Raw genomic sequence first — 56,046 nt, 5'->3', positions numbered from 1 at the left:
CTGGAGCTCGTCCGCGTGCTCACCCGTCACCAGGTACACCACGCGCTTGGCCACCGACACCGCGTGGTCGGCGAAGCGCTCGTAGTAACGGCCAAGAAGGGTGACGTCGACGGCGGTCTCGATGCCGTGCTTCCAGCGGTCGTCCAGCAGGTGCTGGAAGAGCGTGCGGTGCAGCAGGTCCATCTCGTCGTCGTCCTGCTCCAGCTGGAGCGCCAGGTCGACGTCCTTCGTGATGATCACCTCGGCCGCCTTCGCCATCAGGCGCTGCGCGAGCTGGCCCATCTCCAGGATCGTGGCGTGCAGGTCGTGGGGGATCGCACGCTCGGGGAAGCGCAGCCGGGCCAGCTTCGCCACGTGCTGGGCCAGGTCGCCGGAGCGCTCCAGGTCGGCGGACATGCGGAGCGAGGTGACGACGATCCGCAGGTCCGTCGCCACCGGCTGCTGGCGGGCCAGCAGGGCTATCGCGCGGGCTTCGAGCTCGTGCTGGAGATCGTCGACCTTCTGGTCGGCCGCGATCACGCTCTCGGCGAGCTTCAGGTCGGCGTCGAGGATGGCCGTCGTGGCGCGCCCGATCGCCGATCCGACGAGCCGGGCCATGTCGACCAGGCCGTCGCCGATCGAGTCAAGTTCCTCGTGGTACGCGTCACGCATCTGGTTTGTCCCTCTCTTACGTCAGCTTGGGGCCCGGGGGCCGGGCTGCCCTGACCGCCGGACGGACCGCCGGACGGGCCCCGTGAACCCCACGCTCCCACGTTCCGGCCCGTACGCGTCCGTTTCCGTCACCCCAAATGAACCATCCCTGGCTCCTGGGTGAACTCTGGGCGACGAGTGTTCGAGGTCGCACTCCGATGGCTGTGGGTCGGCGTGACGACATGCCTAACCTGGGAGCATGGACGTGAACGCGGCGGTCGCCGCAGCGGCAGCGATCGCCGGAGTGCTCACCGGTGTCATCGCCATGCTGGCGTTCCGCTGGAGCGAGCGCGACCAGAAACGCCCCACCCGCACATCCCTGCACACGGACCCGGTGCTTCCGCCGGGCGTCGACACGGTGCTCTCCGTGCTCCGGTCCTCGGCCGTCGTCCTCGACGAGGCCGACGCCGTGGTCAAGGCCAGCTCAGCCGCGTACGCCCTCGGGCTGGTGCGCGGCGGCAAACTCGCCGTCGAGCCGATGATGCAGATGGCCCGCGACACCCGTCGCGACGGGGAAATACGCCAGGTCGAGCTGGATCTGCCGAGGCGGGGGACCGGACGGGGGGAGGCCCTGGCCGTCTCCGCGAGAGTCGCCCCGCTGGGCTCCCGGCTCGTGCTGCTCCTCGTCGAGGACCTCACCGAGGCCCGGCGGATCGAAGCGGTACGGCGCGACTTCGTCGCGAACGTCAGCCACGAGCTCAAGACGCCCGTCGGCGCGCTCTCCCTCCTCTCCGAGGCCGTCATGGACGCCTCGGACGATCCGGAGGCCGTCGAGCGCTTCGCCGGACGTATGCAGATAGAGGCCACCCGGCTCACCAACCTCGTCCAGGAGCTCATCGACCTGTCGAGGGTGCAGAACGACGATCCCCTCGAGGACGCCGAGCCGGTCCGCGTGGACGAGCTGGTCGCCGAGGCCATCGACCGGTGCCGCCACCAGGCCGGCACCAAGCAGATCACCATGGCCGCCGGCGGCACGGCCGACCTGAGTATCTGGGGGAACCGGGGCCAGCTGGCCGCCGCCCTCGGCAACCTCGTCGAGAACGCCGTCAACTACTCGCCCGCCCGCACCCGGGTGGGCATAGCCGCGCGCCGGGTGACCGCGCCCGGCGGAGACCTCATCGAGATCGCCGTGACCGACCAGGGCATCGGCATCTCGGAGAAGGACCGGGAGCGCGTCTTCGAGCGCTTCTACCGCGTCGACCCGGCCCGTTCCCGCCAGACCGGCGGTACGGGTCTCGGTCTCGCGATCGTCAAGCACGTGGCCGCCTCGCACGGCGGGGAGGTCACCGTGTGGAGCTCCGAGGGTCAGGGCTCCACGTTCACCCTGCGGCTGCCTGAGGCGGCCGCGGCCCGCGACCGCGGGATCGACCACGACATGCCCGGACTCGACGATGAGGACGAGAACGGGCAGCCCGACGGGACGACCACCGTCACATCCCCGTATGAACCGCTTCCCGCTCCGGAGGTCCTTCCGTGACCCGTGTGCTCGTCGTCGAGGACGAGGAGTCCTTCTCCGACGCCCTGTCGTACATGCTCCGCAAGGAGGGCTTCGAGGTCGCCATCGCGACCACCGGGCCCGACGGACTCGACGAGTTCGAGCGCAACGGCGCCGACCTCGTCCTCCTCGACCTGATGCTGCCGGGGCTGCCCGGCACGGAGGTCTGCCGCCAGCTGCGCGGCCGCTCCAACGTCCCGGTGATCATGGTCACCGCCAAGGACAGCGAGATCGACAAGGTCGTCGGGCTGGAAATAGGAGCCGACGACTACGTCACCAAGCCTTTCTCCTCCCGCGAACTGGTCGCCCGTATCCGGGCCGTCCTGCGTCGCCGCGGGGAGCCGGAGGAGGTCACCCCGGCCGCTCTCGAGGCGGGACCCGTCCGGATGGACGTCGACCGCCACGTGGTGACCGTCTCCGGCTCCAAGGTCGACCTGCCCCTGAAGGAGTTCGACCTCCTGGAGATGCTGCTCAGGAACGCGGGCCGCGTGCTGACCCGTATGCAGCTCATCGACCGGGTGTGGGGGGCCGACTACGTGGGCGACACCAAGACGCTGGACGTCCACGTGAAGCGTCTGCGCGCCAAGATCGAGCCTGACCCGGGCGCGCCGCGGTACCTGGTCACGGTGCGTGGCCTCGGCTACAAGTTTGAGCCGTAAACCGAACCCGTCTCACGGCGGTACGTACGACGCGACCCACCCGTAGGACAAAGGGCGGGACGTGCGACAAAGGGCGGCACCCTTCGGGGTACCGCCCTTCGTGCGTGCTGGATCAGTGGCCGGCCGACGAGGAGGCCGTCGCGGTGGCCGTGGCCGTCGCGCTCGCCGAGGCCGCGTCGCCGGGCGTGCCCGAGACGGAGTCGGACGGCGAGGTCGAGGCATTCGGCGACTTCGAGGCCTTCGGCGACTTCGAGGAGCTCGTGGAGCCGGTGGCCGTGGCGCCGGGCGCCGCGGGGATGGTGGTGGGGCCCCACTTGGTGAAGTAGCTCTCGGCCGGGACGACGAACGCGCGCAGCTTCACGTCACCGGTCTTGCTGAAGGTGAAGGTGATCGGCTGGGCGTTGCCGTCCTTGACGGCCGCGCCGGGGTTGCTGAGGGCCGCGGAGGCGTTGCCCTCGCCGCCCAGGGTGACGTGGCCGCCGGCGGGGATGGTCAGCTTGCCGCCGCCCTTGGCGGGCGTGATCTGGGCGACGCCGTCGCCGCCGATCTTGACCGAGTCGAGGGTCTGCGGGGTGCGGCCGTTGTTGAAGACGGTCGCGGAGACCACCGCCGGGCCGGTGGACGTCGTGTCGGGCTGGGTGATGACGAGGGCGTTCTGGATCTTGATGTCGCCGACGCTGGTCGCCGCGTTGTCCGGCTTGACCTCCAGCGTCTGTGCGTTGTTGCCGGCGCCGCATGCGGCGAGCGAGGCGATCGAGAACGCAATGGCGGCGGCGGCAAGAGCGCCGCGTCGAAGGCTGCTGCTCACGGCGGCGGCAACTCCTTGAACGTGGGCGAAGCAGAGCGGCTCCGGTGTAAAGCCGCCCTAAGGGTCTGTCAGCGGCCTTAGGTTACCGAGCCGTTCCCACGCCGCCGCACCCGACCCGCCCCTTGGCGCCCGCGAGCCCCGTTGCGCCGCTCGTGCGCCCCGGTCCTCGAGTGGTTCCGGTCCGCCTCATCAGCTACTTTGAGCTTCTGTTCGTCCGCCATTCACATAAGTGCCCGTACGAGTTGCCGCGAGAGTAGCGACGAGATCCGCTTGGGGTTTTCCGGTAAGGAATCCATGGCGGTCCGGAAAATTGATCATCGGTAGATCGGCGCGGTCCGTGATCAATTCCGGATTCGTCTCGTACCCGACTCCGCTCACCGAACGGAGTAGCGGAAGTCATGCTCCTGGAGCGGGACAAACCGGGATGTTCAGACCCTGGTCAGGAACGTCCGGTGTGTGTAACGTACGCGTTTCTCTTGCCCTGAACAGCCGCTCCCACCTGCGAATACCCTCTTCCGCTCCCCCTTCGCAGCACGTTCGTGTCGCGGTTGTCAAGCCCCGAGATATGCCCTGACCTGCGAAAACGCCATTCAGAAGACGCCGTTTCCGTGTTACCCTGGATAGCCACGGAAGGGGTACCTGTCACATGACGTTCAAGGTTGGCGACACCGTGGTCTATCCCCATCACGGGGCCGCGCTGATCGAGGCCATCGAAACTCGCCAGATCAAAGGCGTGGACAAGACCTACTTGGTGCTGAAGGTCGCCCAGGGCGACCTGACGGTGCGTGTGCCAGCGGACAATGCGGAGTTCGTCGGCGTGCGTGATGTGGTCGGTCAGGATGGGCTGGACCGGGTCTTCGAGGTGCTGCGCGCGCCGTACGCCGAGGAGCCCACGAACTGGTCTCGTCGTTACAAGGCAAATCTGGAGAAGCTCGCCTCCGGCGATGTCATCAAGGTCGCGGAAGTCGTGCGTGACCTGTGGCGTCGTGAGCGCGAACGCGGACTCTCCGCCGGAGAGAAGCGCATGCTCGCCAAGGCCCGCCAGATCCTGGTGAGCGAGCTCGCCCTCGCGGAGAACACCAACGAGGACAAGGCCGAGGCCCTGCTCGACGAGGTTCTCGCGTCCTGACGCAGACAGTCGAGACGGTGGCCGCTCACCCGGCGGTCGTCCCGGCGTCCACACAAGGCCGCACGGCTGCGCAATGAAATGCCGCGGTGCCCGATGACGTAATTGCTGTCGCTCCACACGATGGCTGTCGCCGGGCGCTGCGGCATGTTCGTACCCGCGCGATTTCGGAAACGTGTGGCCCCGAATTCGCCTGCGTCCCATGGAATGCACCTGTGTCCCATGGAGTACACCTGTGTTCCATGCGCCTGCGTCCCCGGTGCCGCGTCGATACCCGCGTCCCCGATACTTGGCGTGCCGGGCCCGGACAGCTTGCTCGACCGGATGTCACGGAAGGGTCCGGTCAGGGCTCGCGCCCGGCACTGCCCCGAGCTCTCGGCTTCGCTCGAGCAAGGGGCACGCCCAGGCCATACCCAAGCACGCCGAGTACACAAACCTGACAGGAACCGATGTCTGACGATTCGCGCTCCTCGCTGTCCGGAGGCCGCACGGCGGCCGTGATTCCGGCCGCCGGACGGGGCGTGCGCCTCGGTCCGGGCGCCCCCAAGGCGCTTCGCGCGCTGAACGGGACCCCCATGCTCATCCACGCGGTGCGCGCCATGGCCGCCTCCCGCGCGGTGTCGCTGGTCGTCGTCGTGGCCCCGCCCGACGGTGCCGCCGAGGTGAAGGCGCTGCTCGACACGCACGCGCTGCCCGAGCGGACCGACTTCCTCGTCGTCCCCGGCGGGGACAGCCGCCAGGAGTCCGTGAAGTACGGGCTCGACGCGCTGCCCCCCGGCGTCGACATCGTCCTCGTGCACGACGCGGCCCGCCCGCTCGTGCCGGTGGACACGGTCGACGCCGTGATCGAGGCCGTACGCGACGGCGCGCCCGCCGTCGTACCCGCGCTGCCGCTCGCGGACACCGTCAAGCAGGTCGAGCCGGCGAGCGAGCCGGGGACGCCGGAGCCCGTCGTCGCCACGCCCGAGCGGGCGCGGCTGCGCGCCGTGCAGACGCCGCAGGGGTTCGACCGCGCCACCCTCGTCCGCGCCCACGAGACCGTCACCGACAACGTGACGGACGACGCGAGCATGGTCGAGCAGCTCGGGGAGCGGGTGGTGGTCGTGCCGGGTCACGAGGAGGCGTTCAAGGTGACGCGTCCCCTGGACCTCGTCCTGGCGGAGGCGGTCCTCGCGCGCAGGAGGGCAAACGATGGCTTCTGAGGCTTCCGAGTCACCCACGCCGGTGCCCGTGGTGCTGCCGCAGGTCGGGATCGGTACCGACATCCACGCCTTCGAAGAGGGGCGGGAGCTGTGGTGCGCCGGGCTGCTCTGGGAGGGCGAGGGGCCGGGGCTCGCGGGACACTCCGACGCGGACGTCGTCGCGCACGCCGCCTGCAACGCGCTGTTCTCGGCGGCGGGGATCGGTGACCTCGGCGCCCACTTCGGGACCGGGCGCCCCGAGTGGTCCGGCGCGTCCGGGGTCACGCTGCTGACGGAGGCCGCGCGGATCGTCCGCGCGGCGGGCTTCACCATCGGCAACGTCGCCGTCCAGGTCGTCGGGCCCCGCCCGAAGATCGGGAAACGACGGGACGAGGCGCAGAAGATCCTCTCCGAGGCGGTCGGGGCACCGGTGTCGGTCTCCGGCGCCACGACGGACGGCCTCGGCTTCCCGGGCCGCGACGAGGGTCTGATGGCGATCGCCACGGCCCTGGTGGCCCGCACGCCCTGACGCGCGTCGGCCCCGCCCCCGGTACGCGCGTCGGCCTCGGCCCCGCTCCCGGTACGCGTCGGCCCCGGTGCCGGTGGTGCCGGTGATGTCGAGAGGGCGACGGCCGCCCGCAGATGTCACGAATAAGTCCTCCTTGCGAGGGAAGGTCGCGGGGCACTCCCCGTGGCCCACTACCCTGGAGTGGTGACCATTCGCCTGTACGACACCAGCGCCCGGCAGATCCGTGACTTCTCCCCGCTCAAGCCGGGTTGTGTCTCGATCTACCTGTGTGGCGCCACCGTGCAGGCCGCACCGCACATCGGGCACATCCGCTCGGGCCTCAACTTCGACATCATGCGCCGCTGGTTCGAGTACCGCGGGTACGACGTCACGTTCATCCGCAACGTGACCGACATCGACGACAAGATCATCACCAAGTCGGCGGACCAGGGCCGCCCTTGGTGGTCGATCGGGTACGAGAACGAGCGCGCGTTCAACGACGGGTACGCCGCGCTCGGCTGCCTGCCGCCCACCTACGAGCCGCGGGCCACCGGGCACATCACCGAGATGGTGGAGATGATGCGCGGGCTCATCGAGCGCGGACACGCGTACGAGGCGGACGGGAACGTCTACTTCGACGTGCGGTCCTTCCCCGGGTACCTCCAGTTGTCCAACCAGGAGCTGGACAACCTCCAGCAGCCGTCCGGTGTCGGCGAGACCGGCAAGCGGGACCCGCGCGACTTCGCCATGTGGAAGACCGCGAAGCCGGGCGAGCCGAGCTGGGAGACGCCGTGGGGACGGGGCCGGCCCGGCTGGCACCTCGAGTGCTCCGCCATGGCCCACAAGTACCTGGGCACCGCCTTCGACATCCACGGCGGCGGGATCGACCTGATCTTCCCGCACCACGAGAACGAGATCGCGCAGGCCAAGGCCTTCGGCGACGAGTTCGCGAAGTACTGGGTGCACAACGCCTGGGTCACCATGAGCGGCGAGAAGATGTCCAAGTCCCTGGGCAACTCCGTACTCGTCTCCGAGATGGTCAAGACGTGGCGTCCGATCGTGCTGCGCTACTACCTCGGCACCCCGCACTACCGCTCGATGATCGAGTACAGCGAAGAGGCCCTGCGCGAGGCCGAATCGGCGTTCGCGCGCATCGAGGGCTTCGTGCAGCGCGTCGTCGAGAAGGCGGGGGGCGTCGTCGAGCCCGCCGCCGAGGTGCCGCCCGCCTTCGCCGAGGCCATGGACGACGACCTGGGCGTCCCGCAGGCGCTCGCCATCGTGCACACGACCGTGCGACAGGGGAATTCGGCCCTGGCCGCCGACGACAAGGAAGCCGCCGTCGCCCGCCTCGCCGAGGTGCGGGCCATGCTCGGCGTCCTCGGGCTCGACCCGCTCGACGAGAAGTGGGCCGGCGAGGGCGACCGCGGTGAGGACCTGCACGGCGTCGTCGACACCCTGGTCCGGATGGTCCTCGACCAGCGCGAGGCCGCCCGCACCCGCAAGGACTGGGCCACCGCGGACGCCATCCGCGACCAGCTCAACCAGTCCGGTCTGGTCATCGAGGACGGCCCGCAGGGACCGCGCTGGACGCTCGGCCCCCGCTGAGCGGGCCCCCTCGGGGGCTTTCCCAGGGCCTCCTCGGAGCCCCTGGGCCTTGATCGATTGTGCCGCCCGGGCCTCCGGGCGGCACACTGCATATACGACACCTCAAGAACGTACGCACGCTCGCCTCACACAGACAGGTAGGTCATGGCCGCTAACAACCGCCGCATGTCCGGCAAGAAGGGCGCGCAGGTCGGCAGTGGCGGCCAGCGACGCCGGGGCCTGGAAGGCAAGGGCCCCACCCCGCCCGCCGAGATGCGCAAGGGGCACAAGAAGAACCGCATCGCGGGCGCCAAGGCGAAGCAGATCGCGCGCCGCCCCGCCACCCCGCGCGGGCGCGGCGGCAAGGGCACCTCCGAGATGGTCGTCGGACGCAACTCGGTCGTGGAGGCGCTGCGCGAGGGCGTGCCCGCTTCGATGCTGTACGTGCAGCAGTTCATCGACAACGACGAGCGGGTGCGCGAGGCGCTCCAGCTCGCCGGTGAGCGCGGCGGCATCCACCTCATGGAGGCCCCGCGCCCCGAGCTCGACCGCATGACCAACGGGCTCAACCACCAGGGTCTCGTCCTCCAGGTCCCGCCGTACGAGTACGCGCACCCCGAGGACCTCGCCGCCGCCGCGTACGACGAGGGCCAGGACCCGCTGATCGTCGCCCTCGACGGTGTGACCGACCCCCGGAACCTGGGTGCCGTCGTCCGTTCCGTCTCGGCCTTCGGCGGCCACGGCGTCGTCGTGCCCGAGCGGCGCGCGGCCGGCATGACCGCCGGTGCCTGGAAGACGTCGGCCGGTGCCGCCGCCCGTACGCCCGTCGCCCGAGCCGCCAACCTGACGCGGGCCCTCGAGTCGTACAAGAAGGCCGGTCTCGTCGTCGTCGGACTCGCCGCGGACGGCGAGGTCGAGGTCGGTGATCTGGAGGCCCTCGGCGGTCCCGTCGTCATCGTCGTCGGCAGCGAGGGCAAGGGTCTGTCCCGACTGGTCGGCGAGACCTGCGACTTCCGGGTGCGGATTCCGATGCCGGGCGGCACCGAGTCGCTGAACGCCGGTGTCGCGGCGGGAGTCGTGCTGTACGAGGCCTCGCGCCGGCGCGTCTGAGCAGGCGTCCGAACGGATATCTGAACAGGCGTTTGAGCAGACGTCTGAGTGAGTCACCCCCGTGGGGCCATCGGGATGTTCGGGATGACCTTGACGCGGTCCGGACAGATCGGCGCAGTCAAGGCAGTGTCCTAAACACACATCACTCGGTTAGATGAGTGTGGACACCAGAACACCCCGCACACCCACGGGGGACCGCTCGTCGGGATTCGACGACGCTCCCGCGCTGAGCATGGTGAAGGTGCCGAGCGATCCGGCGCAGGTCATCGTCAATCATGCGAGCTTCCGCGTGCAGCTAGGCGGCGCGACGCGGCCCCCATCCTGGCGCGTCGCACGGCACTTGAGCGCCGACGACACCGCGCGGATCCCCGGCGTCGGTACGGCGGGCAGAGCGGGCGGCCCGGCCGCCGGGGCCCGCCGTCGCGCACCCGTCGTCTGGAGCGGGCGGTCCGACCCCGACGACACCGGCGCCCACCGCCTGCTGCAGGCCGTGCGCAGCACCAGCGTGCGCCACGGCGCCGCGGACCCGACGGGCGACGGCGGCGCCACCCAGGTCATCCCCCGCCTCGACGAACACCAGGGCTATGCGGGCGACTTGACCGTCGACACGGTCGAGACGCCCCTCGTCGGCAGCCAGCGCGGCCACGACCACGACTCCGCGGGGACCCGGCTGCTGCCGAACATGCGCAGCGTGGACAGCGCGTACGACGAACCGCGCTACACGGGCGGGCAGTTCGCGGCGGAGGACCCCGACGACGACGGCGGCGGCACACCGGCCAGGCGGCACGCCTCGGACCCGGTCCGGCACGCCTACTACCCCGGGCGCCGGATGAACCTCGGCGTGGTGCTGCTCCCGCTCCGCGTCTTCCTCGGCTTCATCTCCATCTACGCCGGCATGGGCAAGCTCTGCGACCCCGTCTACTTCGACGGCGGCAAGCGCGGTTCCATGGTCAAGTGGCTGAACACGCTGCACCCTTGGGACGTCGCCGAGCCGCTGCGTCAGTTCGCGCTCCAGCACCCCGTCGGCTCCGGACTCGTCATCGCCTTCCTCCAGGTCATCGTGGGCGTCCTCACGGTGCTCGGGCTGTGGCAGCGGGTCGCCGCCGTGGTCGGCGCGATGCTGTCGGCCGCGCTCATCGTCACCGTCAGCTGGAAGACGGTCCCCGCGTACGACGCGCCGGACATCATCTACCTCGCCGCCTGGTCGCCGCTGATCATCGCGGGCGCGCCCGTCTACTCCGTCGACGGACGCCTCGCGAGCGAGGCCTGGCGCACGCTCGGGCCCCGCGCCGACATCTGGGACCTGCGGCACCGGGTGCTGCGCCGCGGCGCGCTCGTCTCGGCCGTCGTCGTCGGCCTCACGCTCCTCATCGGCTCGCTCCTCGGCGGCGCCGTCCGTGACGCCGACCGGGTGGTCGTGCCGGGACCGGGCGAGGCCCCGCGCAACGAACTGCCCGGTTCCCCGCTTCCCGACGAGCCCGGCACGCCCCAGCACAGGACCACCACTCCCTCGGCCTCGGCCAAGGCGCCCACCCACGGCAGCTCCTCCTCGCCGTCGGGCGCGGCCACCACGCCGGGCGCCACGGTCCGTGAGACGGGCGGCACGGTCACCAGCGGCCCCAGCCAGACCCAGGGCACCGGCCAGGCCCCGCCCCAGCAGTCCTCGCCGGTCCACCAGGCCCCGAGCACCAGCGCGGGCCCGACGTCCAGCGGCGGCAGCTCCAGCACCGGTGGCAGCGGTTCGGCCGGCGGCACCTCCTCCGGTGGTTCGAGCGGTGGCGGTGGCGGTGGCGGCACCTCCGGCGGCTCGGACAAGCTGGTCGGCGGTCTCCTCGGGTAACGCGTCACGCCCCCTGGCCGTACGAGGACGGGCCCCGCACATCTGATGTGCGGGGCCCGTCCTCGTACGGCGGGAAAGGGGCTCTCGGCCCTCGTACGGCCGGAAAGGGGCTCTCAGCGTCCCAGGGCCGCGAGTTCCTTCGCCGCCTCCGTGAGGTCCTTCGCCGTGTCGATGGCGCGCCAGTAGGCGCCCTGCGGGAGCGGGAAGCCGGCCAGGCGGCGTTCGCGGGCCAGGTGCGGGAACGTGGTGCGCTCGTGGTCGCCGCGCTCGGGGAGCAGTTCGGCGAACTCGGCGGAGAAGACGTAGACGCCCGCGTTGATCTCGTACGTGGTCGGCGGGGACTCGATGAAGTCCGTGACGCGTCCGAAGCCGTCGGTCTTGACGGCGCCCCACGGGATGCGCGGGCGGGCGAGGGCGAGCGTCGCGACGGCGTCGCGCTCGGTGTGGAAGTCCGCCATGTCCCGCAGCGAGAAACGGGTCCAGATGTCGCCGTTCGTCGCGTACCAGGGCTTGTCCGGGTGGGGGAGGTGCGCGGCGGCGTACTTCAGGCCGCCGCCCCGGCCGAGCGGTTCCGTCTCGACGACCGTCGTGATGTTGACCGGGAGGTCGGCCGAGTCCAGCCACTTCTGGAGGACCTCGGCGAGGTGGCCGCACGAGACGACGACGTCGGTGACGCCCTCCTCGGCGAGCCAGGTCAGCTGGTGACCGATGATCGGGGTCCCGGTGCCGGGGATCTCGACCATCGGCTTGGGCCGGTCGTCGGTGTAGGGACGCAGTCGGGAGCCCTGACCACCGGCCAGGACAACGGCTTGAACGGGGCGTGACGCGGCGTTCGGATGGGTCATGCCCGAACTGTACGTGGCGCCCCGCTCACGGCTTCTGTCGGCAACCGTTCCCTTAGGCAGCTGTTACCTGAGGCAGCTGTTACCTGACAGAACAGGTGGGGTCGGTGGGGCTCAGAGATGCGTGGCCGCGACCCCCGATGCGAAGGACGTGTCGCAGACAGGGCGCGCGAACGCCTGGGCGCGCGTCGGGCCGTACGCGCGGACCGCGGCGCGGCCGAGGGCGCGGGCGATGGAGACACAGTGCTTGGCGAGCGACGGGCGGCCGTTCACGGCCTCCTGGAGGTGGGTGAGGGCGATGCCCGGGTTCTCCTCCTGGAGCTCCAGCAGGAGCCGGTCGCGCAGCACGTCCTGCGGGGCACGGGAGACGGCACGCGAGGAGACGTCCGAGGAGGAGGCGGCGGTGAGCACCGAGTCCGAGGAGTTCCCCGACCAGTTGACTCGGGTGACCGCGAGGGTCCCGGAAAGCACCAGGACGACAGGCAGAACGAGGGCGAGGGTGCGACCGATCCGGCGCGCGGGGCCACGGCCACGCCGGGTCCGTTGGTTAGTGGTGGAGTGCTTCACGCGAGTGAGGGTAGCGCGGGGTGATGATTTGGCGACATTTAGTAATCAGTTCGGGGGATAGGGGAACGGCTTTCGCTGGGTGGCGAGTTGACGTACAGGGATCGAAATGACCGGCTTGCCGGGGTATTTGTCGACAACGAAGAGGGCCCCACAGCAGGCTGTGGGGCCCTCTTCGTCAACTTGGGTGAATTCGTCCGCGGCGCGGGTTTCGTCCCCCCGGCTTGCTTTTCGCGGTGATCAGGGCGATCAGTCGGAGAGGCGCTCGCCCGTGGAGGTCGAGAACACGTGGGTCTCGCCCGGCCGCGGCACGACGTGCAGCGTGGCGCCCTTGTCCGGGACCGCGCGGCCGCTGACGCGGACGACCAGGTCCGTGAGCTTGTCGTCGACCTTGGCGCTGCCGTAGACGTAACCGTCGGCGCCGAGCTCCTCGACGACGTTCACCGAGACGGCGAGGCCGGCCGGGGCGTCCGCGGTGTCCTTGGTCAGCGACTTGGCGGCTTCGCCGTTGTGCTCGACGATGTCGAAGTGCTCCGGGCGGACGCCGACCGTGACGGTGCGGTCGCCCTTGTCCGCGGCGGCCTTCAGGGCCTCGCGGTTCACCGGCACGACGGAGTTGCCGAACTTCACGCCGCCGTCCGTGATCGGGACCTCGACGAGGTTCATGGCGGGGGAGCCGATGAACCCGGCGACGAACAGGTTCGCGGGGCGGTCGTACATGTTGCGCGGCGAGTCGACCTGCTGGAGCAGACCGTCCTTGAGCACGGCCACACGGTCGCCCATGGTCATGGCCTCGACCTGGTCGTGGGTGACGTACACGGTGGTGATGCCGAGGCGGCGCTGCAGCGAGGCGATCTGCGTACGGGTCGAGACGCGGAGCTTGGCGTCGAGGTTCGACAGCGGCTCGTCCATGAGGAAGACCTGGGGCTCACGCACGATGGCGCGGCCCATCGCGACACGCTGGCGCTGACCGCCGGAGAGGGCCTTCGGCTTGCGGGCGAGGTAGTCCGTGAGGTCGAGGATCTTCGCCGCGTCCTCCACCTTCTGGCGGATCTCGGCCTTCGGGACACCGGCGATCTTGAGCGCGAAGCCCATGTTGTCGGCGACCGTCATGTGCGGGTAGAGCGCGTAGTTCTGGAACACCATGGCGATGTCCCGGTCCTTGGGCGGCAGGTGCGTGACGTCGCGGTCACCGATGCGGATGGCGCCGGCGTTCACGTCCTCGAGCCCCGCGAGCATGCGGAGCGAGGTGGACTTGCCGCAGCCGGAGGGACCGACGAGGACGAGGAACTCGCCGTCCTCGATGTCGATCTCCAGAGCATCGACGGCGGGCTTCTCGGAACCCGGGTAGATCCGGGTTGCCTTGTCGAACGAGACAGTGGCCATGGTGAGGGGCCCCCTTCACCGGCAGGAACGTGCCGGACGATCCGTTGTAAAGGTGGTGTCCACCGCGAAGCCTTCGCGGTGGTGTAGTCCACAAGAGTGAACTGGCTCAGGACGGTACCTGGCGTTCACCTGGTCTGTCAGTAGCCAGGGGCCTGTGAACTTCGCGGAAATTTTCGAGAGGGCGCGGCTGGGACCTGGGTACACTGCACGGGCACACGCGTGCAGGCCTCCTTAGCTCAGCTGGTCAGAGCGCCGCTCTTGTAAAGCGAAGGTCGTCGGTTCGAATCCGACAGGGGGCTCCGTGAACTGCCTGGGACAACGCCCTCACGAGCAAAGATCGTGGGGGCGCTGACGGCAGTTCTTGACGGCAGCCCCGCTCAACGGCGCCGTTTGAGCAGGCGATCGATGTGGCCCATGGCCGGTACAGATTCCGTGGCTCGATCGGCCTACCACTGCGTGTCGTGAAGACGTGATCACCGTCGTGCCAGTCCTTGCCGGCGGTGCCCCGACGGGCGGCTTGCCGCGGACCCTGCCACCGGAGCGGCGCCACGCACATCAGCGGGAGGGGGGATCACCCTCGCTCGCCGGTCCTGGGGCGTGTCGAGGTACAGCTCCTTGCCGCCGGTGGCCGAGTTCGTGGTGGGTATCCGCTCAGCTTGTCGCTTCGCGTGGGAGTACGACTTCAAGGTCCCGGATTCAGCACACGACACGGAGGAGCAGGCATGATCTCGGCACAGGCATGGGCGGACGCCCGACTGCTGTGGGACCACCACCGTATGCACCACGACGCTCGGCCCTGCTCGGTGGCCGTCGGTCTGGGCAGCCACGACCTCGGTGTGGCTGACGTGACAGCGGATCTGTACCACCAGGGCATGGCGCCGGTCATCGTGTTCACCGGGGCCACCAGCCCCACGACCCGGGCGCGCATGCCGCGTGGCGAGGCCGTCCATTACCGCGAGCGGGCGTTGCGGCTCGGAGTGCCCGATTCCGCCGTGTTGCTGGAGCCGCGCGCTACGAACACCGGCGAGAACATCGAGTTCGCCAAAGCGGTGCTTGCCGAGGCCGGCATCAGGGTCTCGTCCGTCCTGCTCGTGAGCAAGCCGTATGAGGAGCGACGCTCATACGCCATGCTGCGAAAGCTCTGGCCTGAGGTCGAGGTGGTGTGTGCGTCCACGCCGATGGGCTTGGAGGAGTACGCCGACTCAATCGGGGATGCCCACATGGTGATCGACATGATCGTGGGCGCCCTGCAACGGGTGCTCGTGTTCCCCGACCGGGGTCTGGCCATCGAACAGGATGTCCCGGACGTCATCCTGGCTGCTTACGAGCGGCTGTGCGCCGAGGGCTTCACCAGCCGACTGCTGCCGGTCGACGTTGCTGCTCGCCCCGGCGCGTGACGGCAGGTCGGACGAGAGCCCACACGTCCCTCTGGTGACCGTTCCGAACTTTCCCCACCTCATCAAGGCCCGCGCACGGCGCCGGCGCGAGGCATGACGTAGGGAGACCCGCTGGGGGCTGGGGCGGCCGGTGGGCGCCCGGAAGATACCTAGGCACCTCTCAGGCTGGTCGTTATCCTGGAGCGCCACATACTTACTCGGGGGCGTCTGTGGTCGAGCTCGGCGTGCTGTTCGGTCTGTTGGTGGCAGCGGTACTGGTCCTGCTCTTCGTGCTCCTGCGCCGAAGAAACGGCAACACGGAGAACGTCGACGGTCGCCTGATCGAGCAGGCGCGGCGGGTGCAGGCGTACAACGACAGGGTCTCCTACAACGCCCGCTCAGTGCACAGCTCTTCGCCCACCATGACCGACCACTACCGTCCCTGACCCCATGGGGGACCACGGGGGCTCGGGCGAGAACCCGCAGAGCGCGCCGGTCGGCGTTCCGCCGGGCCGAACCGCAGCTCCGAAGCCCCACGGCGTGACGGCAGGCTGTGAGCGCGACATCCGTGCGCATCGGCGTATCGGGGCAACCAGCCGCGCACCCCGCGGGCCAGGCCGGACGGCATCGCCCCTGGTCGTTGGGCTGTTGGGGGGAACCTGTAAAGCGAAGGCCGTCGGTTGGCATCCGACAGGGGGCTCCAACAGCGCAAACAGCACGGGCATCCCGCGGTGATGCCCGTGGTTTTCCCTGCCGTGCCCCGCTTTACGGCCTTACCCTGTTGGGCACCATCAGGGTGCCGCGCCAGCTGTGTGGAGGTAACGGGGTGAGAGGGCGCAGTCCGGATCGGGTCCGCAACGAGCTCATTGTCTCGATCGTGGACGCGTTGCAGGGGTCGGCCACGGTGAGCCAGGGGAGCAGCCGCGAGGTCTGGCGGGATCTGCTGGCCGGTGAACTGGCCGCGCCCGTGGAACCTTTCGGCGGGGACCGGCTGCGGCCGTGGCTGTTACAGGTGGTGAAGGGATGCACCGCCGTCGGTGACGGCCTGGCCTGCCTGGTCCGGTCCCTGGAGTACGTGGAACAGCAGTCGGCGACGGTTGCCGAGCTGTGGCCGCTCGTGGACGAGTGGGAGGCCGTCGACTTCTTCAACAACGCCGATCTCGGGCACCTGCGGCCCGTCCTGCTGGCGATGGGCTCCACGGATCTGGCCGTCATGGCGCGCCGAGCGAGCCGCTCCCGGGTCCAGGAGCTGCCCGGGTGGTGCCAGACGGGGTGGCAGGTCTTCCTGCGGCTGGCGGGCGAGAACTCCCCGGCCGGTGAACTCCCGCCCAGCATGGCCTTCCTGGCGCTGTCGGCCGATCGGCTGATGGAGGACGGCCAGTCGGAGGCCGCCGAGGTACTGCGCCGCTTCAACCGCACCCAGACCCTCGCCCTCGGCATGGAGGGCCTGCTGGCGGACTGGCAGCACTCGGACTTTCCCCAGCCCGCGCCCTCCCTCGTCCCCGCGTATCTGATGATCCAGTTCGAGCCGGACCGCATCGAGCCGGACCGGTACTACCTCTCGCACTGGCGCCAGTCCGACTCCGAGGGCTGGCATCCCGTGCGCGGCGAGACCGTCCACCTGGGCCGGGAGGAGCTCCCGGGCGCGGTGGAGCGGCTGATAGAGGAGGCCGAGGAGAAGTGGGCCGACCTGCGGCAGCCGGTGATCCTGGAGTTCATCCTGCCCTGGGAGCTGCTCAACGAGCCCGTCGAGTGGTGGTCGAAGGAGTCCGGCTCCGAGGCCCCGACCCCGCTGGTCATGGACTATCCGGTGGTGGTGCGCAGCATCGAGCGCCTGCAGCGGGCCGCCTGGCACCGGCCCTGGCACCACAAGTGGCGGCAGCTGCGGGAGCGTCCGGCGGACAGCCACCCGCACTGGAGCAGCCCGGCGGAGGACGAGGCGTACTTCTTCCATCTGGAGCGTGAGCTGAAGGAGGACCGGCACGCGGTGTGCCTGGTGCTCAGCCAGCCCCCGGGCGACGAGTCGGGCACCGGCCGCCGCGAGGTCCTCGCCGGGCTGCGGGCCGGGGTGCCCGCGATGATCTGGCACCGCAACGACTGCGGGGACCCGAAGTTCAAGGACGCCATCGGCGAGATACTCCAGGACCGGGGGCTGGGCAGCCTGGCGGAACGGGTCGGGGAGTGGCGCAAGGACGCGCTGGCCCTCGGCCCCGGGGCGTGGGACCTGCACGTGGGTCGCCATCTGGCCATTCTGCTCGACGACCCCGAGCGCAAGCCGAGTCCGCCCGGACCGGTGTAGGTCATCATGCGCCCATGGCCCGGAAGGGGCCTCCGACCGGCGCGCGGAGGCGGATGCCGCATGGTCTTGCACACGTCAGCGCCGACTGTCAGGCTAATGACGAGACAGCGCCACCGGCTGTCCCCAGGGGGCAAGTACCACCCGGCGATTGAGTTTCGGACCCTTCTACCGTCTCCTGTGGCCTGCCATGTTGCACCGCAAGCAGACCACTGCCAGGCTTGGCACGTGGATGTCACGCATGCCCGCGGACTGCGGGACTCCTCCTCGGTGCTCCCTCCGTCGTCGGGCATGACCGGACGCTCTGAGGGCGCTTATGCAGTGTGACGACGGTCCACGACCACCATCCGCATCGGCATCGGTATCCGCATCGGCATCGGCGTCCGACGACGCGTCACTCGACGTGGTGTCGCACGCCCTGCGTGGCCTCGGGCGGGCTTCTTCCGCGGACCGCCCCGACGTACTGCCGGACGTACTGCTCGTGGTCGACGACTACGTGACCATGCGGGTCTGGGACGAGACGGTCGCCCGACTGGCCGACGAACTCGCCCGCCAGGAGGCGCTCGGCCCGGTCACCCGCTTACGGCTGCTGAGTTCGGACGACACCGAGCCGGGCCGGATCCGGCTGGAGCACCTGCCCCCGCCCGTGGGTGAACACCGGGTGGTGCTGGTGCTGACCGACGGGCTGGCCGCAGGCTGGCGTTCGGACGCGGTGCTGCCGCTGCTGCGCGAACTCGGCCGCTCCGAGCCCCTCGCGGTCATGCACCTGCTGCCCCAACGGCTCTGGTTCCGTACCGGCTTGGACGTCTACCGCATGCGTCTGCGCTCCGGGCACCCGTGGGCGCCCAACGACTCCCTGGGCTGGGAGCTGCGCACCTCACCCCTGGAACCGGTGGAAGACGACACGGCGGCACGGGCCGGCGTGGTGCCCGTCCCGGTCCTGGAGCGGACCGGTCACTCCCTCACCGGCTGGGTCGACCTGGTGACGGGCCGGGCCGCGGACGGCGTGGAGATGTCGGGCGTGCGAGCCCGCGACTGGAAGCGGCGGCCGGACGCCGCGCGTGCCGTGCCCTGGGTCGACGACGTGCCCGACCCCGCCAGCGCCGTACCCCCGTGGGAGCGCGTCTCGGAGTTCCGGGCCGCCGCCTCGCCCACCGCGTTCGCGCTGGCCACTCGACTTGCGGCGGCTCCTTTGGCGTTGCCCGTCATGAGCGCCCTGACGGCGTCCGTGCCCGGTGCCGGACCCGCCCACCTCACCGAGCTGCTGATGAGCGGTCTGGTGCGGCCCGCGGGCGCGGAGGCCGAACGCGCGGCCGACGTGGTCTTCGCCTTCGGCCCGAACATCCGCCAGGAGTTATTGGCGCTGGCCCGCCGCCGGGACACCGTTCGGGTGCTGCACGACGTACGGGTGCTGATGGCGGTTCCGGAGGGCTCCGACCCGGTCCTGCCCGCCGCGGACGAACTCCTCGAGACGACCGACGTGCCACCCGTGACCCCGCGGAACGTGGCGTTCCTGCGCATCGAACTGGCCGCGCTGCGCGCCCTGTCCGGGCGCTTCCTGCCCCAGGCCGAGCGTCTCGCGCGGGCACTGAGCGCGTACGACCTGCAGAACACGGTCAACCTGGGCAAGGACGCACGTACCCATACGCGGCACCAGGACCCCACCACCCGGGCCCACCGGGATGCCGCACACGCCCCGAGGGGGCCCGAGACAACTTCAGAAGGAGCCACGACCATGGCGACCACGCAGCAGCCCGCGGTGGAGAGCGCGCGCTCGACGCAGCCGCGCATCTGGGGGAACATCCCCCCGCGCAATCCGAACTTCACCGGCCGCGTGGACCTTCTGGAACGACTGCGAGAGCGCCTGCGGGAAGGCACGACCACCGTGCTGCCCGAGGCCATCCACGGCATGGGTGGCGTCGGCAAGACCCAGATGGCGATCGAGTACGCCTACCGGCACCAGTCCGAGTACGACGTCGTCTGGTGGATCCCCGCCGAGCGCCCCGGGCAGATCGGCCAGGCGCTGGTGGAGCTCGCCCAGCGGCTCGGCCTGGGCACCAGCGCCGAGGCCAACATCGCCGGACCCGCGGTGCGCGAGGCGCTGCGCGAGGGGCGGCCGTACTCGCGCTGGCTGCTGATCTTCGACAACGCCGACAGTCCCGAGCGCGTCCGCGACTACTTCCCCACCGGCGGCAGCGGCACCATCCTCGTCACCTCCCGCAACCGGCGCTGGAGCGTCGTGGGTCCCTCCCTGGAGGTCGATGTCTTCACCCGGGAGGAGAGCAAGGAGCTGCTGCGGCGTTCGGGTTCCCCCGGGGACCTCGACGACGCCGAGGCGGACCGCCTCGCCGATGCCCTCGGGGACCTCCCGCTCGCGCTGGAACAGGCCGCCGCCTGGCGTGCGGAGACGGGGATGCCGGTATCGGAGTACCTGCGCCTGTTCGAGGACAAGCGCAGTGAACTCCTTGAGGTGTCACCGCCGCCGGACTACCAGCTTCCGGTCGCGGCCGCGTGGAACGTCTCTCTGGACCACTTGGAGACGCGCAGCCTCGCCGCGCTGCGGCTGCTCCAGCTCTGCTCGTACTTCGCGCCGGACCCCATCTCCCGTTCGATCTTCTCCGGCCTCGGCGGTTCCAGCATCGACCCCGAACTCGACCGGGCCCTCAACGACCCGATGCGGCTCGCCCGCGCCATCCGGGAGATCAACCGCTACTCCCTCGCCCGCATCGACCACCGGACCAACTCGATCGAGATGCACCGCCTGGTGCAGGCCGTGCTGATCAACCGCATGACCCCCGAGGAACAGAACCGCATGCGCAATGGGGCCCACACCCTGCTGGCCGCCTCCGACCCCAAGGGGCCCAACCAGTCGGCCAACTGGCCGCGCTACGCCGAGCTCTACGGCCATGTCATCGCGTCGGGCGCCGTCGAGTCCGACCAGCCGTGGGTCCGCGAGCTCGTGATGAACGTCGCCAAGTACCTCTGGTACTGGGGGGATCACAAGGTCGCCCGGGAGTTCTCGGAGCAGGCCTGGGAGGTGTGGCAGCGGCTGTTCGGGGAGGAGGATCAGCAGACGCTCCTGATGGGTTGGTGGCTCGGCTTCCTCTACCTGATGGTGGGGCGCTACGACGACGCCTCCCGGCTCGTGGCCCAGCTCAGGGACGTCTACGACCGCACCGCGCCCGCGAACCAGGAGGACACGCGCGAGGACGCGCTGGTGGCGCTGAACCTCGAAGCCGCGGTGCGCCGCCACCAGGGGGACTTCGGTGCCGGTGCCGAACTGGACGAGATGGCCTACGAGCGTGCCCGGCGCGCCTTCGGCGAGGACGACCCCACCACGCTGGTCACCGCTCACAACCTCGGGGTGAGTCTCCGGCTGGTCGGCGACTTCCAGCGCGCGCTGGAACTGGACCGGCACACGCACGCGATGAAGACACGGCTGTTCGGCCGCGATCACCAGCAGGCACTGGTGACCGAGGCGAGCGTCGCCGTCGACGTGCGTGAGACGGGTGACTACGTGGGCGCGCGGTCGCTGCAGCAGGCGGTCGTCGACGGTTACCGGGCTGCCTTCGGAGCCGGTAACCCCACGACTCTGCGGACCGTGCGGCAGCTGAGCGAGGCCTGCCGCAAGGAGGGCGACCACGTCACCGCGCTGGAACTGGCACGCGACACGTTCGACCAGTTCACCCGCCGTTACGGCGACACGCACCCGGAGTCCCTGACCGCCGCGCTCGCCCTCTCGGTGGCGTTGCGGCAGAACGGTCAGCTGGAGGCCGCCAGGGACCGCGGCGAGAAGGCCAGCGAACGCTTCCGCACCATCTACCAGGGCGACCACCCTCACGTCCTGGCGGCCGATGTCGACCTGGCGGTGACGCTGCGGCTGCTGGGACGGGCGCAGGAGGCCAGGCAACTCGACGAGGCGGCGCTGGAGTCACTGACCGGGCGCCTCGGGGAGAACCATCCGATCGTGCTGGCCTGTGCCATCAACCTGGCGAGCGATCTGAGTGCGCTGGGGCGGGTGGAGGAAGCCCGCGAACTCGGCGAGAAGACCGTGGCGTTGTGCCGGGCGCGGCTGGGTGAGGACCATCCGACCACGTTGGTGGGTGCGGCGAACCTCTCCCTGGACCTCGTCATCCTCGGGGAGGAGGCGGCGGGCGAGGCGCTGCGCGCGGACACCCTGGCCCGTATGGAGAGGGTCCTGGACGGGCCCCGCCTCAGGTCCGCCGAGTCCGCTCCCCACCCGGCGACCGTGCAGGCACGGGCCAGGAAGCGGACCGACTGCGACATCGACCCGATGCCGATGTGATCCGTCCCGGTCAGACCGGGGGTGAGCCGAGCCAGGTGGCGAGGCGGATCGGGTCCGGCGGGGTGTCTGTGACCTGCCGCAGGGAGCGGTGCACCGCTCGCGCCCGTTCGGGGTGGTGGCACAGCAGGTGGGCCGCCGTCGGTTCGGTGTCCGCCACGGCGAGGGCACGGCCGAGGCCGGCCCAGGCTCCGGCCCGGTCGGGCTCCACGGCCAGGTCCGCCAGGTAGGCGTGCCGGGCCGCCGCGGCGTCGCCCGCGGCCAGCAGAGCGTCTGCGGTCACCGCGCCGGTGACGCGGGCCGCGGCCTTCTCGGGCCAGTCGGGCGAGGGCCGGTCGTCGTCCGTGTCGTCGAGGCGGTAGCGGACGAGCATCGCCAGGCTGTCCAGCCAGCGTGCCGAGGGATCGGGCACGACCTCGGGCTCGGCCGCCAGGGCACCGGGCGGGCCGCTCGCCCCGTCCAGCCAGGCGCGTACGGCCGCGTCGACCGCGGGCGCGGCGGGCCGCAGATGGTGTGCCCGCCAGCGTGCGACGTGGTCGTCGGTGCACAACCGGGCCAGGGCCCGTTGCTCCTCGGGAACCGGCTCCGCCAGCCACTGCGCGCAGTGGTCGCGCAGTGTGTCCAGCAGGGCAGTGCCGAGCGGGGTGAAGCGCGGATGCCGGTGGATCTGCTCCATCGCCGCTGCCACATGGGTCCGCCACAGCGCGAACTCGAACTGCGCCATGGCGGTCTGCGCGGCCGCGGCCGTGCGGTGCGCGCGCCAGAAGCGGGTGATCCCCACAAACGCGTAAATACCTTGCAGCAGCCCCTCAAGAGGCCGGGGATCGTCCCGCCAAGGCGCGTACCACAGCTGCGTACCGCCGTCGGAGCTGTCCGTAAGCAGCGGCGTCAGGTGGAGCAGTCCGCCCAGTTTGGTGTGCTGGAACTCGTGCACGAGGGTGACGGCCAGTTCGATGGCGTCGTCCGGTTCCGAGGCCTCGATGCCCCCGAAGGCCTCGCCGGCTGTCACACTGCGTGGCCGAAACCTTTCCCTGGCCGCTGTCGGTGTCAGTGAGAACACGCTCCGCCGCATGGCCTCCGCCGTGCGTGTCTGCTCTCCCAGCAACACCGCCCAGGCCCGCTCCAGCAGTTGCCGCCAGTGCGCGGCGGCCTCCTCGGACAGGGGACGCGGCTCGGTCGGCTGCGGATACGTCCGGTACGGATCCACGTCGTCCAGCGCGATCTCGAGCCGCCGGCCTGCCGGGCCGACCGTCAGCCGGCGCACCGGATGCCACCCCGCTCCCGCCGAACCGAACGGGAGCGGTATCACGACCTCGGCCCCGGACGCTTGCACCACGGCGCGCCCGGCCTCGGCCCGCACGGTGGCCGTCGTCCATGGTTCGGTCGTGGGCAGCACCGCACAGCCCAGGGCCGGTAACGGCACCCGGCCGTGCCGCGCCGGCACCTCGATGCCGAAGTCCAGCTCCGCGCGTAGCGCTGCCGCCGCAGCGAGCGCCGAGAAGTGGCCGAGCACCACCCATAGCGGCGGCTCCGTCCCGGACGCCGTCCCCCGCAGCCGGTGCAGCGCGGTGGCCAGCCACATGCCCGTCTGCGGATACATGAGCAGGTCGTCGACAAGGGCGGGCGCGCGTTGCTGCGCCTGGCTGAGGAGGTTCCACGCGGGGCCGAGATCCGTGGCGTCGTCGAGCATCCTCAGCAGCAGCAGGCGGCGGCTGCGTTCGGCCCCGAGCAAAGAGGTGAGGGTGGCCGGGCCACCCTCACCACGGACGAGTTCGGCCAGGCTGTCCGGCGGCAGGCGATGATGCGGCAGGGACGGCTCAGCACTCACGAGCGACCCCGGCGGTGTCAGTCGAAACGTTCGGCACCGCCGTCGATTCCGCTGACGCTGGCCATCTGGTGGTCGATTCTTCGCTGCAGTTCCTCCAGCGACGAGGCGAGGACCCGGCTGTCAATGGAGCGCAGCGTTTCAAGAGATACCCCCGCGAGATCGACCAGGCTGGACTCGACGGCGGCCACAGACGGCTCCATGACGGCCAAACCCCTTCCCCCCGGCTGCATTTGTGGATGCGGGCTGCTCACATCCCCCTGATAATGGCCCGCCCTGCCCAGGATGAAACCCCGCACCCGCGGGGCGGCGCGATATCAGGTCAGCGGCTCTCACCGGCTCGACGGTGGCGCCGGGACAACTCCACCGCCTCTTTGTCCATGCGGGCCACCCCGGCGGAGTCGCCCTCCATCAACCGTATCGCTTCGAGGAGTTGGTCCAAGGTCCCCGGGTAGCGCAGGCAGGTCCGCAGGATTCCGAACACGTCCGGTCGCAGCGCCGGTGTCCTCGGACTCATGGCCGCGACGGCCGGGTTGATGCTGTTCAGGACCAGGGCCAGGGTGGTGCGGTCGCTCACCGTTGGCAGTGCCGTCAACGCGCCCACCAGGCCGTCGAGTTCGCGCAGCGGCAGGTCGTCGCGCAGGTCGGTCAGGGTGACCGGGCCCGCGGCGGCGGTCGGTGCGGACGGGACGCGGGGCAGCTCGGATGCCGACGCGGGCAGGCCGGCGCACTCGTGCAGCAGGGCCAGTTCGGACCTGGTCAGCAGTTCGTACCAGCGGTTCACGCGGACGGCGGCGAGGCGGCCGAGACCGTCCGAGCGGTGGTGCGCGCTGACCAGGCCGATGATCGCGTCGTCGTGCCAGACAGCCGCGCCCGACATGCCCTCCCAGGGCGACCGGTCCGGCTCGGCGTCCGACTCGGGCGGGGTGACGGCGAGTTCGAGTGTGCCCTCGCGGCGGTTGGACAGCACCGAGGTCATGCCCGTCGCGTGGCAGGAGTCGCGGTACTGGGACGCCGAGCCGTCGTCGAGCCGTCGCATCCGGTCCTCGCGCAGCTTGAACCGGGGGAAGCCCATCGCGCTGCACGGCAGGACGAGGTCCGCGTCGGGCACGGCCCCGTACGAGGGGGGTTCGGTCACGGCCGCGTGGACGCCGTGCGGCGCGGATCCGTCCAGTTCCAGGAGCGCCACGTCGGCCTTCTCCGAGGCCAGTACCACCCGCGCGGCCACGGTCCACTCGTCGGCGCGGTCGGCCTCGAACCGTACGTCGGTGGCTCCCGTTCTCGCGTCACGGACGACGTGTGCGGCGGTGAGCACCCACCAGGGACCCACCCGGTAGCCGGAACCGCGCCGTCCGGGGCCCCGCCCCGCGAGGGGGCGCACCATCACCTCCGCCACCCGGACCGGATCCAGTCCGCGGCGCGGATCCTGTGCCGTCACGGCTCAGCGCTCTCGTTCGGCCTCGGCGCCGCCCACCCACGGGGCCCGTCCGCCGCCGCTGTGGGTGCGCGGGTCGAGCGTCAGCTTCACCCGGTGCGTGACGCTGTCCGCCACCCGGCCGTCCGCGCCGGCCTCCACCACCCAGAAGCGGATCTTGCCGCCCGCCGTCGCCGACCGCTCCACGACCACGGCCGCCTCCAGCTCCACCGGACCCACCTCGAAGTACAGATCCTCCCCCTCCGCGGCCGTCCGGGCCGCGGTCAGTTCCCTGCGCAACTCCTCGATCAGTTCAGCGAGTTCAATCACATCCAGTCCCTACCCCCACCGCCCGTACTCCCACCGCCCTTCCGTCACCCGATCCGGGCCGATTCCACGCTGTGGCCCTGCGGGACGACTTTGATGCAATAGGGTCACCCAAGTAGCCTGAAATCCCTGGAAACGTCATATTCAGTGATATGTAAGGCATTGATCGCATCACTTCACTGTCACAGGGGCGCCGCCATGGAGAAGTCCGGAGTCGAGTCCGAGCTGATCGACCTCAGCGACGTTCCGCTCGACGCGTGGCCCCAGTTGGACCTGCCGTCCGCGCAGGGCTCCATGCGCCGGCTGCTCAGCCGTATCGACGACCCGGCGAGCAGCCTCGGCGGCTACAACCCGCAGCGCGACGCGTAGCGGCGCGAGAGGTGCGAGAGGTGCACCAGACGGTTCGGTCCCCTGCCCTGCCCCACGCCTTGTCGCAGGCCCTGCCCCACGTTCTGCCGTCGCAGTCGTTCGACGAACTGCTGTGCGGTGGGGGTGGCCTCGCGACGGTGGACCGTCTGCGGGTGAGCGAGCGGAGCTGGCGGCTGCTCGTCGTCCGGGCCCTGCTGGACTCGGCCGCGACGGCACCGGCCGGCCCCCTGCCCCCCTTGGCGGACGGCTGGAAGTTGCTGTCGCGCGCCTGGGCCCTGTCCAAGGAGGCGGTGGAAGACCTGCTGACGTATCCGGCCGTGGGCGTGTGGGCGGCGCACACGCTGCGCCGGCTGCGCGGGACGGCCCAGGACGACGCACCCCTCTGGGCGGACACCGGGCACCTCCACGCGATCGCCGCCACCGCGGCCGTCCGCGTCGGCCTGGAGTTCCGTACCGACGTCCCGGTCCGCCACGGCTGGGTGGTCCTGCCCGCGCTCGGGGCGATGCGGGTGCCCGGCCGGGCGGACTGGGACGTGGCCGAGGTCAGCGCCTCCGCGGGATCCGTGCGGATCGCCGGGCGCCTCCTCGGAGGGCCGGACTGGCATGCCCTGACCGAACTGCGCGCCGACGGCTGCACCCTGCTCCTGGACGACACCGACCCCTACCGCGACCTGCGCGGACCGGCCGGGGTGGAACCGATCGACTCCACCGCCGAGTGGCAGGAACTGTTCGGCCCCGCCTGGGACATCCTGCGGCGCACCGACACCGAGGTGGCCGAGGCGCTGGCCGGCGGACTGGTGTCGGTGGTGCCCCGGCCGCGCGCCGAGAGGTTCCGGCCGCACAGCGCGTCCTCGGGCGACGCCTTCGGCACCGCCCTGGCATCGGCCCCGGACGACGCCGAGCAGTTCGCCTCGACGCTGGTGCACGAGTTCCAGCACAACAAGCTCAGCGCGTTCATGCACCTGTTCACCCTGTACGACGACCAGGGCACCCGGCTGCACTACGCCCCCTGGCGCGACGACCCCCGTCCCCTGGGCGGGCTGCTCCAGGGCGTGTACGCCTTCTTCGGCGTCACCGCGTTCTGGCGGCGGCGCGGCCACGCCCTCGGACAGTTCGAGTTCGCGCTGTGGCGCAGCCAGACCGCGTACGCGCTGCGCGCCGTCGGTTCGGCGGACGGGCTCAACGATCTGGGGCGGCGGCTGGTGGCCGAGCTGACGCGGCGCATCGAGCCCTGGCTCGACGAGCCGGTCGACGCCCGGGTCCGGGCCGCGGCGGCCCTGGCGGTCGCCGACCACCGTGCCACCTGGCGCGCCTGCCACCTACGGCCCGCGCCGGGGACCCTCCGCGCCCACGCGTCGGCCTGGGCCGACGGAAACCCGCTGCCCAGGGCCACGGACGAGCCCGTGCCCGTGCCTGTCCCGGGCAGTCCGGCGCGGGGCATCGACACCCGGGCGGTGCTGCTGCGATGGCTGCTGGCGGACCCCGCGGGCTTCGCGGCGCTGCGGGACGACCCCGGCGCGGTCGTCGCCGGCGCGCGCCGCGAGGACATCGCCCTGGTGGAAGGCCGTAGCGCCGAGGCTCTGAGCGCGTTCCGTGCGCGCATCGGCCGCGGCGAGGGCGACCCTGAGACCTGGGTGGGGCTCGGCCTCGCCGCGCGGGCCGCCGGGGACCCGGCGGGAGACGGACTGCTGGGCCGCCCGGAACTGGCGATGGCCCTGCACGGCGAACTGAACGGGCAGGCCGATCCGCTGGCACTGGGGCGCGCCCTCGCGAACGGGGCCTGAGGGGCGATCTCCTAGGCTCCGCGCGGGGTGTCCCGCAGCCGCCGCGCGATCTCCAGCTGGACCGCCTCCAGCGGGCGGCCGTCCTCGATTTCCCACAGAGTGTTCTGTAGGACACGACCGAGGGTCCAGGCACGGGCCCGCTCGCGATCCAGGCCCAGGACGTCGGTCATCGCGTCGAAGCGCCAGTGGATCTCGGCGGGCTCGAAGCGGTTGCCGAGCGCCGGGCAGAGGTCGAAGCCGGGGTCGCCCGCGAGCGGCTTGGGGTCAATGGCGACCCAGGGCCCGCGGCCGGCGGAGCGGGCGCCCCCGTCCTGGATGGCGTCGGGGTCCTGGAGGCCCCGGAGGTCCTGGAGGACGTTGTCGTAGTGGAGGTCCCAGTGGAGGAGACGGTCACCCGGCTCGGTCGCCACCTCGCGCACCGCCGCCGCGCAGTCCTCGACGAGATGACGTTCGGCCGGGTCCGCGATCAGTTTCAGGGCCCCCGGCACCCGCTCCAGCATGGCCTCCGCGATGTCACCGAGCCGCCGCATCCCCTCCGGCGCCGGCACGGCCGTCAGCCGGGCCAGCAGCCGCGCGACGACCAGGGCGGCCTCGCGTGTGTCGGGGAGGTGCGTCAACATGCGGGTGTGGTCGAGCCGTTCGAGCAGCAGCGTGCAGGTGGCCTCGTCGTGCGCGAGGAGGCGTACGGCCGCGCCGCCGTCCCAGACACGCAGGGCGGTCGGCTCACCCGCGCTCTCCTCGTCCAGGAGCTGGAGCTTGAGCACGGCGGGGGTGCCGTCGGCCCGCAGCACCGGCAGGACCAGCGCCGTGACACCGTGCATGGAGGGGCCGTCGAGGCGCAGCCCCCAGCGCTCCAGGAAGTGCGCGGCCCGCTCGGGCAGCCCGGCGACGAAGGCGCGCCCCGCCGCTCCGTTGTATGTGGCCTGCGAGGCGGCCAGACCCGCCGGAACGTCGATCACGGAGCCGAGCCTACGTGCGGCGGAGAGGCGGCTCATGAGCGTTGACGGGGCCCTGCAGCGCGCCGGGAGCTACCTCCGCAGTGCCCCCGGCACCTATGTGTGGCTGGTGATCCTCTTCGTCACCACGGTGGCTCTGCACCACATGACTCCGGATTTCGAAGAGGACTTCCTGCGCCAGCGGTCCACGAACATCCACGAGCTGTCGGACAGCCCGGTACGGGTGCTGATCACCAGTGCGATGTGGATCGACGGCGGTCTCTGGCTGCCGTACGCCGCCCTGTTCACCGTTTTCCACGCCCAGGCGGAGCGCTGGCTGGGCACCCTGCGCTGGCTGGCGGTCGTGGTGGCCGCGCACGTCCTGGCGACGCTGATCAGTGAGGGTGCGCTGCTGGGTGCGATCCGGCGCGGGGCGGCGCCGCACTCGGCGGTCGACACCCTGGACATCGGGGTGAGCTACGCGCTGGCGGGCGTCATAGGGGTCCTCACGTACCGCGTCGCGGTGCCGTGGCGGTACCTCTATCTGGCGGTCATCCTCGCGGTCTACGGCCTGCCGCTGATCACCGGCCGCACCTTCACCGATTTCGGGCATTTCATATCGATCCTGATAGGTCTCTGCTGCTATCCGCTGGTCAGAGGCCGCGGAAAAGCATGGAATCCGAAGGAGACACTGGCCACCCTCAGGGGTTAACGTCCCGCCCATGAGCAGCAGCACAGGAAGCGGCACGGCCAACGGCGGCATCTCCTTCTGGTACGCGGACGACGGTCTGCCCGAGCCCCGCGAGCCCCTGCCGGGCGACGCGACCGCCGACGTCGTGATCGTCGGCGGCGGCTACACGGGCCTGTGGACCGCGTACTACCTCAAGAAGGCGGCCCCCTTCCTGCGCGTCACCGTCCTGGAGCAGAAGTTCTGCGGCTACGGCGCCTCCGGGCGCAACGGCGGCTGGCTCTACAACGGCATCGCGGGCCGCGACCGGTACGCCAAGCTGCACGGCCACGAGGCGGCGGTCCGTCTCCAGAAGGCGATGAACGAGACGGTCGACGAGGTCGTCCGGGTCACCGCCGAAGAGGGCATCGAGGCGGACGTCCACCAGGGCGGCGTCCTGGAAGTGGCCTACACGCCCGCCCAGCTGGCCCGCCTGAAGGCCTTCCACGAGCACGAGCTCTCCTACGGTGAGAAGGACCGCGAGCTCTACGGCGCCCGGGAGACCGTCGAGCGCGTCCGGGTCGCGGACGCGGTCGGCTCGGCCTGGACCCCGCACGGGGCGCGTCTGCACCCGGTGAAGCTCATCAAGGGGCTGGCGGCGGCCGCCGAGGCACTCGGCGTCACGATCCACGAGAAGACGCCGGTCACGGAGATCCGCCCGAAGCACGCGGTGACGCCGTACGGCACTGTGCGCGCCCCCTACGTCCTGCGTTGCACGGAGGGCTTCACGGCCTCCCTGAAGGGCCAGAAGCGCACCTGGCTGCCCATGAATTCCTCCATGATCGCGACCGAGCGGCTGACCCCGGAGCAGTGGGCGACGATCGGCTGGGAGGGTCGCGAGACGCTCGGCGACATGGCGCACGCCTACATGTACGCCCAGCGCACCGCCGACGACCGCATCGCGCTCGGCGGCCGGGGCGTCCCCTACCGCTTCGGCTCGCGCACCGACAACGACGGCCGCACCCAGCAGGCGACCATCGACGCCCTCCACGAGATCCTGGTCCGCTTCTTCCCCTCCCTGGCCGGCGTACGGGTCGCGCACGCCTGGTCGGGCGTCCTGGGCGTCCCCCGCGACTGGTGCGCCACCGTCACCCTGGACCGCTCCACCGGCCTCGGCTGGGCGGGCGGCTACGTCGGATCCGGCGTCGCGACGACGAATCTCGCCGCGCGTACCCTGCGGGACCTGATCCAGCAGGACTCGGGCCAGGCGGGCCCGACCGACCTGACCGCCCTCCCGTGGGTCGACCACAAGGTCCGCAAATGGGAGCCGGAGCCGTTTCGCTGGCTGGGCGTGCAGGGCATGTACGCCACCTACCGCACGGCCGACCGCCGCGAACTCACCACACACAGTGCGCAGTCGTCGCGGCTCGCACGTATGGCCGACCGCGTCGCGGGCCGGCACTGACCACCGAAGCAGACCTCTGTCCCTGTGCGAGGGGTGTTTCACGTGTGTGTGAAACTGCGCCCATGATTCGCACCGCGACCCCCGACGACATCCCCGTCATCCACGCGATGGTCCGTGAACTCGCCGAGTACGAGAAGGCACCGGACGAGGCGAAGGCATCCCGGGAGCAGCTGCACGAGGCGCTGTTCGGGGAGCGGCCGGCCGCGTTCGCGCACATCGCGGAGTCGGCGGGGGAACCGGTCGGCTTCGCGCTGTGGTTCCTGAACTTCTCGACCTGGCGCGGGGTGCACGGGATCTACCTGGAGGACCTCTACGTCCGGCCCGGGGCGCGCGGCGGCGGGCACGGGAAGGCGCTGCTCACCGAGCTGGCACGGATCTGCGTCGAGCGCGGGTACGAGCGTCTGGAGTGGTCGGTCCTGAACTGGAACCGGCCTTCCATTGCGTTCTACGAGGCGTTGGGCGCGCGTCCGCAGGACGAGTGGACGGTGTACCGGCTGACGGACGGGGCGCTGCGGGAGCTGGGGAAGCCGGGTTCAGGGGACTGACTCGGGCACGGGGGCCGGTGCGGTCGCGTGTCTGGGGGTCCTCGCGGTGACCATGAGGCCCGCGACCAGACCGGCCAGGAGCATGATTCCGGCGGCCCACCAGATGGCGACCGTGTAGCCGTGCACGACGCCCTCGCGGACGATCAGGGCCTTCCGGGCGGGGCTGGTGAGGTGCGCGGCGATGTACACCGCGCCGCTGGTGGTGGCGATGGTGTTCAGCAGGGCCGTACCGATCGAACCACCCACCTGCTGTGACGTGTTGACGGTCGCGGAGGTCACGCCGGAGTCCTGTGGGGCGACCCCGGCGGTGGCGGTGGCGAAGACCGGCATGAAGATCAGTCCCATGCCGAGGCCCATCAGGATCAGACCGGGCAGCAGCCGGCCCGCGTAGTCGGCGTCGACCGTGAGGCGGGTGAAGAACAGCATCCCGGAGGCCGCGAGGAGCGCTCCGGGGACCATCAGCACGCGCGGTGCCACGCGGCGCAGCAGCCGCGCCGAGATCTGCGTCGTGCAGATGACGATCGCGGCCGTCATGGGCAGGAAGGCCAGGCCCGCCCACACGGGCGAGTATCCGAGGACGACCTGGAGGTAGTAGGTCATGAACAGGAAAATGCCGAACATGCCGATGACGGCGAGGGCCATCGTCAGGAAGCAGCCCGCGCGCGTGCGGTCCTTGATGATGTGGAGCGGGAGCAGTGGGCTCGGGGCCCTCGTCTGCCAGTACACGAACGCGGTCAGCAGCACGATTCCGCCCGCGAGGAAGGCCAGCACCAGCGGGTCCGTCCAGCCGCGCGCCTCCGCCTCGCTGACTCCGTAGACGATCGCGACGAGTCCGCCGCAGCCGAGCAGCACACCGGGGATGTCGAGCCGGGCGCGGGCGTTGCCCGGGGGGTCGGGCAGCAGCGCGAACGCGCCGAAGACACCGACGACGGCTATGGGGATGTTGACGTACAGGCACCAGCGCCAGTTCAGGTACTCGGTCAGCAGCCCGCCCATGATGAGCCCGATCGCCGAGCCGCTGCCCGCGAGGGCGCTGTAGACGGCGAAGGCCTTTCCGCGCTCCTTCGGCTGGGTGAAGGTGGTGGTCAGCAGGCTGAGCGCGGAGGGGGCCAGGACGGCGGCGAAGGCGCCTTGGAGAGCGCGGGCGCCGTAGAGCATGGCGGAGTTGCCCGCCGCGCCGCCGATCGCGGAGGCGGCCGCGAAGCCGATGAGGCCGACGACGAAGGTGCGTCTGCGGCCGACGAGGTCCGCGATCCGGCCGCCGAGCAGCAGGAGGCCACCGAAGGCCAACGTGTACGCGGTGATGACCCACTGGCGGTTGCCGTCGGACATGCCCAGGGCGCGCTGTGCGGAGGGAAGCGCGATGTTCACTATGGTCGCGTCGAGGACGACCATCAGCTGCGCGAGGGCGATGATCACGAGGCCCCACCAGCGGCGGGAGTCGGCCCCTTCGGAGATTCCAGGGGTGCCGCGTTCACCTGATCGGGTGGCGCTCACTTGCCCAGAAGACCATGAATTGGTATGTATCGCATCTTTCCGGACGGTTGATCCTGGTCACGGCTCCAGGACCACCTTTCCGACGGTGGCGCGGGTCTCCAGGGCCCGGTGGGCCCCGGCCGCCGCGACCAGCGGGAAACGGGTCACGGCCGGGGTGAGGCGGCCCGCGGCGGCTTCGGCGAGAGCCCTCAGCTCCAGCGTGCGGACGGGGTCGGGACCGCCCGCCGCGCGCAGCATCACGGGGCCGAGGACCTGCTCGGACACTCCCTCCACGAGCAGTGGCCCGCCGCTCTGGATGCCCTCGCCGGACCAGCCGAAGACGAGGTGCTTCCCGCCGGGGCCGAGGAGGCCGACGGCGGCGCGGGCGACATCACCGCCGACGCCGTCGAAGACGACGGTGACCGGCTTCCCGTCCAGATGGGCGCGGACCCGGTCCGGCCAGCCGCCGTCCTTGTAGTCGACGGCCAGGTCGGCGCCGTTCTCGTGGACTCGGGCCACCTTCTCCGGGCCGCCCGCGAGACCGATCACGGTGGCACCCGTGTGCCGGGCGTACTGCACGAGCAGGGTGCCGATGCCGCCCGCGGCGGCGGGGATCAGGGCCACGGAGCCGGGGCCCAGCTCGGCGAACTGGAGGATCCCCATCGTCGTGCGGCCCGTGCCGATCATGGCGACGGCCTGGGCGAAGTCCAGGTTCTCCGGGATCGCGTGCAGGCGGTCGGCGCCGGTGACGGCCAGTTCGGCGTAGCCCCCGGGGGCGAACCCGAGGTGGGCGACGACGCGCCTGCCGAGCCAGTGGCCCTCGACGCCCGCGCCCAGGGACTCGACGGTGCCGGCGACCTCACGGCCGGGGATCGTGGGCAGCGGGGTGGGGGCGGGCGCCGGGCCCCGGGCACCCGCGCGCAGGGCGGTGTCCAGGAGGTGGACACCGGCCGCGGCCACGGCGATACGGACCTGCCCCGGGCCCGGTTCGGGATCCTCGGTCTTCTCGTACGTGAGGTTCTCGGCCGGGCCGAAGGTGTGCAGACGGATGGCGTGCATGACGGTCTCCCTCGCTGACGTGCTGAGGCGTGCCTGATCGCTCGGAACGTGCTTGATCGCTCGGTGGCGGTGCGGCTCAGCGTTCAGCCTCAAGCGCGCTTGAGGTCAAGGCGCGGGTCGGGGGCGTTGTCAGTGGCGGAGTGCACGATGGGGGGCATGGTGCGAAAAGCGGCGGGCAGGGCGAGCGGGCGGGGCCAGGGGGCGCGGCGGCCGGAGGTGCGGCTGCCGCCGCTGGAACCCCATGACGGCGCCGAGCTGGAGCCGGACGGGGACTATGACGGGCTGGAGTTCCGGGAGGCGGACTTCGTCGGGCAGGACGGCGGAGGAGCGACCTTCATGGACTGCGCCCTGACGGGGTGCGCGCTGGACGAGACGCGACTGCACCACGCGCGGCTGCTGGACTCGGTCCTGACGGGCATACGGGGCGTGGGCACCGATCTCGCCGAGTCGACCTGGCGCGACGTCGAGTTGGTGGACGCCCGCCTGGGCGGGGTGCAGCTGCACGGGGCGGTGCTGGAGCGGGTCCTGATCCGCGGCGGCAAGATCGACTATCTGAACCTGCGCAAGGCCCGGCTCAAGGACGTCGTCTTCGAGGGATGCGTGCTGGTCGAGCCGGATTTCGGGGCCGCCCGGCTGGAGCGCGTGGAGTTCGTGGACTGCGTCCTGAAGGGGGCGGACCTCACCGCGGCCACCCTGACGGACGTGGACCTGCGCCACGCGGCGGAGCTGGACATCGCGCGGGGCGTGGACCGGCTGGCGGGGGCGGTGATCAGTCCGAGCCAGCTGCTCGACCTGGCGCCGGTGTTCGCCGCGGCGCTGGGCGTGCGGGTGGACGGGGGGCCGGGACCGGGAGCGTGATGAGCCGGGGCCGAGTGGGGGGTACGGGGGTCTCAGCCCACTCGGGGGAAGCGGGCCTGGAGGGTCCAGATCGCCGGGTTCTCGGCGAGGTCGTCGTGCAGGTCCGTGAGGTCGGCGATCAGGTCGTGCAGGAAGTCGCGGGCCTCGCGGCGCAGTGCGGAGTGGGAGAAGGTCAGCGGCTCCTCGTCGCGCGGCATCCAGTCGGCCTCGATGTCCACCCAGCCGAAGCGCCGCTCGAAGAGCATGCGGTCCGTCGACTCGGTGAAGTCGAGCTCCGCGTGCTGGGGGCGCGAGGCCCGGCTGCCGCGCGGGTCCCGGTCGAGCTGCTCCACGATGTCGCACAGGGCCCACGCGAAGTCGAGCACCGGCACCCATCCCCAGGCTGTGGACAGCTCCCGGTCCGCCTTGGTGTCGGCGAGATAGACGTCACCGCAGAACAGGTCGTGCCGCAGCGCGTGGACGTCCGCGCGGCGGTAGTCGGTCTGCGGGGGGTCGGGGAAGCGGTTGGAGAGGGCGTAGCCGATGTCGAGCACGTAGGTGATGGTGTCATGGGCCCGGGTGGGGTTGCCGGGGCCTCGTAGGATCGCTGGTGTGCCCCGATCTTCCGACGTCGTCCGCTTTGCTCCGGCCGCGGCTCTCGCCCTCGCTCTCACGCTGACCCTCACGGCGTGCGGCGGCGGTGTGCACGGCAAGCCGGGTGCCACCGGAGTCCGGGATCCGTACTTCCCGAAGCTGGGCAACGGTGGCTACGACGTCACGCACTACGCCCTGACCCTCTCCTACGACCCCAAGGCGCGCCATCTCGACGGCACCGCCGAGATCACCGCCCGGGCCACCCAGAACCTCAGCGCCTTCGACCTGGACCTGAAGGGCCTGGACGTCGCCGCCGTCACCGTCGAGGGCAAGGAGGCCCGCTGGAACCGGGCGGGCCAGGAGCTGACCGTGCGTCCGCACGACGACCTCGACCAGGGCGAGACGTTCCGCGCGACGGTCCGCTACTCGGGCACCCCCGAGACGCTCACCGACCAGGACGACTCGCAGGAGGGCTGGCTGCCCACCGCCGACGGTGCTCTCGCCCTCGGTGAACCCACCGGCTCGATGGCCTGGTTCCCCGGCAACCACCACCCGTCCGACAAGGCGACGTACGACATCGCCGTCACCGTCCCGAAGGGCCTGCAGGTGGTCTCCAACGGCGAGTTGACGAGCGAGACGACGGCGGCCGACGGCCGCAGAACCTTCACCTGGCACACCGCCGAACCGATGGCGAGCTATGTCGCCACGGTCGCGATCGGCCGGTACGTCATCACGCGCTCGACGACGAAGAACGGCCTGCCCGTGTATGTGGCGGTGGACCCGACGCAGACCGCGGCCGCGAAGAAGGTGCTGTCCGAGATCCCCGAGATCATGGACTGGGAGGCGTACAACTTCGGCCCGTACCCCTTCTCCTCGACGGGCGCGATCGTGGACGGCGGCGACGACGCGGGCTACGCCCTGGAGACCCAGAACCGCCCCGTCTTCCCCGGTGCCCCGGACACCGGCACCCTCGTCCACGAACTGGCCCACCAGTGGTACGGCGACTCCGTCACGCCCAAGTCCTGGCAGGACATGTGGCTCAACGAGGGCTTCGCCACGTACGCGGAGTGGCTGTACCAGGAGGACCACGACGGCGAGACCGCCGACGAGATCTTCAACTCCCTCTACCGGGGCGACTACTACGACACCCCCGAGAAGAACAAGGCGATCTGGGCCTTCCCGCCCGCCAAGCCCTCCAGCGCGGCCCACATCTCCGACCCGCCCGTCTACGAACGTGGCGCGATGGTCCTGCACAAGATCCGCCGGACCGTCGGCGACGACACGTTCTACGACATCATCCAGGGCTGGGCCGCCACCCACCGCCACGCCAACGCCTCCACGGCCGACTTCACGGCCTACGTCGAGAAGAAGGCCCCGGACAAGGACTTCAGCGGCATCTGGAAGGACTGGCTGTACGGGGAGGGCAAGCCGCCCCGGCCGTGACTCAGGTCCCGGTGGGGTCGGGGTGGTGCGCGAGGGTGATCGCGACCCCGACGAGCCGCCCCGCGCTCCGCGCGAGCAGCACCGGGCCCGTGCCCGGTGGTGGCCGGGCACGGGTGGGGAGGAGCGGGGGTGGTCAGGTCTCGTCAGGGGTGGACGGGGGGCGGGGGCCGCCGAAGCCGTGTGCGGAGAGGTCGAACCAGTTGCCCTCCGGGTCCATGGCCCGGTACTCGGCGAAGGGGCGGTTGGTGAAGCGCTCAGCGGGCTTGTCCGCGCCCGCTTCGGCCAGGGCCGCCGAGGTGGCTTCCGTGTCGGGGACGTGGAAGCCGAAGTGGTTCATGCCGAGCGGGGTGTCACCGTCGAGGCGGTGCTTGATGAGGGCCAGGGAGAGGTAGCCGTCGGAGAGGAAGCAACTGCCGTCGGGGTCCCGGTGGAAGAGCTCCATCGAGAAGACCGAGGTGTAGAAGGCGGCCAGTTTCTCCGGGTCCTTGGCGACGATCGCCAGGTGGCGGAGCTTGGGACGGGCCTGTTCGGACTCGGTGGGCTGCGGCACGGCGGCTGTCTCCTTCGGGATCGCCGGGATCATGTTGTGGAACACGGTGAGGTGCCAGTCCCCGGTGGCGGTCCGCTCCGCCACCGCCAAGGCGTGTGTCTTCGCCAGGGGCGCGCCCGCGGCGGTGAGGATCGTCGACTCGGCCTCGACCGTCGCCAGGCCGGGACGCAGGTGACGGACCGCGACGATCCTCGCGTCCAGCCGCGTCGAGGCGTACTGCGTGCGGAACAGGCGGTCGTGGCCGGCCGCGATGCCCGCCCGGCCCGGTGGCTTGTCCCCCCGCACGGTGGTGAAGTCGCAGTCCGGGGAGAAGACGGAGGCGAAGAGCGCGGCGTCGGCCGATGCCCAGGCGCGGGCCATCGTTTTCCACAGGGCGTGGATCGCGTGCGTTTCGGCGGTCGTCATGACGTCAGACACCTACCGCGGTGCTCGTACGGACGCGCAGGGGGAGTTCGGTGCAGTCACGGTCGAGATGTTCGGCCGGGGGCGGAGCCCAGGCCGCGAGCGCGTGGTAGAACGCGTCGGCCCGGCGCTCCAGGTAGCAGATGATGTTGATCGGCCAGGCCGTCTGCCCGAAGACGTGGCGGTCCATGGGGGTGGGGCGCTCGCTGAGAACGACGGCGCGTTCCTGCGGCGGCCCTATGCGGTGCCAGTCGGGGTGCATGTGGATGGAACCCAGCAGTTCCAGGCCCAGGGCGTCCGCTTCCCTGGAGGCCTTGAGGAGGTCCCGGGAGTCGATCCACCAGGCGCGGTGCTCGTTCTCGTAGGCCGGTCCGAAGCGGGGCACGATCGTCTCGCTGAACTCGAGGCGGGCGGCCGGGTCCGAGGTGCGGGCGTTGCGGCCGAAGGCGACGCGTTCGACGCGGAGGGTGCCCCGGCCGGCGTTGCCCAGGAGGAGGGCGAAGCAGGGGAGGGGGGTTCGGGGGGTGATGAGCTGGTACTCGGTGACCGCGGCGGTGAGGAAGTCGTCGAGTGCCTGGTTGTCCATCAGGACGGTGGGGGGAGCGCCGTCGTTCGTACAGTGCTCGTCCGATAAGTCGGACAGGGAGTGGGACATGAGGTGGGGGCTCCGTTTCCCGTGGGGGGTGAATGGGACGCCCGGGAGCCTAGAGCTAAATGCTTGAAGGTTTCAGTACCTTGTTCGGAACGTGGGGATATCCCTATGAGGACAGGGAGCGGGGCGCGGGCGGCGGGAACGCGAGGAGCCCCTGGCCCGGTGTCCCGGGTCAGGGGCTCCTTCAACCGCCTTGTACGGATCAGACGTTGACGCCGAAGTCCTGGGCGATGCCGACGAGGCCCGAGGCGTAGCCCTGGCCGACCGCGCGGAACTTCCACTCCGCGCCGTTGCGGTACAGCTCGCCGAAGACCATGGCGGTCTCGGTGGCGGCGTCCTCGGAGAGGTCGTAGCGAGCGATCTCCGTGCCGCCGGCCTGGTTCACGATGCGGATGAACGCGTTGCGGACCTGGCCGAAGTTCTGCGAGCGGTTCTCGGCGTCGTAGATCGAGACCGGGAAGACGATCTTGTCGATGTCGGCCGGGAGGCCGGCGAGGTTGACCTGGATCTGCTCGTCGTCGCCCTCGCCCTGGCCCGTGACGTTGTCACCGGTGTGGACGATGGTCTGGTCCGGCGTCGCCTTGTTGTTGAAGAAGACGAAGTGGGCGTCGGAGTAGACCTTGCCCTGGGTGTTGACCGCGATGGCCGAGGCGTCGAGGTCGAAGTCGGTGCCCGTGGTGGTGCGGACGTCCCAGCCGAGGCCCACGGTGACGGCGGTCAGGCCCGGAGCCTCCTTGGTGAGCGAGACGTTGCCACCCTTGGACAGGCTTACAGCCATTGTTGGGAGTCCCTTCCCTCGTTGCGTACGTGCGCTGTGCCCGTACGTATGGGCTTCGTACGGGCACGAAGCTACAGCTACCCCTCACAACGCCAAGAGGGGTGTCGAAGGTTCCTGCCCTCTTTACTTTCTTTACCCTCTTGGCGGACACGCGGCGGCGAAAACGGGGTGACGTGGACCGGACATCCACGCGACCATGGACCCATGCCTGGTCCTTACGTCATCCGCGGCTCCGTCTCCCTCCCCGAGGCCGAGCTCCTGTGGCGTTTCTCGCGCTCCAGCGGGCCCGGCGGACAGCACGTCAACACCAGTGACTCGCAGGTCGAGCTGAGGTTCGACCTCGCGAAGACCGAGGCGCTGCCCCCGGTCTGGAAGGAGCGCGCCCTCGCCAGGCTCGCCGGGCGGCTCGTCGACGGCGTCATCGGCGTCCGTGCGTCCGAACACCGGTCGCAGTGGCGCAACCGGGAGACCGCGGCCGTACGGCTCGCCTCCCTGCTCGCCGAGGCCACCGCGCCACCGCCCAAGCCCCGCCGGGCCACCCGCATCCCCCGGGGGATCAACGAGCGGCGCCTGCGCGAGAAGAAGCAGCGCTCCGACACCAAGCGGGGCCGCTCCGGACGCGACTGGGGTTAGCGGCACCCACGGCACCCGCGAGTCTTCCGTGGGCGTGTCGGCCACTGCGTGAGTCCGAGGTGACAGGCCTTTGTGCCGAGTTGTCGCTAATCTCATGGAATGGACGGATACGAGGACAGGGCGCACCTCGAGTGGTGGGCCAATCGATCGACCTGCCTGGCGCGGATCCCCGTCCGGTTGCGGCAGGCCGCCGTGCCCGACGCCCGTGCGTGGGACGCCGTCGTCTCCGCGCCGCTGGACAGTGGCGCGCGTGAGGACATGCAGTTCCTGATCGAGGCCAGTCCGTACTTCACCCTCCGCTTCGCGGACGATTCCGTGAACGAGGTCGAAGTGGAGCGCTCCGGGGACGGCAGCCGACTGCGACTGAGCGCTGTCCCGGAGACGTGACGTCACATCAGCAGGCCGCGGTCCGTCAATGCGATGACGGGCACGCCCGTGCCGGACCGCGGCGGCGACCAGGAGATGTGACGTATGAGCGACAGCGAATTTCCCGGAGAGAACGGGAATGACGACAAGAATGCGAAGAACGCGAACGCGAAGAAGGCCGAGAACGCGAAGGACGGCGCGAACGCGAACGAATTTCTCGCCGCGCGATTCGAATCCCACCGTGGTCACCTCCGCGCCGTCGCCTATCGCATGCTCGGCTCCCTCTCGGAGGCCGACGACGCCGTCCAGGAGGCCTGGCTCAAGCTCAGCCGCGTCGACGCAGGCAGGGTCGACAACCTCGGCGGCTGGCTGACGACCGTCGTCGGCCGGGTCTGTCTCGACATGCTGCGCTCCCGCCGCAGTCGCGGTGAGGAGCCGCTCGGCCCCCTGGTGGAGGGGCCCGGTGTCCGGATGCCGGAGCCGGTGCTCAGCCCTGTCTCGGGCATCGACCCCGAACAGGAGGTGCTGCTCGCCGACTCGGTGGGCCTCGCCCTGTTGGTCGTACTGGAGACGCTGACGCCCGCCGAACGGCTCGCGTTCGTGCTGCACGACCTGTTCGCGGTGCCCTTCGAGGAGATAGCGCCCCTCGTGGGCCGTACGTCGGCGGCGTCCCGTCAGCTCGCCAGCCGGGCCCGGCGCAGGGTCCAGGGCGGGGCGCCCGTGCCCGATCCCGACCTGGCGCGGCAGCGGGCGGTCGTGGACGCGTTCCTCGCAGCGGCGCGGGAGGGCGACTTCGACGCGCTCGTCGCCGTGCTCGACCCGGACGTGGTGGCGCGGAGCGAGGGCGGAGTGACGACCGGTGCCATTGCCGTGGCCTCGGGAGCGAGCGGGTACGCGCACCTGGCCCGGATCGCGCGGCCCGCGCTCGTCAACGGCGCCGCGGGTGTGGTCGTGGTCGTGGAGGGACGCCCCGTCGGTGTCCTCGCCTTCACGGTCGTGCAGGGCAGGATCGCCGTCATCGACATCCTCAACGACCCGGAGCGGCTGGCCGGGCTGGACGTCACCGTCCTCGACCGGTAGCCCCCGGCCCGCGACGAAAGGGCGTCAGCCCAACTGCCGGTAGCGCCCCTTGAAGTGCAGCAGCGGTCCGCCGTCCCCGCTCGGTACCGACGCGGTCAGCACCCGCCCGATGACGAGGGTGTGGTCACCGGCGGCGACCCGCTGTTCGGTGCGGCACTCCAGGGTCGCCAGGGCGCCGCCGACCAGGAGCGCCCCGGACGCCTCGCCACGGACGTACGGGATGTCCTCGAACAGCAGGCGGTCGCTGATGCGGCCCTTCATGGCGAAGCGGCCCGCGATGTGGCGCTGGCTCTCGGAGAGCACGGAGACGGCCCACAGGGGCTGTTCGTCGAGCAGGTCGTCCATGCGGGAGCCCTCGCGCAGGCTGACCATGACCAGTGGCGGGTCCAGGGAGACGGACAGGAAGGCCGTCGCCGTCATGCCGACGTCCTCGCCGCCGGGGCCTTCCGGGTCCAGCGCGGGCTCGTGTGCGGCCACCAGGACCACACCCGCGGCCAGCCGGGACATGGCGGCACGGAACTCGTCGTTGCTCACCCCCTCAGCATGCACGGAGGGGGTGAGTGGAGCGGCAGAGGGAGTGTTCAGCACGCCGAAACGCTAGTCTCCGACCTCGGGGAGCCACATCGGACCTCGGCCCGAGCCGGGTCCTAGGTCTGGTCCTAAGCCGGGTCTAGGTCTCGGGACGGACACAACTGCGCACAGTGTCTACACAGCGTCCAAATAAGCGTTCAGTAAACACACGGGGAAATACAGAAACCCCACTCAATTGCTCATCTTCCGCTGTGACTTGAGTCACAGGAGCCATATTTTGTTGACCCTGTGTACCGAGTGGGCAGCGCGCTGTGATTCAGTGGCGTGGAAGCTATGCACGAAGCTACCAAGTAGTACGCGAGAGAACCGTAAGAGAACCAGGTACGCCGAAGACAACCCTGGAGTTGCTGCGAGGTCTCGAGGGGAGGGCGAATGGAGACCGAGTCGGAGCCCTATGTCCGTCTTGCGACCCTGCGGCAGCTCCATCAGGTGATGGCGGACATGAACACCGCGCGGAGCCTGGCGGACACGCTGCAGACCGTCGCCGACGGCGTGGTCACGGGCCTCGGCTACGAGCTGGCGTGTGTCAATCTCGTACGCCCCGACGGCGACCTCGTGGTCGCCGCGCTCGCCGGCAACTCCGCCGCCGAAGCGCTGATCACCGGCCGGGTCGGATCCCGCGCCTCCTGGGACCGCCGGCTGAACATGGGCGAGGCCTGGGGCGATCTGCGCTTCATTCCGCACACCGAGGGCTGGGTCCTCGACGACGACGACGTACCGCAGTGGTACACCGACGGGCCCGCGCCGCGCTTCGAGGACGAGTGGCACCCCTCCGACCGCCTCTTCGCCCCCATGTACACCCCGGGAATCTCCGGCGCCAGCTGCGGTGAGCTGATCGGCGTCCTGTCCGTGGACCGGCCGCGCAACGGGCGGCGCCCCGGCGCGTGGGGACGCGAGGCGCTCCAGATGTACGCCTTCCAGGCCGCCATCGCGATCAGCAACGCGCGTCTACGAGCCAATATGCAGCGCGCCCTGGTCCGCCTCGAGCGGGAGCAGCAGGCCCTGCGCGCCAGCGAGGAGAGCTTCCGGCAGGCCTTCGAGTACGCCCCCTCGGGCATGGCCATAGCCGAGATGGGCGGCGACCAGCACGGCCGCATCCTGCGCACCAACGACGCCCTGTGCCGCCTCCTGGGCCGGCCCGCCTCCGCGATGCGCCGCTACTCCTTCTCCGACCTCGTGCACCCCGAGGACATCGGCACCCTGCTCCGGACGTCCGCCGAGGGCGGGCGCGCCGAGCTCAGACTCGGCCGCCGCGACGGCACCTACGTCTGGGTCTCGCTGCGCAACTCCGTGGTCGCGGACGCCGCCGACGGCCCCCGCTTCCTGCTCACGCACGTCGAGGACATAGAGGAACGCAAGCGCCGCGAACTCCAGCTCGCCCACCGCGCCTCGCACGACTCGCTCACCGGCCTGCCGAACTCGGCCGAGCTGCGCTCCCGTCTCGGCTCCCGCCTCTGCCGGCGCCCCGGGGCCCTTCAGCCGGGCGCGGTCGAGTCGCTGGACGCGGCGTACGGGCACGGTCCGTTCGCGGACCAGGCGGCCGAGCACAACTCCTACGACAACCACCTCGGCGGCGGCGCGGGCGCCGCGGGCAACGGGAGCGGGCACGGGTTCGACCTCGGGCAGGACTTCGACGCGTACGAAGCCTTCGACCACCATGTGCACACCATCGCGCCCGAGGGTGAGACGGACGACGGCACCAAGGGGCTCGCGGTGCTCTTCTGCGACCTCGACGGCTTCAAGTCGATCAACGACCGCTTCGGGCACAACGCGGGCGACGCGGTGCTCATCGAGGTCGCCAGACGCCTGACCAACGGTGTCCGGGACGGCGATACGGTGGCCAGGCTCGGCGGCGACGAGTTCGTGGTGCTCGCCGACGGGCTCGGCCGGGCCGACGCCGCTGACCTCGCCGTACGGCTGCGGAACGCGATCATCCCGCCGATCCGTGTGGACGGCCGGGCCGTCCGGGTAGGCGCCAGCTTCGGCATCGGGTGGGCACACTGTGGCATGACGGCGGACGAGGTCTTGAAATCCGCCGACGAACGGATGTACGTCGAGAAACGGTCTCGTCCCAAACAGCATCGGCGTGCCGGATAAGTCACAGGTCAGTGGGTTGATGCGGTGAAGCCCACCCGTTTGGCCCCCTGGGAGCGGGTAGGCTCGCCATTCATCCATGTACCGCATCTGAACCGCACCTGTTGAGGAGACCAAGGGATGACGCCCGGCAACAACGGCGCGAGCACGCCCGAGGACGACGACCCGTTCGGCTATCTGTACGCCGACGGTCAGGCCAACGGCGCCACTCCGCCCAGCGGAGGCGGCGGCTACGGCTACCCCGGCTCGGTCAACCGGGTGCGGGCGGTCGGCGAGCGCCAGTACGGACAGCAGCAGCCCGGTTACGGCCAGCAGGCTCCGACCGCGCAGTACGGCCAGCAGACCGCCCCGACCGCACCGTACGGCCAGGTGCCGCAGCAGGGCGCCTACGGCCAGCCGAACGCGCACTACGCGGCGCCCGAGACGGTCCCCGGCGGGGCCCCGACCGGCCGGCAGTCGTCCGGAGGCGGCGGCGGTCGTGGCCGGGGACCGAACACCAAGGGTCTGCTGATCGGCGCCATCGCCGTGGTCGCCGCCGTCGTCATCGGCATCGGCGTCGCCATGATGAACGGCAACGGGAACGACAGCAGCAAGGTCACGACGGGCGGCTCGACGCCGTCGACCTCCGAGAGCGCCTCCCCGAGCGCGTCGGCCCCGCAGTCGGCGGCCGCCGGTGAGCTTCCGAAGATCGACGCGAAGGCGCTGAACCTGGGGACGGGCGTCTCGACGGCGTCGGACGTCGCGGGCGCCAAGTCCGACGGCGGCACGTACGTGACCGGCCTCAACGCTGCCGGAGCCCAGGTCACCTGGACCGTCAACGGCATCCCCAAGGACGGTGCGTACACCCTCTTCGCCCGCTACAGCGCGGCCGGTGCCGACGGATCCATGACGCTCACCGTCAACGGCAAGGTGTTCGGCTCCAAGCTGCGCATGGACAACTTCGCGCACGCCGCCGACGGTGACTTCGCGAAGGGCTGGACGAAGACCTACGCGTATCCCACCCTCACCAAGGGCACCAACACGATCACCATCTCCTGCGGGGACGGCGACAGCTGCAACGTCCTCCTCGACCAGCTGTCGCTGAAGGAAGGCCAGGTCAAGTCGTAGTCGCCGGAGCCACGGCGGTCAGGCCGCTGTGGCGTCCGCTGCGACCGTGATCTGGTCGAGCAGGCTGTCGTACGCCTGGCGGTCGAACTCGCCCGCCACAGGCGCCAGTACGGTCGCCGCGGACAGGGCGACGGCCCGGGCGAGGCGTTCCGGCCACGGCAGGCGCTCCACCAGTCCCGACAGCAGGCCCGCTACCGCCGAGTCACCCGCGCCGGTCGGATTGCCGTGGACACGGCGCGGTGGGGTGGCGCGCCAGAGGCCGTCCGGGGTGTGGGCGAACAGGCCCTGGGCCCCCAGTGAGGCCACGACGGCGTGCGCGCCGCGCCTGCGGGCGTCCCAGGTCGCCTGCAACGGCTCGTGGGAGCCGGTGAGTTCGGCCAGCTCCTCGGCGTTCGGCTTGACGATGTCGGGACGGGCGGCGACGCCCCGGCGCAGGGGTTCGCCGCTGGTGTCCAGGAGGACCGGGACGGCCGCCGCACGGGCCGCGCGGATCAGCCCCGCGTACGCGCCCACCGGCACCCCCGGCGGCAGGCTGCCGCACAGGGCCACCGCCGACGCGGAGCGCAGCAGCACCTCGTAGGCCTCCTGGAAGGCCGCCCACTCGGCAGGGGCGATCTCCGGTCCTGGTTCGTTGAGCTGAGTCGAGTCACCCGTCGTCGTGTCGACCACGGCTATCGTGCGGCGCGTCGTCCCCCCGACCGGGATCAGCGCGTCCACCACCCCAGGTGTGTCCGCGAGTTGGTCCCGCAGGGCGCGGCCCGTCACGCCGCCCGCGAAGCCCGTGACCGTCACCTCGTGGCCGAGGGCGGCGAGCACCCGGGCCACGTTCAGGCCCTTGCCGCCGGGGCGTTCGGTCACCTCGGTCACCCGGTGCGCGGTGTGCGGGCGCAGGGACCGTACGCGATAGGTGATGTCGAGAGCGGTGTTCGGTGTGACCGTGAGGATCACCTGGACCGACCTCCCCCGATGAATGCGCTGACCGACAGTGACGAGTTCCGGAGAATCCGGAGGCTCGATCATGCCAAAGACAACGGCGGTCGGCCCAGTCCCGGGACGACCGCCGTACGTCACATCGCGCTCCAACCGGAGGGCGAATCAGCCCAGTTGTGGGTCAACCACCCATTCGCCCCGGCGCATCACGCCCTTGAGGGCGAACTCCGCGTCCAGGACCACCAGGTCGGCGTCCTTGCCCGGTTCCAGCGAGCCCACCCTGTCGTACAGGCCGAGCAGGCGGGCCGGGTTGGCGGACAGGGCCGCGACGATGTCCTCGACCGGCAGCCGGTCGACGGTCACCGCCCGCTGGAAGGCGCGGTCGAGGGTGAGCGTGGAGCCCGCGATCGAGCCGCCCTCCACCAGCCGGGCGACCCCCTCGCTGACCTCGACCTCCAGCGGGCCGAGCCGGTAGCGGCCGTCACCGAAGCCCGCCGCGTCCATGGCGTCCGTGATGAACGCCACCCGGTCCGCGCCCGCGTGATGGAACGCCAGCTGGAGCGCGGCGGGGTGGAGGTGGGTGCCGTCGTTGATCAGCTCGACGGTGATCCGCTCGTCCTCCAGGAGGGCGGCGATCGGGCCGGGCGTGCGGTGTCCGAGCGTGGGCATGGCGTTGAACAGGTGCGTGGCGACGGTCGCGCCCGCGTCGATGGCCTCCACCGTCTGCTCGTACGTCGCGTCCGTGTGCCCGATCGCCGCGATCACCCCGTGCTCGGCCAGCAGGCGTACGGAGTCGATGCCGCCCGGCAGTTCGGTGGCGAGGGTGACCATGCTGGCCCGGCCGCGCGCCGCGTCGATCAGCTTGCGGACCTCGGCCGGGTCCGGGTCGCGCAGCAGTTCCTCGGAGTGCGCGCCCTTGCGGCACGGCGAGATGAACGGGCCCTCGAAGTGGATGCCCGCGATGTCGCCCTGCTCGGCCAGCTCGGAGAGCAGCCCGGCGCGCTGGGCGAGGCCGTCCATGTCGCCGGTCACGGTCGAGGCGACGAGGGTGGTGGTGCCGTGCAGCCGGTGGGTGTGGACGCCCTGGAGGACCTCCTCGACGGTCCCGGAGGTGAAGGAGGCACCGCCGCCGCCGTGGTTGTGGAGGTCCACGAAGCCGGGTACCAGCGTGAGCCCGGTGACGTCGATGACCTGGGCGTTCTCGGGGGCGGCACCGGCGATTCGGGTGCCGTCGACGATCACTCGGCCGTTGTCCACGATTCCGGTCGGCAGCACGACTCTTGCTCCGGCGAGCACCGTGGTGCGACCGCCTGCCGCGGGCTGCGGGTGCGTCGTGGCTGGTCGCGCAGTTCCCCGCGCCCCTGAGGGGGTTGCCATTAGGGCGTTACCTCCGTGCGGTCGGTTGTGGTGAGGAGATCCCAGGCCAGCAGGCCCGCGCCCAGGCAGCCGGCGGTGTCCCCGAGGGCCGCGGGGACGAGGGAGGGCAGTTTCTGGAAGGTGACACGCCGCTCGACGGCGGCCCGTAGCGGTGTGAACAAGGTTTCCCCCGCCTCGGCGAGACCGCCACCGATGATCAGCGTGCGCGGATCCAGCAGGGTGAGCGCGGTGACGAGCCCGTCGGCGAGCGCGTCGATGGCGTCCTGCCAGACCTCCCGCGCTCGCGCGTCCCCGGACTCGACGGCCTTCGCGCAGTCGGCGGCGTCGGCCGCCGGGTCCCCGCAGGCCTCGGCCCAGGCCTGGCTGACGGCGGCGGCGGACGCGTACCGCTCCAGACAGCCGTGCTGCCCGCACGGACACGGGGTCCCGCCGGGGCGTACGACGACATGGCCGATCTCGCCCGCGAAACCGTGCGCGCCCGCCTCGACGCCGCCGTCGATGCCGATCGCGCCCGCGATGCCGGTGCCGAGGGGGACGAACAGGAAACGGTCGGCCCCCTGCCCCGCGCCGATCCGGCCCTCCGCGAGCCCGCCGGTGCGCACGTCGTGTCCGAGCGCCACCGGCACCCCGCCCAGCCGGTCGCCGAGCAGCCGGCGCATCGGGACGTCACGCCAGCCCAGGTTGGCCGAGTACACCGCCACGCCCCGGCCGGCGTCGACGATGCCGGGGACGGCGACTCCGGCGGCCGCCGCGGACTCGCCGAGGTGCTGCTCGCCGTACGCGCGCAGCTCGGCCGCGAAGTCGAGGATCGCGTCGACCACGGCGTCCGGACCGCGCTGGCGGCCGGTGGCGCGACGGGCCTGGTGGAGGAGCTCGCCCTCCGGCCCGACCAGGGCGGCCTTCATCCCGGTGCCGCCCACATCGAGGGCGATGACATGTCTCACGGGGACAGTGTCGCCCCTTACCCCAGGAGAGGTCTAGTCCACTCGCGTGGTGTAGACCTTGTATCCGCATTCCGAGACGGATGCAACGGACGCAGAAGCAAAGACGGGCAGCCTCGGGACAGGGGCGGCCGGGGGTTGGGAGAAGTGCGGTGCAGCGGCGTAGGACAGGACGTAGGACGGTACTGATCGCGGCGGCGTCCGCGCTGGGCATGACGGCGACCCTCGCGGGCTGCGGCGGCTCGGCCGGTTCCGGGGACGTGACCCTCAGACTCGTGGCCGCCGACTACGGGGACTCCAAGGCCAACAGCTCCCAGAAGTACTGGGACGAGCTCGTGAAGGCCTACGAGGCCGACCACCCCGGGACCAGGGTCGAGGTCACCGTCTACCCGTGGACGGACGTCGACCGCAAGGTCAAGGAGATGGTGGCGCGGGGCGACGCCCCCGACATGGCGCAGATCGGCGCGTATGCCGACTACGCCGACAAGGGCGACCTGTACAGGGCCGAAGAGGTGCTCTCCATACCCGTCCAGGCCGACTTCGTCGCGCAGCTCACCGATGCGGGGAAGATGAACCGGGTGCAGTACGGCATGCCGTTCGCCGCCTCCACCCGGGTGCTCTTCTACAACAAGAAGCTGTTCGCCGCCGCGGGTCTCAGCGCGCCGACGACGTGGAGCGAGCTGGCCGCCGACGCGCGGGCGCTGAAGGCCCGGGGGGTGAAGATCCCGTACGCGCTGCCCCTCGGTCCCGAGGAGGCGCAGGCCGAGACCATGCAGTGGCTGCTGAGCGGCGGCGACGGCTACACCGACGACGTCGGCACCTACAGCCTCGACTCCGCGCAGAACGTCGCCACCCTCACCTGGCTCAAGGACGACCTGGTCGGCAAGGGGCTGACCGGACCGGTCGCGCCCGCGAAGCTCAATCGTGCGGACGCCTTCGCGGCGTTCGCGCGCGGCGAGGTCGGGATGCTCAACGGGCACCCCACGCTGATGAAGATGGCCGCCGACAAGGGCGTGACGTTCGGGATGGTGCCGATGCCCGGCGTCCGCGGGAAGACCCGGGCCGCGATGGGTGTCGCCGACTGGATGATGGCCTTCAAGAAGAACGGCCACCGGGATCAGATCGGTACGTTCCTCGACTACGTCTACAGCGAGAAGAACGTGCTCGCCTTCTCGCACAAGTACGACCTGCTGCCGGTCACGACGTCCGCGTCCGAGGCGATGGCGGCGGACAGCGACGACGCGGACCTCGCCCCGTTCCTGAACGAGCTCCCCTCCTCCCAGCTCTATCCGGTCGGCAAGACGTCCTGGGCCGCTGTCAGCGCCGACATCAAGAAGCAGATCGGCAAGGCGGTCTCCCCGGACGGCAGCCCGGCCGGGATCCTCGGCTCGCTCCAGCAGACGGCGACCACGATGGACTCCGCGGGGTAGCTCCGCTGTCGGTGGTGGGCGCTACGGTGCGGTCATGGACGAACTGAGCGGGAGGGAGCGGGGGATCCTCGCCATGGAGCGCCGTTCCTTCGCGGGGCCCGGCGCGAAGGAACGAGCGATACGCGAGCAACTCGGCCTCGCCCCCGTCCGCTACTACCAGCTCCTCAACGCCCTCCTCGACGACCCCCGCGCCCTCGCCCACGACCCGATCACGGTCAACCGCCTCCGCCGCATCCGGGACACCCGCCGCGCGGAACGCTGACACCGCCCGGTGTGACTCGGTGAGCCGTGGGTGCGCCCGGGAGCGCGCCGATAGGGTCGGAGCATGGGCAGCCACTCGGAAGACCCGGAATCCCCGGACGTCACGGAACCCTTGCCGACACCCGTGACCCCCGCCGGACGCGACGGCCTCGACGCCATCCTCACCCGGCCCGACCGGGCCGTCATCGCGCTCGACTTCGACGGAACACTCGCCCCCATCGTCGCCGACCCGGAGCAGGCCCGCGCCCACCCCGACGCGGTCCCCGCCCTCGCGGCCCTCGCCCCGAAGGTCGCCTCCGTCGCCGTCGTCACCGGCCGCCCGGCCGGCGTGGCGGTCCGCCACGGCGGCTTCGCGGGTGTCCCGGGCCTCGACCACCTCGTCGTCCTCGGCCACTACGGCGCCGAACGCTGGGACGCCCGCACCGGCACCGTCAACGCCCCCGCCCCGCACCCCGGTGTCGCCGCCGTCCGCGCCGAGCTGCCCGGGGTCCTCGACGGGATCGGCGCCTGGCACGGCACCTGGATCGAGGAGAAGGGCCGCGCGGTCGCCGTCCACACCCGCCGCGCCGAGGACCCCCGGGCCGCGTTCGAGGCACTGCGCGAACCCCTCACCGACCTCGCCACCCGCCACGGCCTGATCGTCGAACCCGGTCGGATGGTCCTCGAACTCCGTCCCCCGGGCATGGACAAGGGCGTCGCCCTCCTGGAGTACGTCCGCGAGGTCCACGCCGAGGCCGTCATGTACGCCGGCGACGACCTGGGCGACCTCCCCGCCTTCGCCGCCGTCGACAAACTCCGCTCGGACGGCGTCCCGGGCCTGCTGGTGTGCAGCGGCAGCGCGGAAGTCACCGAACTGGCCGAACGAGCGGATCTCGTCGTCGACGGCCCCGCGGGAGTCGTACACCTGCTGAAAGCACTGGCGGCGCACTAGCGCCCCGTAGGGGCGCGAGGAACTGCGCGACCGGCCCCCGCACCCGCAGCCGGCGAACTCCCGACTCAGCCCTCCAACTCCCGCAACTGGTCGAGAAACCACTGCGCCGGAGGCAACGCCGTCCCGGCGGCAGCCAACCGCTTCGTACGTTCCGCCCGTTCCCCCGCCGGCATGGTCAGCGCCGCGTCCAGCGCCCGCGCGGTGCTGACCACGTCGTAGGGGTTCACCACCACCGCGTCCTCGCCCAGCTCCTCGTACGCCCCCGCCTCCCGGGAGAGCACCAGCACGCACCCCTCGTCGGAGACGACCGGCACCTCCTTGGCGACGAGGTTCATGCCGTCGCGGATGGGGTTGACGAGGGCGACGTCGGCGAGCCGGTAGGCGGCCAGGGAGCGGGCGAAGTCGTCCTTGACGTGGAGGACGACCGGGGTCCAACCCGGGGTCCCGTACTGGGAGTTGATCTCGGCCGCCACCCTCTGGACCTCGGCCGTGTAGTCGCGGTAGACGGCCAGGTCCTGACGGGAGGGGTAGGCGAAGGCCACGTGGACGACGCGCTCGCGCCACTCCGGGTGGTCCTCCAGCAGCTGCCGGTACGCCAGCAGGCCCCGCACGATGTTCTTCGACAGCTCGGTCCGGTCGACCCGCACGATCGTTCTGCGGCCCTCGCCGATCTGCTCGCGCAGCGCGGCCATACGGTCGGCGACGTCCGCCTCGTGCGAGCGCCTGCGCAGGAAGTCCGCGTCCGCGCCGAGCCCGTGCACGCCGATCCGGGTGTCGCCGAGCCCGCCGACGAGCGCGTCGCAGCAGGCGGTGAACGCGTCCGCCCAGCGCTGGGTGAGAAAGCCCAGCCGGTCCGCGCCGAGCATGCCGCGCAGCACCTGTTCGGCGATGTCGTCGGGCAGCATCCGGAAGTAGTCGACCGGCGCCCAGGGGGTGTGCGAGAAGTGGCCGATCCGCAGGTCGGGGCGGAGCTCGCGGAGCATCCCGGGGACGAGGGTCAGGTGGTAGTCCTGGACGATCACCACCGCGCCCCGCGCGGCCTCCGCGGCCAGCGCTTCGGCGAACGCGCGGTTGTACGCCTCGTACGACGCCCACTGGCGCCGGAACTCCGCGTCGAAGACCGGCTCCAGCGGGGTCTGGTACAGCATGTGGTGGACGAACCAGAGCACGGAGTTCGCGATGCCGTTGTACGCGTCCGCGTGCACGTCGGCGTCGATGTCCAGCATCCGTACGCCGTCCTCGGCGACCCCGCGCCGGACCGCCTCGCGGTCGCCGTCGCCGAGCGCCGAGCACACCCACAGGGCCCCCGCGTCCGGACTGATCGCGGAGAGGCCCGAGACCAGCCCGCCGCCACCGCGCCTGGCGCGCAGCGAGCCGTCCTCCTGGACCTCGTAGGTGACCGGGCCGCGGTTGGAGGCGACGAGGATGTCGTGGGCGCCTTGCGTTGAAGCCATGCCTCGAAACTTAGCCCCGGGTGGAAACGCTCAAACGTTCCCTTCAGCCGTATGCCGTCCGCGGGCCGGTGGGGGCTTGTCGCGCAGCCCCGCGCCCCTGACGGGGCGCTTCTACGCCGCCCTTCGTTTCTGGTATTCGGAGATTTCGACCATCGGCGGACGTTCCTCCGTGTCCACCGAGTACGTGCGCGGCTCGAAACCGTCCCCGCCCCGTTCGAACTGGGTGAGGGCCGGGCGGATCAGGTGGCCGCGGGCCAGCCGGAGCTGGGCCGTGCGGTAGATCGCGGCGGACATCCGGCCCAGCGCCTGCCCGTCCTGGTGGCGGTGCTTGCGCACGCCCACGTCGACCTGGGCGAGCGCGTCAAGGCCCACCAGGTGCAGAGCGTCGACCAGCATGCCGAGCTCGATCCCGTACCCGACGGGGAACGGGAGCTGTTCGAGCAGCGAGCGGCGGGCCGCGTACTCCCCGCCGAGCGGCTGCACGAAGCCGGCCAGCTGCGGCCAGTGCATGTTGAGGAGGGGGCGGGCCATGAGTTCGGTGACCCGGCCGCCCTGCCCCGCCGCGCCGCCGAGCGGACGGTCGTACATCGCCTTGACGAGGTCCACACCGGGCTCGGTGAGCAGCGGCCCCACGATCCCGGAGACGAAGTCCGAGGAGAACTCCCTCAGGTCCGCGTCGATGAAACAGATGATGTCGCCGCTCGTCACGAGGAGGGAACGCCACAGCACCTCGCCCTTGCCGGGCACGGCCGGGATGCGCGGCAGGATCTCGTCCCGGTGCACCACGCGCGCGCCCGCCGCGGCGGCCACCTGCGAGGTGCGGTCGGTCGAGCCCGAGTCGACGACGACGATCTCGTCGACGAGGGGCACCTGCTGCATCAGGTCGTGGCGGATGACGGCGACGATCTCGCCGACCGTCTCCTCCTCGTTCAGCGCGGGCAGGACGACGCTCACCGAGGAGCCCGTGGCCCGTTTGGCGGACATGAGTCTGTGGAGCGGGCGATCGGCCACGGACCAGGAGCGATTGCTCAGCCAGCGCTCAGTTTCCTTCAGCACGGTCTGCGGCTCCTCACTGTCTGATCACCCGGTGTCTCACGGTGTGATCCATCTCGCGGTTCGGACGACTATCTCAACTGTCCTGGCCTTCGGTTACAGTCTTGAACAACGCGGATGACCATCGCATGTCGTAGATCATCTGCGGACCATCGCTCCACACGCACCACCGCACGACACAACCGAATACCGCTCATCCAGAGGGGCAGAGGGATACGGCCCGATGAAGCCCCGGCAACCCTCCAGCTGGTCCAGTCACATTGATGTGGCGAGGCTCCCGGCTCGGGAAGGTGCCAAATCCGTCTCACGGCGAAGTGCGCTGTGAGGAAGATGAGGAGAAAGGGCCTCGCCTCCATGGCTGCGCAGACTGTTGCAGATTCGACTGTTGCAAGCACCACGAACCCTGTCGCGGGCGACACCACCACCGTAGTCGGTGTGGATCTCGGACCCGCCGCCGCGCTTTCCTGCCGCGAGTGCGGTCACCGCGTGCCGCTCGGCCCGGTGTTCGCCTGCGAGGAGTGTTTCGGCCCGCTGGAGATCGCGTACGACTTCTCGGCCTACGAAACCGAAGAACTCCGGGCGCGCATCGAAGCGGGCCCCGCGAACATCTGGCGCTACGCGCCGCTGCTGCCCGTCCCGGCCGACGTCGCCGACAAGCCGAACATCAACCCCGGCTGGACCAAGCTCGTCAAGGCCGACAACCTCGCCCGCGAGCTGGGCGTCGAGGCCGGCAAGCTCTTCGTCAAGGACGACTCCGGCAACCCGACGCACTCCTTCAAGGACCGCGTCGTCGCCCAGGCCATCGAGGCCGCCCGCGCGTTCGACTTCACCACTCTCTCCTGCTCTTCCACGGGCAACCTCGCCGGCGCCGTCGGTGCCGCCGCCGCCCGCGCCGGCTTCCGCTCCTGCGTGTTCATCCCGCACGACCTGGAGCAGGGCAAGATCGTCATGGCCGCGATCTACGGCGGCGAGCTCGTCGGCATCGAGGGCAACTACGACGACGTGAACCGCTTCTGCTCCGAGCTGATCGGCGACCCGGCCGGCGAGGGCTGGGGATTCGTCAACGTCAACCTGCGGCCGTACTACGCGGAGGGCTCCAAGACCCTGGCGTACGAGATCTGTGAGCAGCTGGGGTGGCAGCTCCCCGACCAGCTGGTGATCCCCATCGCCTCCGGCTCCCAGCTCACGAAGATCGACAAGGGTCTTCAGGAGCTGATCAAGCTCGGACTGGTCGAGGACAAGCCGTACAAGATCTTCGGTGCCCAGGCCGAGGGGTGCTCGCCGGTGTCCGTCGCCTACAAGGCGGGCCACGACGTCGTACGGCCCCAGAAGCCGAACACCATCGCCAAGTCGCTCGCCATCGGCAACCCGGCCGACGGGCCGTACGTGCTGGACATCGCGCGGCGCACGGGCGGGGCCGTGGAGGACGTGAACGACGAGCAGGTCGTCGACGCGATCAAGCTGCTCGCGCGGACGGAGGGCATCTTCGCGGAGACCGCCGGTGGTGTGACGGTGGGCGTGACGAAGAAGCTGATCGAGAGCGGGCTGCTGGACCCGACGCTGACCACCGTCGTGCTGAACACCGGTGATGGTCTGAAGACGCTGGATGCGGTGGCCGGTACGGGGCTCACCGCGACGATTCGCCCCAGCCTCGAGTCCTTCCGGGAAGCTGGGCTCGCGTAAGCGTCGTTGTTCGTCTGCGGGCCGGTGGGGGCTGGTCGCGCAGTTCCCCGCGCCCCCCAAAAGCCCTTACCCGACCGGAGGTCACAAGAATGAGCGTTTCCGTCCGCATCCCCACCATCCTGCGCACCTACACCGGTGGTCAGGCCGAGGTGACGGCCGAGGGTGGGACCCTCGGTGAGGTCATCGCGGATCTGGAGAAGAACCACACGGGTATCGCCGCGCGCGTCCTGGACGACCAGGGCAAGCTGCGCCGGTTCGTCAACGTCTATGTGAACGACGACGACGTCCGCTTCGAGCAGGGTCTGGAGACGGCGACGCCGGACGGCGCGGGCGTCTCGATCATTCCCGCCGTCGCCGGCGGCTGACCGCCTCGCGAGCCGTTACCCAGGGTGAGATAGTTACCCTTGGTAATGCCAATTACCGAGAGTTCATCGAATTGCCCCCTCCGTGAGAGAAGCGGAGGGGGCAATTCTGCATGGTTGAGCGCGGTACAGTTGGGGAAGCCGCTCCACTTTGCATGCCGGGCGCATATGAGTTCGCGCCCGAAGTCCGGCAAGAAGTAGCCAAAATGCCCCGTGCTTTTGAGCCTTATATGGCTTTTATGGGGCCCGACTTGCCCTGAATCTTCGCAAATTCTCCCCATATTCCCGATCGGTCGTGCCCGGAATTCTCGTCCGATTGACCTGTTGCAGACGGCAGTTGGACAGATACATTCAGCCGCGGTCGACGCGTTCCGGCGCACACCCCCAACCGTTGGGGGGTGAGGTCTGACCCGGGTCCGCGAAGTGCGGTCCTGTGCAAGGGCCAGTAATAGGGGAGTTAGGCATGGCTCAGGGCACCGTCAAGTGGTTCAACGCGGAGAAGGGGTACGGCTTCATCGCGGTCGACGGTGGTGCGGATGTATTCGTCCACTACAGCGCGATTCAGATGGACGGCTACCGCACCCTGGAAGAGGGTCAGCGGGTCGATTTCGAGATCTCGCAGGGCCAGAAAGGGCCGCAGGCGGACATGGTCCGACTCGCGACCAGCTGAAGCACGCGCCGACTGACTGTTCGACGTGACGAAGGGCTCGTATCCCCTGGGGTACGAGCCCTTCGGCCTGCCCGCACGCGGCCGTGGACCCGCTCGACACCGCCGTGGGCCCGCTCGCGCACCGGCGCGACGCGCGGGTTGCGCGCCCCTTCTCACCTGCGGATCAAGGGAAGGCGCTTGCACTCGGCAGGGG

52 protein-coding genes, 1 tRNA gene and 1 riboswitch (1 of these 54 cut by a window edge) are annotated in these 56,046 nt (G+C 70.8%); of the genes, 31 read left to right on the top strand and 22 right to left on the bottom strand.

Annotated elements, in window-relative coordinates:
* Positions 1 to 651, bottom strand: partial view of a phosphate signaling complex protein PhoU gene (gene phoU, locus ACZ69M_RS32315; protein ID WP_054232434.1) — the 5' portion only. 39 nt of this gene lie to the left of the window's left edge; the window shows 651 of its 690 coding nt (coding positions 1-651); it begins with the start codon at positions 649 to 651; its stop codon lies beyond the left edge, outside the window.
* A 238-nt stretch (positions 652 to 889) separates the two neighbouring features.
* On the opposite strand from phoU, the gene phoR reads away from it, so the two are divergent.
* Both phoR and phoP read left to right on the top strand, forming a co-directional pair.
* On the top strand, positions 890 to 2,167 hold the full coding sequence (phoR, locus tag ACZ69M_RS32310; RefSeq protein ID WP_054232435.1) for a two-component system sensor histidine kinase PhoR: 1,278 nt from the start codon (positions 890 to 892) through the stop codon (positions 2,165 to 2,167).
* Between the two features lie 5 nt (positions 2,168 to 2,172).
* Positions 2,173 to 2,844 carry a two-component system response regulator PhoP gene (gene phoP / locus ACZ69M_RS32305; RefSeq protein WP_010985401.1) on the top strand — a complete coding sequence of 224 codons (672 nt, stop codon included), beginning with the start codon at positions 2,173 to 2,175 and terminating at the stop codon, positions 2,842 to 2,844.
* A 112-nt stretch (positions 2,845 to 2,956) separates the two neighbouring features.
* Here the strand turns inward: phoP and ACZ69M_RS32300 are convergent, their stop codons facing one another.
* Positions 2,957 to 3,652 carry a copper chaperone PCu(A)C domain-containing protein gene (locus ACZ69M_RS32300; RefSeq protein ID WP_470055379.1) on the bottom strand — a complete coding sequence of 232 codons (696 nt, stop codon included), beginning with the start codon at positions 3,650 to 3,652 and terminating at the stop codon, positions 2,957 to 2,959.
* 646 nt (positions 3,653 to 4,298) lie between these two features.
* On the opposite strand from ACZ69M_RS32300, the gene ACZ69M_RS32295 reads away from it, so the two are divergent.
* The 6 genes from ACZ69M_RS32295 to ACZ69M_RS32270 all read left to right on the top strand — a co-directional run bounded on the left by ACZ69M_RS32295 (position 4,299) and on the right by ACZ69M_RS32270 (position 11,001).
* Entirely contained in the window at positions 4,299 to 4,781 is a 483-nt protein-coding gene (locus tag ACZ69M_RS32295) for a CarD family transcriptional regulator (RefSeq protein ID WP_003953493.1), read from the top strand.
* Positions 4,782 to 5,227: 446 nt separating this feature from the next.
* Entirely contained in the window at positions 5,228 to 5,980 is a 753-nt protein-coding gene (gene ispD, locus ACZ69M_RS32290) for a 2-C-methyl-D-erythritol 4-phosphate cytidylyltransferase (RefSeq protein WP_470055377.1), read from the top strand.
* Positions 5,970 to 6,488 (top strand): 2-C-methyl-D-erythritol 2,4-cyclodiphosphate synthase, encoded by a 519-nt coding sequence (ispF, locus tag ACZ69M_RS32285; protein ID WP_470055375.1) that lies wholly within the window; start codon positions 5,970 to 5,972, stop codon positions 6,486 to 6,488. The genes ispD and ispF overlap by 11 nt, the downstream gene beginning before the upstream one ends.
* A gap of 183 nt (positions 6,489 to 6,671) precedes the next feature.
* On the top strand, positions 6,672 to 8,072 hold the full coding sequence (cysS, locus tag ACZ69M_RS32280; RefSeq protein WP_470055373.1) for a cysteine--tRNA ligase: 1,401 nt from the start codon (positions 6,672 to 6,674) through the stop codon (positions 8,070 to 8,072).
* Between the two features lie 144 nt (positions 8,073 to 8,216).
* A complete protein-coding gene (gene rlmB, locus ACZ69M_RS32275; protein WP_181650868.1) occupies positions 8,217 to 9,161 on the top strand; it encodes a 23S rRNA (guanosine(2251)-2'-O)-methyltransferase RlmB in 945 nt (314 codons plus the stop codon).
* Between the two features lie 154 nt (positions 9,162 to 9,315).
* A complete protein-coding gene (locus ACZ69M_RS32270; protein WP_470055371.1) occupies positions 9,316 to 11,001 on the top strand; it encodes a DoxX family protein in 1,686 nt (561 codons plus the stop codon).
* A gap of 113 nt (positions 11,002 to 11,114) precedes the next feature.
* Here ACZ69M_RS32270 and ACZ69M_RS32265 read toward each other — a convergent pair whose 3' ends face one another.
* The 3 genes from ACZ69M_RS32265 to ACZ69M_RS32255 form a co-directional block, all read right to left on the bottom strand.
* Positions 11,115 to 11,846, bottom strand: coding sequence for a nucleotidyltransferase family protein (locus tag ACZ69M_RS32265; protein ID WP_392928385.1), 732 nt, complete (start codon positions 11,844 to 11,846; stop codon positions 11,115 to 11,117).
* Between the two features lie 111 nt (positions 11,847 to 11,957).
* A complete protein-coding gene (locus ACZ69M_RS32260; RefSeq protein WP_470055369.1) occupies positions 11,958 to 12,410 on the bottom strand; it encodes a hypothetical protein in 453 nt (150 codons plus the stop codon).
* A gap of 246 nt (positions 12,411 to 12,656) precedes the next feature.
* A complete protein-coding gene (locus ACZ69M_RS32255; RefSeq protein WP_352044051.1) occupies positions 12,657 to 13,793 on the bottom strand; it encodes an ABC transporter ATP-binding protein in 1,137 nt (378 codons plus the stop codon).
* Positions 13,794 to 14,018: 225 nt separating this feature from the next.
* On the opposite strand from ACZ69M_RS32255, the gene ACZ69M_RS32250 reads away from it, so the two are divergent.
* From ACZ69M_RS32250 to fxsT, 5 genes are all read left to right on the top strand, one after another.
* Positions 14,019 to 14,092: transfer RNA gene (locus ACZ69M_RS32250), tRNA-Thr, on the top strand.
* Between the two features lie 423 nt (positions 14,093 to 14,515).
* Positions 14,516 to 15,190, top strand: coding sequence for a YdcF family protein (locus tag ACZ69M_RS32245; protein WP_470055367.1), 675 nt, complete (start codon positions 14,516 to 14,518; stop codon positions 15,188 to 15,190).
* 209 nt (positions 15,191 to 15,399) lie between these two features.
* Positions 15,400 to 15,615: a hypothetical protein gene (locus ACZ69M_RS32240; protein ID WP_470055365.1), complete on the top strand. Its 216-nt coding sequence runs from the start codon at positions 15,400 to 15,402 to the stop codon at positions 15,613 to 15,615.
* A 431-nt stretch (positions 15,616 to 16,046) separates the two neighbouring features.
* A complete protein-coding gene (locus tag ACZ69M_RS32235) occupies positions 16,047 to 17,468 on the top strand; it encodes a VMAP-C domain-containing protein (protein ID WP_470055363.1) in 1,422 nt (473 codons plus the stop codon).
* Between the two features lie 403 nt (positions 17,469 to 17,871).
* A complete protein-coding gene (gene fxsT, locus ACZ69M_RS32230; protein WP_470055361.1) occupies positions 17,872 to 21,771 on the top strand; it encodes an FxSxx-COOH system tetratricopeptide repeat protein in 3,900 nt (1,299 codons plus the stop codon).
* A gap of 10 nt (positions 21,772 to 21,781) precedes the next feature.
* On the opposite strand, the gene ACZ69M_RS32225 is transcribed toward fxsT, so the two are convergent.
* From ACZ69M_RS32225 to ACZ69M_RS32210, 4 genes are all read right to left on the bottom strand, one after another.
* The gene (locus tag ACZ69M_RS32225; protein ID WP_470055360.1) at positions 21,782 to 23,596 is read right to left on the bottom strand and encodes an HEXXH motif domain-containing protein; all 1,815 of its coding nucleotides are present in this window, start codon (positions 23,594 to 23,596) and stop codon (positions 21,782 to 21,784) included.
* Between the two features lie 17 nt (positions 23,597 to 23,613).
* Complete coding sequence (locus tag ACZ69M_RS32220) at positions 23,614 to 23,784, bottom strand: hypothetical protein (protein WP_470055358.1); 171 nt, start codon at positions 23,782 to 23,784, stop codon at positions 23,614 to 23,616.
* A 131-nt stretch (positions 23,785 to 23,915) separates the two neighbouring features.
* Positions 23,916 to 25,031: an effector-associated domain 2-containing protein gene (locus tag ACZ69M_RS32215; protein ID WP_470055356.1), complete on the bottom strand. Its 1,116-nt coding sequence runs from the start codon at positions 25,029 to 25,031 to the stop codon at positions 23,916 to 23,918.
* Positions 25,032 to 25,034: 3 nt separating this feature from the next.
* A complete protein-coding gene (locus ACZ69M_RS32210) occupies positions 25,035 to 25,337 on the bottom strand; it encodes a trypco2 family protein (RefSeq protein WP_054232450.1) in 303 nt (100 codons plus the stop codon).
* 195 nt (positions 25,338 to 25,532) lie between these two features.
* On the opposite strand from ACZ69M_RS32210, the gene ACZ69M_RS32205 reads away from it, so the two are divergent.
* Together ACZ69M_RS32205 and ACZ69M_RS32200 are read left to right on the top strand one after the other, a co-directional pair.
* Positions 25,533 to 25,703 (top strand): hypothetical protein, encoded by a 171-nt coding sequence (locus tag ACZ69M_RS32205; protein WP_159055261.1) that lies wholly within the window; start codon positions 25,533 to 25,535, stop codon positions 25,701 to 25,703.
* A 20-nt stretch (positions 25,704 to 25,723) separates the two neighbouring features.
* A complete protein-coding gene (locus ACZ69M_RS32200) occupies positions 25,724 to 27,487 on the top strand; it encodes an HEXXH motif domain-containing protein (protein ID WP_470055353.1) in 1,764 nt (587 codons plus the stop codon).
* 11 nt (positions 27,488 to 27,498) lie between these two features.
* Here ACZ69M_RS32200 and ACZ69M_RS32195 read toward each other — a convergent pair whose 3' ends face one another.
* Positions 27,499 to 28,482, bottom strand: coding sequence for an aminoglycoside phosphotransferase family protein (locus ACZ69M_RS32195; RefSeq protein WP_470055351.1), 984 nt, complete (start codon positions 28,480 to 28,482; stop codon positions 27,499 to 27,501).
* Here ACZ69M_RS32195 and ACZ69M_RS32190 point away from each other — a divergent pair.
* The 3 genes from ACZ69M_RS32190 (at position 28,481) to ACZ69M_RS32180 (ending at position 31,099) form a co-directional block, all read left to right on the top strand.
* Complete coding sequence (locus tag ACZ69M_RS32190) at positions 28,481 to 29,134, top strand: rhomboid-like protein (protein WP_470055349.1); 654 nt, start codon at positions 28,481 to 28,483, stop codon at positions 29,132 to 29,134. The two genes, ACZ69M_RS32195 and ACZ69M_RS32190, sit on opposite strands and share 2 nt — an antisense overlap.
* 10 nt (positions 29,135 to 29,144) lie before the next feature.
* Positions 29,145 to 30,554, top strand: a complete 1,410-nt coding sequence (locus ACZ69M_RS32185) for an NAD(P)/FAD-dependent oxidoreductase (protein ID WP_470055347.1) — start codon at positions 29,145 to 29,147, stop codon at positions 30,552 to 30,554.
* A gap of 62 nt (positions 30,555 to 30,616) precedes the next feature.
* Entirely contained in the window at positions 30,617 to 31,099 is a 483-nt protein-coding gene (locus ACZ69M_RS32180) for a GNAT family N-acetyltransferase (RefSeq protein ID WP_470055345.1), read from the top strand.
* Here ACZ69M_RS32180 and ACZ69M_RS32175 read toward each other — a convergent pair.
* Together ACZ69M_RS32175 and ACZ69M_RS32170 are read right to left on the bottom strand one after the other, a co-directional pair.
* Positions 31,088 to 32,596, bottom strand: a complete 1,509-nt coding sequence (locus tag ACZ69M_RS32175; RefSeq protein ID WP_470055343.1) for an MFS transporter — start codon at positions 32,594 to 32,596, stop codon at positions 31,088 to 31,090. The two genes, ACZ69M_RS32180 and ACZ69M_RS32175, sit on opposite strands and share 12 nt — an antisense overlap.
* 57 nt (positions 32,597 to 32,653) lie before the next feature.
* A complete protein-coding gene (locus ACZ69M_RS32170; RefSeq protein ID WP_470055341.1) occupies positions 32,654 to 33,634 on the bottom strand; it encodes a zinc-binding dehydrogenase in 981 nt (326 codons plus the stop codon).
* A 156-nt stretch (positions 33,635 to 33,790) separates the two neighbouring features.
* Between ACZ69M_RS32170 and ACZ69M_RS32165 the strand changes: the two genes are divergently transcribed.
* Positions 33,791 to 34,492: a pentapeptide repeat-containing protein gene (locus tag ACZ69M_RS32165; RefSeq protein ID WP_470055339.1), complete on the top strand. Its 702-nt coding sequence runs from the start codon at positions 33,791 to 33,793 to the stop codon at positions 34,490 to 34,492.
* 32 nt (positions 34,493 to 34,524) lie between these two features.
* Here ACZ69M_RS32165 and ACZ69M_RS32160 read toward each other — a convergent pair whose 3' ends face one another.
* Positions 34,525 to 35,025, bottom strand: coding sequence for a hypothetical protein (locus tag ACZ69M_RS32160; protein WP_054232473.1), 501 nt, complete (start codon positions 35,023 to 35,025; stop codon positions 34,525 to 34,527).
* Positions 35,026 to 35,083: 58 nt separating this feature from the next.
* Here ACZ69M_RS32160 and ACZ69M_RS32155 point away from each other — a divergent pair, with 58 nt between their 5' ends.
* Complete coding sequence (locus tag ACZ69M_RS32155; RefSeq protein WP_470055337.1) at positions 35,084 to 36,508, top strand: M1 family metallopeptidase; 1,425 nt, start codon at positions 35,084 to 35,086, stop codon at positions 36,506 to 36,508.
* Positions 36,509 to 36,641: 133 nt separating this feature from the next.
* Here ACZ69M_RS32155 and ACZ69M_RS32150 read toward each other — a convergent pair whose 3' ends face one another.
* The 3 genes from ACZ69M_RS32150 to ACZ69M_RS32140 form a co-directional block, all read right to left on the bottom strand.
* Positions 36,642 to 37,463 (bottom strand): SgcJ/EcaC family oxidoreductase, encoded by an 822-nt coding sequence (locus ACZ69M_RS32150; protein ID WP_470055335.1) that lies wholly within the window; start codon positions 37,461 to 37,463, stop codon positions 36,642 to 36,644.
* Between the two features lie 4 nt (positions 37,464 to 37,467).
* Positions 37,468 to 38,115, bottom strand: a complete 648-nt coding sequence (locus tag ACZ69M_RS32145; protein ID WP_470055333.1) for an MPN domain-containing protein — start codon at positions 38,113 to 38,115, stop codon at positions 37,468 to 37,470.
* Positions 38,116 to 38,314: 199 nt separating this feature from the next.
* On the bottom strand, positions 38,315 to 38,890 hold the full coding sequence (locus ACZ69M_RS32140) for a TerD family protein (protein WP_403689483.1): 576 nt from the start codon (positions 38,888 to 38,890) through the stop codon (positions 38,315 to 38,317).
* Positions 38,891 to 39,094: 204 nt separating this feature from the next.
* Here ACZ69M_RS32140 and arfB point away from each other — a divergent pair, with 204 nt between their 5' ends.
* The 3 genes from arfB (at position 39,095) to ACZ69M_RS32125 (ending at position 40,969) form a co-directional block, all read left to right on the top strand.
* Entirely contained in the window at positions 39,095 to 39,523 is a 429-nt protein-coding gene (gene arfB / locus ACZ69M_RS32135; RefSeq protein WP_060898768.1) for an alternative ribosome rescue aminoacyl-tRNA hydrolase ArfB, read from the top strand.
* 99 nt (positions 39,524 to 39,622) lie between these two features.
* Positions 39,623 to 39,910 (top strand): hypothetical protein, encoded by a 288-nt coding sequence (locus ACZ69M_RS32130; protein WP_067371743.1) that lies wholly within the window; start codon positions 39,623 to 39,625, stop codon positions 39,908 to 39,910.
* 84 nt (positions 39,911 to 39,994) lie between these two features.
* Positions 39,995 to 40,969, top strand: coding sequence for a sigma-70 family RNA polymerase sigma factor (locus ACZ69M_RS32125; protein ID WP_470055330.1), 975 nt, complete (start codon positions 39,995 to 39,997; stop codon positions 40,967 to 40,969).
* A 24-nt stretch (positions 40,970 to 40,993) separates the two neighbouring features.
* On the opposite strand, the gene ACZ69M_RS32120 is transcribed toward ACZ69M_RS32125, so the two are convergent.
* Entirely contained in the window at positions 40,994 to 41,503 is a 510-nt protein-coding gene (locus ACZ69M_RS32120) for a flavin reductase family protein (protein ID WP_352044066.1), read from the bottom strand.
* A 429-nt stretch (positions 41,504 to 41,932) separates the two neighbouring features.
* Between ACZ69M_RS32120 and cdgB the strand changes: the two genes are divergently transcribed.
* Complete coding sequence (gene cdgB, locus ACZ69M_RS32115) at positions 41,933 to 43,657, top strand: diguanylate cyclase CdgB (RefSeq protein WP_470055328.1); 1,725 nt, start codon at positions 41,933 to 41,935, stop codon at positions 43,655 to 43,657.
* A gap of 117 nt (positions 43,658 to 43,774) precedes the next feature.
* Entirely contained in the window at positions 43,775 to 44,761 is a 987-nt protein-coding gene (locus ACZ69M_RS32110; protein WP_470055326.1) for a carbohydrate-binding protein, read from the top strand.
* A gap of 18 nt (positions 44,762 to 44,779) precedes the next feature.
* On the opposite strand, the gene ACZ69M_RS32105 is transcribed toward ACZ69M_RS32110, so the two are convergent.
* From ACZ69M_RS32105 to ACZ69M_RS32095, 3 genes are all read right to left on the bottom strand, one after another.
* Entirely contained in the window at positions 44,780 to 45,709 is a 930-nt protein-coding gene (locus ACZ69M_RS32105) for a 1-phosphofructokinase family hexose kinase (protein WP_470055324.1), read from the bottom strand.
* A gap of 147 nt (positions 45,710 to 45,856) precedes the next feature.
* Positions 45,857 to 47,068, bottom strand: a complete 1,212-nt coding sequence (gene nagA / locus ACZ69M_RS32100) for an N-acetylglucosamine-6-phosphate deacetylase (RefSeq protein WP_470055320.1) — start codon at positions 47,066 to 47,068, stop codon at positions 45,857 to 45,859.
* Positions 47,068 to 48,012, bottom strand: a complete 945-nt coding sequence (locus ACZ69M_RS32095; protein ID WP_470055318.1) for an ROK family protein — start codon at positions 48,010 to 48,012, stop codon at positions 47,068 to 47,070. The genes nagA and ACZ69M_RS32095 overlap by 1 nt, the downstream gene beginning before the upstream one ends.
* Positions 48,013 to 48,161: 149 nt before the next feature.
* On the opposite strand from ACZ69M_RS32095, the gene ACZ69M_RS32090 reads away from it, so the two are divergent.
* The 3 genes from ACZ69M_RS32090 to otsB all read left to right on the top strand — a co-directional run bounded on the left by ACZ69M_RS32090 (position 48,162) and on the right by otsB (position 50,631).
* Positions 48,162 to 49,439: an ABC transporter substrate-binding protein gene (locus ACZ69M_RS32090; protein ID WP_470055316.1), complete on the top strand. Its 1,278-nt coding sequence runs from the start codon at positions 48,162 to 48,164 to the stop codon at positions 49,437 to 49,439.
* A 34-nt stretch (positions 49,440 to 49,473) separates the two neighbouring features.
* The gene (locus ACZ69M_RS32085) at positions 49,474 to 49,701 is read left to right on the top strand and encodes a DUF3263 domain-containing protein (RefSeq protein WP_067371767.1); all 228 of its coding nucleotides are present in this window, start codon (positions 49,474 to 49,476) and stop codon (positions 49,699 to 49,701) included.
* A gap of 63 nt (positions 49,702 to 49,764) precedes the next feature.
* Positions 49,765 to 50,631, top strand: coding sequence for a trehalose-phosphatase (otsB, locus tag ACZ69M_RS32080; protein WP_470055315.1), 867 nt, complete (start codon positions 49,765 to 49,767; stop codon positions 50,629 to 50,631).
* A 65-nt stretch (positions 50,632 to 50,696) separates the two neighbouring features.
* Here the strand turns inward: otsB and ACZ69M_RS32075 are convergent, their stop codons facing one another.
* The gene (locus ACZ69M_RS32075; protein WP_470055313.1) at positions 50,697 to 52,085 is read right to left on the bottom strand and encodes an alpha,alpha-trehalose-phosphate synthase (UDP-forming); all 1,389 of its coding nucleotides are present in this window, start codon (positions 52,083 to 52,085) and stop codon (positions 50,697 to 50,699) included.
* Between the two features lie 111 nt (positions 52,086 to 52,196).
* Positions 52,197 to 53,141, bottom strand: coding sequence for a glucosyl-3-phosphoglycerate synthase (locus ACZ69M_RS32070; protein ID WP_470055311.1), 945 nt, complete (start codon positions 53,139 to 53,141; stop codon positions 52,197 to 52,199).
* Positions 53,142 to 53,328: 187 nt separating this feature from the next.
* A riboswitch (SAM riboswitch) is annotated at positions 53,329 to 53,475 on the top strand.
* A 17-nt stretch (positions 53,476 to 53,492) separates the two neighbouring features.
* On the opposite strand from ACZ69M_RS32070, the gene thrC reads away from it, so the two are divergent.
* The 3 genes from thrC (at position 53,493) to ACZ69M_RS32055 (ending at position 55,853) form a co-directional block, all read left to right on the top strand.
* Positions 53,493 to 54,821: a threonine synthase gene (thrC, locus tag ACZ69M_RS32065; protein ID WP_470055309.1), complete on the top strand. Its 1,329-nt coding sequence runs from the start codon at positions 53,493 to 53,495 to the stop codon at positions 54,819 to 54,821.
* Positions 54,822 to 54,910: 89 nt separating this feature from the next.
* On the top strand, positions 54,911 to 55,186 hold the full coding sequence (locus tag ACZ69M_RS32060) for a MoaD/ThiS family protein (protein ID WP_075027028.1): 276 nt from the start codon (positions 54,911 to 54,913) through the stop codon (positions 55,184 to 55,186).
* 460 nt (positions 55,187 to 55,646) lie between these two features.
* Complete coding sequence (locus ACZ69M_RS32055) at positions 55,647 to 55,853, top strand: cold-shock protein (RefSeq protein WP_019057200.1); 207 nt, start codon at positions 55,647 to 55,649, stop codon at positions 55,851 to 55,853.
* Positions 55,854 to 56,046: the final 193 nt, after the last annotated feature.

This window comes from Streptomyces sp. NPDC107454, assembly GCF_055582885.1.
This window is presented reverse-complemented; position numbering and strand designations above follow the sequence as displayed.

Bases quoted from the DNA above. Each gene is read 5' to 3' on its own strand.
- phoR (WP_054232435.1), top strand. From the start codon at position 890: ATGGACGTGAACGCGGCGGTCGCCGCAGCGGCAGCGATCGCCGGAGTG.
- ACZ69M_RS32295 (WP_003953493.1), top strand. From the start codon at position 4,299: ATGACGTTCAAGGTTGGCGACACCGTGGTCTATCCCCATCACGGGGCC.
- ispD (WP_470055377.1), top strand. From the start codon at position 5,228: ATGTCTGACGATTCGCGCTCCTCGCTGTCCGGAGGCCGCACGGCGGCC.
- ispF (WP_470055375.1), top strand. From the start codon at position 5,970: ATGGCTTCTGAGGCTTCCGAGTCACCCACGCCGGTGCCCGTGGTGCTG.
- rlmB (WP_181650868.1), top strand. From the start codon at position 8,217: ATGGCCGCTAACAACCGCCGCATGTCCGGCAAGAAGGGCGCGCAGGTC.
- ACZ69M_RS32270 (WP_470055371.1), top strand. From the start codon at position 9,316: ATGAGTGTGGACACCAGAACACCCCGCACACCCACGGGGGACCGCTCG.
- ACZ69M_RS32265 (WP_392928385.1), bottom strand. From the start codon at position 11,846: ATGACCCATCCGAACGCCGCGTCACGCCCCGTTCAAGCCGTTGTCCTG.
- ACZ69M_RS32255 (WP_352044051.1), bottom strand. From the start codon at position 13,793: ATGGCCACTGTCTCGTTCGACAAGGCAACCCGGATCTACCCGGGTTCC.
- ACZ69M_RS32245 (WP_470055367.1), top strand. From the start codon at position 14,516: ATGATCTCGGCACAGGCATGGGCGGACGCCCGACTGCTGTGGGACCAC.
- ACZ69M_RS32205 (WP_159055261.1), top strand. From the start codon at position 25,533: ATGGAGAAGTCCGGAGTCGAGTCCGAGCTGATCGACCTCAGCGACGTT.
- ACZ69M_RS32190 (WP_470055349.1), top strand. From the start codon at position 28,481: ATGAGCGTTGACGGGGCCCTGCAGCGCGCCGGGAGCTACCTCCGCAGT.
- ACZ69M_RS32195 (WP_470055351.1), bottom strand. From the start codon at position 28,482: ATGAGCCGCCTCTCCGCCGCACGTAGGCTCGGCTCCGTGATCGACGTT.
- ACZ69M_RS32185 (WP_470055347.1), top strand. From the start codon at position 29,145: ATGAGCAGCAGCACAGGAAGCGGCACGGCCAACGGCGGCATCTCCTTC.
- ACZ69M_RS32180 (WP_470055345.1), top strand. From the start codon at position 30,617: ATGATTCGCACCGCGACCCCCGACGACATCCCCGTCATCCACGCGATG.
- ACZ69M_RS32170 (WP_470055341.1), bottom strand. From the start codon at position 33,634: ATGCACGCCATCCGTCTGCACACCTTCGGCCCGGCCGAGAACCTCACG.
- ACZ69M_RS32165 (WP_470055339.1), top strand. From the start codon at position 33,791: ATGGTGCGAAAAGCGGCGGGCAGGGCGAGCGGGCGGGGCCAGGGGGCG.
- ACZ69M_RS32150 (WP_470055335.1), bottom strand. From the start codon at position 37,463: ATGACGACCGCCGAAACGCACGCGATCCACGCCCTGTGGAAAACGATG.
- ACZ69M_RS32145 (WP_470055333.1), bottom strand. From the start codon at position 38,115: ATGTCCCACTCCCTGTCCGACTTATCGGACGAGCACTGTACGAACGAC.
- ACZ69M_RS32140 (WP_403689483.1), bottom strand. From the start codon at position 38,890: ATGGCTGTAAGCCTGTCCAAGGGTGGCAACGTCTCGCTCACCAAGGAG.
- arfB (WP_060898768.1), top strand. From the start codon at position 39,095: ATGCCTGGTCCTTACGTCATCCGCGGCTCCGTCTCCCTCCCCGAGGCC.
- ACZ69M_RS32130 (WP_067371743.1), top strand. From the start codon at position 39,623: ATGGACGGATACGAGGACAGGGCGCACCTCGAGTGGTGGGCCAATCGA.
- ACZ69M_RS32125 (WP_470055330.1), top strand. From the start codon at position 39,995: ATGAGCGACAGCGAATTTCCCGGAGAGAACGGGAATGACGACAAGAAT.
- cdgB (WP_470055328.1), top strand. From the start codon at position 41,933: ATGGAGACCGAGTCGGAGCCCTATGTCCGTCTTGCGACCCTGCGGCAG.
- ACZ69M_RS32110 (WP_470055326.1), top strand. From the start codon at position 43,775: ATGACGCCCGGCAACAACGGCGCGAGCACGCCCGAGGACGACGACCCG.
- nagA (WP_470055320.1), bottom strand. From the start codon at position 47,068: ATGGCAACCCCCTCAGGGGCGCGGGGAACTGCGCGACCAGCCACGACG.
- ACZ69M_RS32085 (WP_067371767.1), top strand. From the start codon at position 49,474: ATGGACGAACTGAGCGGGAGGGAGCGGGGGATCCTCGCCATGGAGCGC.
- otsB (WP_470055315.1), top strand. From the start codon at position 49,765: ATGGGCAGCCACTCGGAAGACCCGGAATCCCCGGACGTCACGGAACCC.
- ACZ69M_RS32075 (WP_470055313.1), bottom strand. From the start codon at position 52,085: ATGGCTTCAACGCAAGGCGCCCACGACATCCTCGTCGCCTCCAACCGC.
- thrC (WP_470055309.1), top strand. From the start codon at position 53,493: ATGGCTGCGCAGACTGTTGCAGATTCGACTGTTGCAAGCACCACGAAC.
- ACZ69M_RS32060 (WP_075027028.1), top strand. From the start codon at position 54,911: ATGAGCGTTTCCGTCCGCATCCCCACCATCCTGCGCACCTACACCGGT.
- ACZ69M_RS32055 (WP_019057200.1), top strand. From the start codon at position 55,647: ATGGCTCAGGGCACCGTCAAGTGGTTCAACGCGGAGAAGGGGTACGGC.